Genomic DNA, 57,671 nt, shown 5'->3' with positions numbered 1-57,671 from the left:
GGTTCCATTTCATTACCTCTCACTTCGTACTTCATTTTTTCCTCCAGGGTTAACTTTGCTTCACTTGTTGTACATGACATAAGTTAAACCAGAGGTTCCTTTTTATTAATCCGGTTTTCTAAAATCAAAATTATGAGAATATGACAATAATAATCGTGCGAAATTAGCGTGGGGTCTGTGTTGCCATAATAGTCCAACACTAAATTTCCCATATGCTGATACCTGGCGGCCAAATCCGGTATACAATCGGTTTTGATTGAGGCCCCCATCTCCTGCTTCACGATCAAACCAGTAGTCAAACCTGTCCAGGTCAACAAATACTTCGTTAAATATTGTAATAAAATTTGTGCCCTTTTGAATATTCTCCCCATTTAATGGAATGGTAAATCCGAGCATATATCTAATACGATTGCTGTATTCGGTACCGTATTCTACCGTAGTAATCCAGCGCTGTTCAATTCGGAATCTATTTTTAACATTCATCTTACCCCATTTCGACTTGATTAACAATTCCTGGAAAAATCTATTCTCATGGAACTTACGATAAAGTTCATCATCGAAGGGCCAGGTATCTACACGGACATAACCAATAGCCCCATTGGTTTTTTTACTAAAATCATAATGAACAGCAGCACGCCAGAGTAATTCATTAAGGTTTGAAGCCATTTCCCATGTTCGTAATTCACCTTGAAGAAAAAAGCTCCATTTATCCGCAAAGCGCATACTGCTTGTCGCCCCAATCCAATTCCCAAGCTTATCTTCCGGGTTCTGTCCGGTTAAGGAGTAAATTGAAGACATTAAAAAAAGAAGAAATATTATTTTAACCCTTACAAACATTAAAATAGAAAGAAGTTTTTTCTTTACCATTCATCTGATTTCATTACTTTGATTTATACGATCCTTATTTATTCAAGAGCCTGCCCGGACAATGTATGTTACAAAACCTGATGTGGCAAAAAATTAATATTTGAAAGTCTATAAGCCCCAACTGCTAATGTATAACGGCGTTTATGTACTATCATAAGTTAAAACCTAGTCTCACCACGGGCCCAAATGTATTTACATCGTATCTAAAACGATCGGCTCCGCTACCTTTGTCATAATCCATTGAAATAGCCCGAAAACCAACTGTGGTATGAAATAATTTTGAAAAACGATAACCAAAATTGGCCTGGACCTGCCAGGTTAAGCTTGAACCAATGTTAAACCCACCAATGTCGCCACGAAATTGAAGTAGCCACTTACCATTTACCGTATGTGTTGCTCTTGTAATAATTACAGGATCTATCCAAAATTCGGAATTATCCGCACTTACTAAAGTAGTGCTGCCACCCCCAATTATATTACGGTTTATATCTGCTCCCATTTCCAGGTTGTTCATTCGCAGACCTATTCCACCTTCCAGAAATGGGAGAATACGATAGAGGCCTGATAGTTCCCAAATCAATTGCTTAGCTGTGAGCCTGCCCGAGCTAACGAGTGTCGTAGGAGTTACATCCTGAGCTAGCTTCATGTATACGAAGTCTGAGCCTATTGCCCACTTATCAGTTTGGGCTTCCAGATATACCATAGCACCAAATTCCAAATTACTGAAGATATCAGACGTATTGGCGTCTACTTCTATAGGGGGAAGTTCACGTATGCCCGAAGTGCCCGACATGGAAGGGAACATGAGATAGGGTTCAATTAGAAATTTCCACGATTTATCGGAAGTTGATTCCTGCGCATTAGAACTGAATAGTATTAATACGAATAGAATTGAAAGATTTGTTTTGATTTTCATGAGTAGTGAATTTTAAATTATTAAACTGAATAATAAATGATGAATGTTGAAAACTAACTTATAAATGAATATTTATATTCATGATCATAAATAGTTAAAATCCATGCCTCTAAAGACATAATGGGCCTAATTAAAATCGTCAACTCTATCTTCCTCGTTTTCTAGATTAGGGGGCTTGGACTTTTTTAAATTAATAGTATGAAATAGTCTTAACCTAAATATTTGTTGACTTGCTTTTAATCCGGAGGTTTCGTAAAGTCTCGAACTTTGTTGAATAAAGTGCAATTCATATTTCCAGTTTTTGGCAATACGATGACCAAAAGCAATGTGAAACCTACCTTGATTAATTAAGAATTCGGTATTATCAGAACCAATGGTTTGAAATCCTTCATATAGTATTTGAAAATAGATAGGTCTCTTAGGGCCAAACCATTTTAAATCCTGACTTTGGACACCTAATAAAAGCCGACCTCTTAGCCGAAATTCGTTTGGGAGGCTATCTTGCTGATATGAGAAGAATCGTTGTTCAATCCTTAGACGACTAAACATCGAAAACCATTTAGTTTGAAGCCATTCAACATTAAAATCCTGATGGATTCGAAATTCGGTTATATTTGGTGCGTAAATATTATCTGAGTAAAAGATTGCAGTTGCTAAAGCAACGCTGTATGTTTTATTAAACTTATAGTTAACGCTGGGTCGTATTAGTATTTGATTCCAGTCACTATTTGACCAAACGCCCCGAACACCTACATCTCCTCCATAAGTAAAGTTGGTAGGGGTTTTTACTTTTAAGGTGTAGTTAAGCCAAAATTGATTGTCTATTTCCTGACCAAACGCTTCCTCCTGATGGGCTAAAATGAATAATAGAGCAATGCAGATATAGATTTTATTCACTACTACTTTGTTTTAGGTTAACATCAAGTTGTGGGAGGGGTATGGTAATCCTTTCATTAATAAATTTACGGTTTATTATTCTTCTCAAATCACTTTTGGTTCTCTCTATTTGAAAGATATTGTCACTATAAAAAAATAGTTGGAAAATTAATGAAGATGAAGCAAAATTTAATAAGCGCGCCTCAACTATTTGATCAGCTCTTATTTCCGGGAGTTCCGATGCGCATTCTTCCAGTATATTTATTACTTTCTCCACATCACTACCATATGCCACTTTTACATCAATATTGAATCGGGTATTTTCGGATTGATTATTCCAATTAATAACCTTGTTGGATGTAATTATAGAATTAGGAAGGATTACCATTATTTTATTTCGGTTCAAGCCGGTGGATGTTCGAAATCCAATTTTTTGAATTTTCACAATATCTCCATCGATTTCCAAAATGTCATTTTCTCTTACAGAGCGCTCAAAGAGTAAAATCAAGCCAGACAAAACATCGTTAAAAGTTTGCTGAAGCCCTAAACCAACTCCAACAAGTAATGCCGCAGAACCTGCAAGAATAAGCGAAAACTCAATTCCTATAGCTTCCAGCATATATGCAATGGCAGTGATCCAAACAAAATACATGACAATTTGATAGATTGGCTTCCCATGGGTTTCTTTGGATCTGGTAATTTTTCTATATACCATAACCAGGAATTTCAACGTAATTGAAATTAATTTGGTAATGATAAAGATGATAATTACCGTAAATAATTGCATTAAAGTTAAGGAGTGCTCTTTATAACTAAACACTTCAATTTCCAGAAAGGCGTTAAGATCCATGTGTTTAATATTTTAGTTCATCTATTTATTTACTTCTTTGGGTCTACCGGGTATTTTTTCATAATGGCAGTCACTTTTTTTGGAATATCCCTGGCCCTTTTTTGAGGGTCCTCATTCACAGTTTTTGTTCCTATAGCCTGCCAGATGAGTAACTTATCATCCTTGTCATAAGCTTCTATAATGAGGCTACCCTGTAAATACTGTGTCTCGTTTATCACCGTAGTTGAATGGGCTGTACCCCAACCCCATCCCGGACCTCTCATTCCTGCTCTGCCCATGCCACGACCCATGCCAGGTCCCATGCCCATTGCCGTGGTTGTGGTATTGGCTGTTTGCTGGGTCTTAATTTTACCAATAACATTTAGGGTTATTATAAGGTCACCATTGGTTTCCGCCTTGCTAAGGCCTCTTTTACTGGCTTCTTCTCTAAAAGCCTGTTCTATCCTTTCCCTGTCAAACCTGGTCATTTTCTGATCGCTGTTATCTGCCCAACCAAAAAATTCATAGGTCTTGAATTCATTGAATTCTACAGAAGGATCCTTGTCAGATATTACCTTGGTACTTGAGCAACCCGTTAAATAAAAGAGGGCAAGCAGATAGTTGCCAATTATTAAAATTTTGTATCTCATTCCAAATGTTTAAGTATTTATAATTATTAATTATTTAGCATTATTTCGATACCTTAAGTCCCCCATCATTCTCCGTATAATCAAATTCTAATAAATTTTACGATTTATAAGATTTTGTCTTTCCATAGTGAATTGCAAAAGAGAGGGCTATGATAACAACAGCTATACCAATTCCTACGTACATAAGATCAGAAGAAACTTCTTCCTGTGCTACCTTACCCAGGAACGTAACTCCCAGGGCAGCAATGACAACGCCGATAATTTTGTCCTTTAAAGCCTTTAGATCAGGGATTTTAACTTTAATAGGCGCTTCAAAATCCTCCTTAGCTATGAATAACTTATATAAACCTATCGCAGTTATATAAGCTACAGTAGCTATCAAATAAAGATCAATGGTCTCTATGGTGGTCATGGCTACATTCTTGGCTATTTTTGGGGAATATTCTCCATAGCTCAGGATTTTATATGTACGTGATCCGATCATTAAAATCCCTATGATTCCACAACCCAAGGCTAAAAGAAGGCTTCCAATAATGGGTATCCAAAGGAGGTTTCTGCTCCATATCAGTATCTTTTTCATGATTAGTGTATTTTAGTTATAATCTAATTAAATGTTCATTAATCTTTGTAAAGCCAGTTGTGATGCAAAGAATTAATATTACTTATTTACGCCTCCAACAAACCAGGCAAAATATGGATTGCTTTTTAGTTCAGGAATATTCCGTTTAAGCATAACTGGCAGTTTTCTGGATCTCTTAAATACGAATTATATCCGGTCCTGAATAAAACCCAAAGCATTTGCAACTGGTTATCAATTTCTTTTTTATTTAGGTATCAGTGGTCTCTGAATTCTATGGGTTGGTTCTCAAGATTTAAAAAGCCTGGGATATACGGATTCAACACGGTTATATAAATTCGAAGAAGTTCTAACTTTGCCATATACCTTAAATTATTATTATGGTTTTAAACTATTTAGCAGTTTTTATTGGCTGCTATGTCTACATATTATGTCCAAACTGATGGCTAACTTCCACCAATTTTTTAGAAATACACCCTTGCCTTAAAACTTGGGGCAATAATGAAATCAGTACGGGTATTATAGGTTGGGTTCATAAATAATTGAATTCCAGGAGTTACCCATAATTGTTTCAATAGTAAGATACGCCAGTAAATTTCCGTGCTATACTGTGGCGTATCCCTGGCAACAGTCCAAACCTGAGTTAATAAAAACTCCGAAGGGTTCTGAGGGTTATTAATTGAATTAGCCCAATCTTTTATAGGACTTGAAAGGTTAAAGGCTAGCCCCATCTCTCCTGAAATTTTGAAAAGATCATTGTATACAAGTCCCGCCGTAGCGGAATGTTGTATGCCTGTAAATATCCCAAAACCTCCCCCCTCAGCTTTATTATACGTATAGTTTGCAAAGCCGACAAGTTGATTCCATTGCTTGGATCCATGCACCTTAAAACCCCATCCGGCCGATGTTGGGAAGGGAATGAATTGATCACCTATGTCCACTCCAGCAGTACTTTTTTTATCGGCGTAAAAAAACATTAAATGGGCGTGATCAAAATCTTTTGAAGTTCGGAACCAGTGTTTTCCAATCTCCAGGGCCGTATAAATTTCGCCATACTCAAATAATCCGCTCCAATCAAATTCCCCTGCATCCACATTTAGGTCATTGACTACTCCCTTTAAATATAGATGTGATCCTTGTTTGAGATTCCAGTTGAAACCAAATCCCAGTGAAGGGGGTCCGTAGGGAACTACGGTGGTCGGAAACGTATTGGGAATGCCTGTAAAAGACACTCTTGCATCTTTATAGCGGAAAAAATCCATCATTGCCGCAGGTGCGGTCTGACCTATTCTGAACCAAAAACGGTCTTTTTTAAGATGTTGTTCCCAGAATAAAATACTGGCATAAGGATCCCAGGGCAGGAAGGTGGCATCGACACCTATACCTGATCCTACATCAAAAAAAAGATCTCCTGGCATACCATTGTTACTGCCCAGATTATGTCTCCAATCCAGGGTAGCCGTGATGCCTCCTTCGTAATCTTTTCCCTTGTTGATAAAATGCCATTGAGCTTCAAGCAATAAAAACCCACCCAGACCGGTATTTCTACTTGTTTCTGTTACGGTTTGAGATTGTGGAACTCCCAAAAACATGGCCTGATAACTGATTCCCAGCTTTATGCCTGTACGTTTATACAAATCGACTTTCCAATCGAAATAATTCCCAGGGATTATTGTGCCCAAAACCGATCCGGGCTTCGGAAAACTTGCATTCAGATCAGCTTCTACATCTATTGGAATTGCAGGGTCCTCGTCTTTGGGATAGTGAGGAAGTGAATCCGCTTCTACATCCTGTTGAATTACTTGAGCATAATTTACCCCAGTTGACAACAAAAATAAAAACAACATAATACATCTTAAATCCTGCATAAGGTAAAATATTCAATTGTCTAAAAATATTAACGATAAATATAATGCACGTGCCTAAAGGAGACACGTGCATATGAGATCTAAATACTAATTACCAACCGGAAATCTCTCCTCCAACTCTTGCAGCATATTCATTGCCTTCATGGCTTTGAGTGTGCCGTAGTTTATATTGCCAGCACTCAAACTGGATCCTTCCTGAAACGGATAATTCGGAAGAGTAACGAAAAACTTTTTCAGTTGATCCTGTATAGGCACGAATAGCCACATATTATCTGCATACCATCGTAAGTATCCCATTGTTCCTTCCTCATGCATTACCTCATAAGGATCGGCATGAAGGTTAATTATTAAGGGCCAATTAGTAACAACCCTGTCTCCGGTTGCAATATTACCTTCAATGATGGCAAAATGAGTTTTCCATTCTTTCCAACGAACGGCGTTTAGTTCACCTCCCTGGCCGAAATAATAGATTGTTTCACGTGGTGATTCCTTAACCTCGCCTTTGAAAAAAGGCATGAAGTTGTAACCATCTAAATGGACTCTCCAATCTTTGCCATTCGCTTTGTGACCTTTTTTTAATTTTTCAACGATATCAGGATCTCCAGCAGCCGCTAAAAAAGTAGGGAGCCAATCTTCATGCGAAATGATGTTATTATATCTGGTACCAGGTTCTATGACACCTGGCCAACGGATAAGCTGAGGTACTCGGAATCCACCCTCCCAGGTAGTTCCTTTTTCACCATGCCAGGGAGCGACACCGCCATCAGGCCAAGATACTTTTTCAACACCATTGTCAGTACTATATACCACAATTGTATTATCATCAATACCTAATTCATCTAATAAATCTAATAATCCACCCACCTGATCATCATGTTCTACCATGCCATCGGGGTAGAGTCCAACACCGGTTCGTCCTTGGGCTTCTTTCTTAAGTCTTGTCCAAATGTGCATTCGGGTAGAGCTTACCCAAACAAAAAACGGTTTATCTTCCTTCACAGCATCTCTAATAAACCTTTCCCCTTCTGTTATAAATTCAGCATCAGCAGTCTCCATTCTTTTTCTGGTCATAGGCCCTGTATCTTCGATTCGACCATCACGGTAGCTGTGAATCACGCCCCGTGGGCCATATTTTTCATGGAATTCTTTATCCTTTGGATAATAGTATGTTTCAGGTTCTTCCTCCGCATTCAGGTGATAAAGATTTCCAAAAAATTCATCAAAACCATGGGCTGTAGGTAAATGTTTGTCCTGATCACCGAGGTGATTTTTTCCAAACTGACCGGTGGCATATCCATGCGGTTTTAGAAGGTCTGCCAACGTAGGTGCAAAATCAGGAATTCCGTGGTCAGAGCCTGGCATTCCTATTGTTAATAAGCCTGTTCGGAAAGGATGCTGGCCTGTAATAAAAGAGGCCCGTCCTGCCGTACAACTTTGTTGAGCATATGCATGTGTAAAGAAAGCTCCTTCTTTACCAATACGATCAATGTTGGGTGTTTCGTATCCCATAATACCGAGGTTGTAGGTGCTAATATTATGTGCACCAACATCATCCCCCCAGATGACCAATATATTCGGCTTTTTCTTCTGTGCTTCACCAAATGTAAAGCTCATTACCATAATAATGGTAACTAGTAATTGTAGTTGTCTCATAAATTCTCTCGTTTTTAAGTTAAGTATTGAATTTTGGTTCTTCCTGAACCTATTTAATTACTCTCAATATTTTTTTAATACATTATTTTCTGTAATCATCCTTCTAACCAAAGCATCAATTTGCTTCATATTTTCTTGCTGGCCAATCGTATTAAAAATTAAATCGGGGGGATTTTCTTTTTTGTTTGCTTTGTTCTTGTCCTTATTTTTCAATAGACTTCATTACTAAATTTTAACAGATCTAAACACTACATTTTTTGAGCACCTACACATCACTGCAAATCAAGAAGGTATTGAGTTGCATTTTTAATGCAACAGAAACGAATAGAATGGCAATTTGAAACACCATAGTTTTTCATTTCTTTAGAACTAGTTGGTTAATATTAATCCAGGGGAACTAATATCACAATTGAAATGTACAACAATAAATCACCCAAGAGTTAAGAAACTCTTAACACCATTGTTAAGTGACTAGCTGGGTAATCCTCGGATGGACCATAAGGGACCGGTAAATTATCAAATCTTTGTAGTATGGGATAATTACGAAAACTCTTAACACTATTGTTAAGCGACTTGCTGGGCAACCGTCCGATGGACCATAAGGGACCGGTAAATTTCTAAATCACGGTAGTAAAGATGGGGGTGCAAAATCAATTCATTCAAAACAAATCTGGCCTGTTGTTTTGCAATTTCCGGTTCTGTCTTGAAATCGCGGATGTACCACTCAGAAATTTGATGGACGGCCAGTTGGTAGTATTTTTTCCAAAAGGGGTTTAGAGAAGAAAAAATACCTGCAGTTTTCCTGATATTGTTAATGGCTACACCAAGTTTCATGTTAAAAGCAACTACTATGAAGTCGTCTGTATTGAGTTCCACACTTTTTTGGGCCATATAGCCCGGAAGGATACCAAAAAAGATTTCTATCAATTCCCGGTAAAAGTCCTCAAGGCCATCGAAATAGGTGTAGAAAGTAGGCCTCGAAATTGGCGTATCCTTTATAAGGTTTTCAACACTAAAATCTATCTCCACATCACTGTCAGACATAATTTTTTCCAGATAAGAAGATAAGAAGAGATAGTACTTCTTATTGGCGTTGGGTCTCAATTTGTGGACTAATTCTTCCATAAGGTTTTTTACATGGGGGAAAGATAGGAAACATCAACTGAGTAAAAAAGCTAAAAAGCCATAAAATTAGGTCAAATTAAGCTGTATTTCTGAGGGTTTCGGCAGGATTTTATAGATTCTATTTCATTACCCCTCACTTCGTAGTTTATTTTTTCCTCCAGGACTAACTCCCCCGATAGTTATCGGGGTCGTTTTTCCTTTGTTCCCTCGCCTGAAAATGCCAAACCCTCCTGCCTTCGGCAGGAGATTTTTTATTTCCCCGATCCTTAGGAAAGTGAACTTTCCACGTCTGAGGAAACAATAATCCCGCTCCATATAGGAGCGGGTTTTGTGCTTGATGCGGCGCACCGAGGAACCAAAGTGTACGTCTATAAATATATGTTACGGTTGGTGTCATTGAACTTGGTCTCATATTTTGAGGTCTTTTCAACTTTAAAACCGGCCACATGTTCTACAGCTGGTTTTATTTTGAAGCGTAGCTTTTTAGATTGAGAAGAATACTAGAATGAACGTTCACCGAGCAAGGAATGGCTGAATTTGTAAAGGCTACAGAAACATTATGAAAAATATGGATTTGGAGACCTGCAGGATCTTGAAATGTCTTGGTGGAAATATTTTTTGTTGTCAAAGACAATATAATTTGTGGTATTTTTAAATGCTTTTTAAAATGTTCCGTAGGCTTATGAAAGAAATTTATTAATACTTTAATCATGGTAAGGGAGACACATGCCAGGGTTCATTTATTGAATAAATCTTGTAGTTTAAGCCTTGTTCTTTTTGCAAAGACAACCAACCAAAAATAATTATGACCAAACTTTCTATTCATGAAGAAGAACCTTCAATTTCTTTTATTGATTTATTTTTTATTTCTGGTAATTGAAGGAAAAACCCAGGAAGGAAATTACAAATTCGAAAATTACGGAAACCAAACTGTACTGCTAAACGGCAATGTTACAGGCAGCGCAAATGATCTTGGTCTAACGTTTTATAATCCGGCTAGATTGGCCCTGCTAGATAAGCCTTCTTTTGTAATTGCCGGAAAAGCCTATGAGTGGTCTAAATACAGTTTTAAAGATGTCCTTGGGACAAGTATTTATCTGAATACTTCCAATTTTAACGGGATTCCAAGTATTGTGGCCGGAACCTTCAATCTAAAATTTCTGCCAAAACACAAATTTGCTTTCGCCATTATTTCCCGTTATCGCTCTGATATCAGTATAAATTATACGTCTGGGATACAAGAAACCCCTGAATTTGATCCTATCGAGAATGAGGCAAGGCGCTTTACAGATCTTGGATTTCGTAAAGTTTTGCGAGATGAATGGTATGGGATAACCTGGTCTTATCCCATAAAAGAAAATTTTAGTATTGGACTTTCACTATTTGGAAGTATGTATAGAAAAAATGGAATGAGTAAAGTATTTGTTAGCGCTGAGCGTATGGATAATAGTGTTGTCAGCTATTCTAATAATTTTAGTTATTCTCAAAAAACATATGGCCTTTTTCTTAAAATGGGGCTCGCATGGCGTCTTTCTAACATTGATATAGGAGCGAGTTTTAGCCTGCCATTTATCTCTGTTAAAGACAAAGCTTCACTTAGATCAGAGGAGTTCTTGAGTGGCATAAGTCCTGAACAGGATTACTTTGCATTTGCAGACCCGGGAGATCTGGAAAATAAGCGCAGAACTGCCGCCAGCTTCTCAATAGGTGCCGGAATACCTATAGGAAAAAGCACTATTCACCTGGACGGAAGTTGGCATTCAAAGCTTGACAGATACCAAAGAATAGTTTTGCCCGAAGGTGTTGCCGAAGCTACCAACCTTGATCCCAAACCTTTTGAAGAAGAGTTTGAATCGGTGATAAATTTTGGAGCTGGCCTGGATTTATATGTGTCTCCCTCTTTAAAAATAATTTCGAGCTTTAGCTCAGATTTTTCGGCCAGGAATTCCAGTGTAAACCTCATTGATGTTATAGATCAGAACCAGAGCGATTTTAAACTCGAGGACGATTATTGGCATTTTGGCTTGGGTACGGATTTGAAACTGAAGTGGGGGCATATCGTTTTAGGTACTACCTATTCCAGTACTTCGAACACTGTGGTGGATGATATAGATATACCCGATGGAACACCTGACGACGGAACTTCAGATGTTTTGACGAAGATAAAATTTGAACGATGGCGTTTTATTATAGGGCTGGAAATCCCCATTTTAGAGAAGAAAATTAAAGGTCTTCCTGCTAAATAACACAACTGCCGCCAACTTTTAGACATACTTTGAAGATTATTTTGGTACTTGATCACCCGTTAAATGAGCTAAAATCTGGTTGTATTGTTCCTTTGGAACCTCTCCTGAAAATGGCAAACCTCTCTGTCATCGGCAGGGGATTTTTCGTTTTTCGGACTCTGAAAAAAGCAGACTTTTATAGGTTCCATTTTATCACCTCCCACTTCGTAGTTTAGTATGTCCTCCTTCGCACCTCATTTTTCCTCCAGGACTAACTCCCCCGATAGTTATCGGGGTCGTTTTTCCTTTGTTCCCTCGCCTGAAAATGCCAAACCCTCCTGCCTTCGGCAGGAGATTTTTCGTTTTTCAGACTCTAAAAAAAGCAAGCTTTTATAGGTTCCATTTCATTACCTCTCACTTCGTACTTCATTTTTTCCTCCAGGACTAACTCCCCCGATAGTTATCGGGGTCGTTTTTCCTTTGTTCCCTCGCCTGAAAATCCCAAACCTCTCTGCCTTCGGCAGGAGATTTTTCGTTTTTCGGACTCTGAAAAAAGCAGACTTTTATAGGTTCCATTTTATCACCTCCCACTTCGTACTTCATTTTTTCCTTCAGGACTAACTCCCCCGATAGTTATCGGGGTCGTTTTTCCTTTGTTCCCTCTCCTGAAAATGCCAAACCCTCCTGCCTTCGGCAGGAGATTTTTTATTTCCCCAATCCTTATGAAAGTGAACTTTCCACGTCTGGGGAAATAAAAAACCCACTCCTTTTTAAAGGAGTGGGTTTGGCGCTTTAAGTGGTACCTCCAGGAATCGAACCAGGGACACACGGATTTTCAGTCCGTTGCTCTACCAACTGAGCTAAGGTACCTTCATTATTTGAGGGTCAGCACCCTCCGAAGCGTAAGCAAAAGCGTCACGCGAAGGAGGGGGCAAATATACTTTCAAATTTAGGAACTACAAACAAAAAAGAAAAAAAAGCCTGCTGTTTTTTTACATTTTATAATCTTTGCATTATGAACCTTATTGTTGATGTCGGGAATACTTATGTAAAGCTGGCCGTTTTTCAGGAACATAAGCTGTTATGGCAGCAAAAGCTGGTGCCAGAAGACTTTCCTGAGCTGGTAAAAAAAGTATTTAAAGATTACCCAGATATACAAACAGCAATTATTTCATCGGTAGGTGTTTTGGATCAAAAATATATTTCACTATTAACAGTTTTTGTTGAGGTACACCTATTGAGTCATAGCACTAATATTCCCTTTAAGAATTCCTATGCTACGCCCCAGACATTAGGTATGGACAGAGTGGCGCTTACCACCGCGGCCTTCTACCATAATCCTGATGCCAATACCCTGGTCATTGACGCGGGTACATGTATAACTTACGATATGATAAATGATTATGGTGAGTACCTGGGAGGTGCAATTTCTCCCGGCTTACGTATGCGCTATAAGGCACTACATGAGCACACTTCAAAGTTACCTTTGCTAGAACCGAAGAATTTCAATGATATAATAGGAAATTCTACAGATGCAAGTATCCATAGTGGCGTTTTAAATGGCATTTGTGCCGAGATAGATGGGGTCATAGGTCAATACCAATCGCGTTTTGAAGATTTAACAGTTATTTTAACAGGCGGTGACGCTCAAATTTTGTCTAAACGATTAAAAAATACCATATTTGCGCATTCTAATTTTCTCCTAAAGGGCTTGAATTATTTGCTGGAATACAACAAACGCTAGATGGTAAAGAAAATCGTATTGCTAATACTCTGCTTAACGGCAATAGCATCATACTCCCAGAGTGGTAACGGAACTGTATCACCTTATTCATTTGGTGGAATAGGAGATTTCAGACCTCAGGCTACTATAGAAAATCAGGCTATGGGAGGATTAAGCATGTATACAGATAGTATTCATGTCAACTTAAATAATCCTGCCGCTTACGGGAAACTCAGGTTAGTGACTTTTACGGCAGCGGGGGGACATAAAGAGGTAAAATTGAAAGATTTTACTGATGAAGAAAGTTCTTCTGTCACTACTCTTGAATATATTTCCCTGGCATTTCCCATAACACCAAAGTTTGGTGTTGGAATAGGAATTCTTCCTTATACGGCTGTTGGCTATAATGTTTTTTCTGAAACTACAAATGCCACCCAGGATACGGTAATAAATCAGTTTTCAGGGGATGGGGGCTTAAATAAAGCATTTTTGTCAGCGGGATATGAAATTACCAAAAATCTGCATGTTGGGGCAACAGTAAATTTTAGTTTTGGTAACCTGCAATACCAGAGTCTTCAAAGTATTGAAGGAGTTCAGTATGGAACAATAGACATCCGTGAATCTGAGATTAGCGGTTATGATTTTAATTATGGAGTAACTTATACTCCCAGCATTAAAAATAAATACACTCTATTTAGCTCAGTTACTGTAAATACACAGGCTAATTTAGTGTCTTCAAATACTGAAAGATTAGGTTCATTTTCATTAAGTACCGGTGAGGAAATTGAAGTAAGAGATGTAAATTTAGAACCTGACAATCTTAGAAATACAGAACTGAAAATCCCAACAATTACTACTTTTGGGCTTGGATTTGGGCGGGATAAAAAATGGTTTTTAGGGGCAGAATATAGTTTTCAGGCTGCAAGTTCATTTAGAAATGACTTTATTGACCCTGAAAATGTAGCATATGAAGATGCCAATACTTTTAGGGTAGGCGGATACTTTATACCTGATTATGCTTCATTTACCAGTTATTTGAAAAGAATCACTTATAGGGCTGGTGCGCGTACTTCCAAAACGGGCTTGTTAGTAAATGATACCTCGATACATGATTTTGGCATAACTTTTGGTCTTGGGTTACCAGTTGGAGGAGGTTTTTCCAATATGAATGTTGGTTTTGAATACGGTAAACGAGGTACCACAGTAGCGAGTTTAATTGAAGAAAGTTATTTCAAAGTCAGTGTAGGACTGTCATTCAACGATAAATGGTTCCAAAAAAGGAAAATAAATTGATAAAAATTTAGTACATTAACCACTTTAAAATTAATACACGATGAAAAAGAAGATATACTGTATGATGATTGGGTTACTGGCAATAGCGGGCACAACAAATGCACAAGCCCAAAACCCCGAATGTATGACCAATCTTTCTATCTATGCCGAGCACGCAAAAGTAAAAAACTACGATGCGGCATATACCCCTTGGAAAATGGTATATGAAACATGTCCGTCGATAAATAAAGCAAATTTTTCGCTGGGAGAAAAAATTCTGTCTTATAAGATTAAGAATAGTTCCGGCGCCGAAAAAGATGGTTTTATAAGCGACTTGCTTGCATTATACGATAATAGTTTAAAAGTTTTCCCGGATAAATTTCCCAAGGCGGTTGTTGCCATAGACAAGGCATTATTATTATATGATAATAAGATGGCTTCTGATGAAGAACTATATAATATGCTTCTGGTTGCCTTTGAAGAAGACGCATCAAATTTTAAAAACCCAAAAGCACTTTATCTTTATTTTTCAAGTCTTGTAGACCTTTATAATGAGGGGAAAAAAGATCTTCAAACAGTGTTTGACACTTATGATGACGTTACTGAAAAAATAGATGAAGAGAATGCTAAACTAACAGACATAATTAGCACATTGTTACCCAAGGAAGAGGCAGGTACCCTTACTTCAAAAGAAAAGAGAAGATTAAAAGTAGCCACTACAAACTCTGAATCTTATGGTAAGATTGCCGGAAGTGTGGATTCTAAATTAGGTGCTCTTGCAGATTGTGAAAATCTAATTCCTCTTTATCAAAAGAGTTTTGAAGCTAAGAAAAACGACGTCACCTGGGTAAAAAGGGCGGTAGGAAGAATGTTTAGCAAAGAATGTACAGATGATCCCATGTTCCAAAAATTGTTTGAGGCGCAGTTAGCATTGGATCCTTCAGCTACTGCCTATGTATATGGAGGAACTCTAAAAAGAAAATCTGGTGATACTAAAGGGGCTATAGCAGATTTTAATAAAGCTCTTGAATTGGAGACAGATTCCAAAAAGAAATCAAATATTGCGTATAAGATAGCAACCAGTTATAGAAGATCCAGTAAATCTACATCAAGAAGATATGCTTTACAAGCTATAGATGCAAATTCTTCCAACGGGAAAGCATATTTATTAATTGCAAATTTATATGCTACAAGTGCGAATGATTGTGGTAGTACACCATTTGAAAAAAGAGCAATTTATTGGAAAGCAGCGGATATGGCTAGAAAAGCAGGGAGAGTTGATCCCTCATTAAGTGGAAGAGCAAATCAATCTGCTGCCAGCTATAGCGCCAAAGCACCTTCAAAGACGGATATCTTTAATTCTGGAATGGCTGGTAAAACCATTAGCTTTAGTTGTTGGGTGGGAGGCAGCGTAACAGTGCCTAATCTATAATAATGGATAATCCTTACGGAAATAAATTTATTAACATTGCCATAGTTTTTTCTGTGGCATTGTTGTTTTATGGATGTAAGGATAATTATAAAAGGGTGGGTGAGGAAGCACAGCAAACAATATATCCTCAGGGAGTTGCTCAAAATTTTGTCCTTACCTATACAGAAACTCCTGAAAAATTGGGAAGCGAAGACATCAAAGATTCCAGGGTCATTGCCATTTTAAAAAGCCCGTTGAGTGAAGATTACGACAATATGAGATTTAAGTTTAGGACTTTTCCAAATGGCTTAGAGGTGGATTTGTTTGATGCTGAAAACAATAAAAGTACCATTAAGGCAGACTACGGGATTATTTATTCTAACACTAATTTAATAGACCTTCAGGGTAATGTGGTAATCGAATCTCATGATGGAAAAAAGCTTGAAGCCCCTCAGCTTTTTTATGATCAGACAAATGAGTGGATTTTTACGCAACGTAAATTTAAATTTACCAATCCGGAAGATGGGACAATTATGGATGGAGAGGGAATGGATTTTAATAAAGACTTTAGTTTCTTCAATGCCCATAAGACTTATGGATTAATCACAATTAAGGAAGATCAAACATGATTAAAATACTTAGATATACAGAATACCTGTACCTGTTCGTTGCCATAATATCAGTATATAAGATAATAGAACTTTGGAATATAGACAGAGAGGGTACTTACATCTTTATTTTCTTTGCGCTTGTCTCTATAGGAATGTTTATTTTTAGGCGTAACTATAGAAAACGTTTCGAAAAGCGAAAACGTGATAATCAGCAATAGCCTTGGACTCTAGCCTACTTATTATTTGCATTTGTTTGTTGTTATCCGCATTCTTTTCCGGAATGGAGATCGCCTTTATATCGGCTAATAAAATTCACATTGAAATTGAAAAGAAGCAGGAAGGTCTCCTGGCACAGATACTTACCCGGCTGACTAAAAAGCCTTCAAAGTTTATTGCTACCATGCTCATTGGTAATAATTTTGCCTTAGTGGTTTATGGTTTGTACATGGGAGAGTTATTGATGAATTGGTTCCAAACAAAATTACCTTCAGAAAATAACTTTGTTCAACTTATGCTTACAGATTTTAGCCTCTTGACACAGACGTTAATATCCACAATTATTATTTTGCTTACGGCAGAATTTTTACCCAAGGTGCTTTTTCAGATCTATGCAAACAAACTTCTTAAATTTTTGGCGGTTCCCGCTTATTTTTTTTATTTGTTGTTTTCCGTTATTTCTGATTTTGTCATTAAAGTTTCCGATGTACTTCTAAAGGCCTTTTTTAAAACAGACGGTGATGAAGTACAATTGGCTTTTAGCAAGATTGAATTAGGGGACTATATTACAGAACAAATGGAAACTGTGATGGAAGAGGATGAGGTAGATTCTGAGATTCAGATCTTTCAGAATGCACTTGAATTTTCTGCAGTAAAGGCAAGGGAAGTTATGGTTCCAAGGACTGAAATTATAGCAGTGGAATTACATGAAACTCCAAAAAACCTGGCTAAACTTTTTACCGAAACCGGCTTATCAAAAATATTAGTCTTTAAAGACACTATAGATAACATTATTGGGTATATCCATTCTTATGAGCTATTTAAGAAGCCTAAAATAATTAAAAGTATACTGTTGCCGGTAGAGTTTGTGCCGGAGACCATGTTAATTCAGGATATTCTTAATGTGTTGACGAAAAAACGAAAAAGCATTGCGGTAGTACTCGATGAGTATGGCGGTACTTCCGGAATAATGACTGTTGAAGACATTGTGGAGGAACTTTTTGGCGAAATAGAGGATGAACATGATTCAACAGATTTACTGGAAGAGCAACTAAATAGTAATACATATAAATTTTCTGCCAGGTTGGAAGTAGATTACCTTAATGAACAATACAAGCTGGAACTTCCTGAAAGCGAGGAATACGAAACACTTGGCGGACTGATCGTGAACGAAACAGGTGAGATCCCCGACCAGAATTCTGAAATTTGTATAGAGCATTTTCTGTTTACAATCCTGGAAGTTTCCAACACAAAAATAGATTTAGTATCACTTCAGGTCCTGGAAAAGGATTAGTCCCATAATTATGAGCCAGATAGCAGGCTTTAAGTTTTTATTTCTTAATGGAAAATACTAATTTCGCCAACTGATTTTAAATAAACAAAAAATGGCAATTCTAGAGAATATTAGAAAACGAACAACTATCTTAATCCTGATCATTGGGATGGCCTTATTTGCGTTTGTAATTTCTGGAATTTTTACCGGTAGTGATTTTTCTGGTGGAAAAGTTGGGTCTTCTGTAGGTGAAATTAATGGAGATGAAATTTCTATAGACGACTTTAGACGAAAAATTGAGAGGGCATCAAGAAGGTCCGGACCAACAACTTCATCCATGCAATTAGTGAATTCTGTCTGGACCCAGGTAGAACGAAACACTATTTTAGGACAACAGATTGAAGATCTGGGGATTTCTATTGAACAGGATCAGATAATAAATGTAATTAAATCGAGCCCCGGAATAGCACAGAATCCTCAGTTTTCTGATGAGAATGGAATATTTGATGAAACAAAATTTCGGGATTTTATTGCTGAATTGAAAATTAATGCCCCTGCGCAATATAACGATTGGTTGCAGGACGAAGAGGCTATAATTCAAAGCTCAAAGGAACAAACGTATTTTAATTTAATAAGAGCAGGAGTTGGTGCCACTTTGAAAGAAGGGGAATTGGATTATAAATTAACTACAGATAAAGTAGATATCAGATATGTAAGAATTCCTTACACATCCATTCCGGATAGTACTTTTATTATTACTAAAAAAGAAATTTCGGACTATATTGCTGCACATGAGGAAGAATACAAACAGCAAAGTTCCAGAGATATTCAATTCGTCTATTTTGAAGATAAAGCTTCTATTGAAGATGAGACTGCCATAAAGGATCAAATAACAAAACTTCTTGGTGATACCGTGGAATATTTTGAAGAACGCGATGAAACAGATACCATTCCTGGATTTAGAAATACAACAGACAACGCTGCTTTTCTTGATAGAAATTCTGATAGCAAATTCGATACTATTTATAAGTCAAAAAATGAACTTCCGATAAAATTTGCGGATACCTTAATGGCCTTAAATATTGGAGAGCTATTTGGACCATATCAAGATGGCGAAAGCTTTAAAATAACCAAAATGGTTGACAAAAAACCCAATGGATCTGCAAAGGCTAGTCATATACTAATTACCTGGGAAGGAGCCGAAAGAGCAAACCCTGAAATCAAGAGAACTAAAGAAGAAGCTGAGGCCAAAGCAAACGATTTACTAAAAGAAGCAAAAGCCGAAGGAGCAGTTTTTGCCCAACTTGCAAGAGATAATTCGGACGGGCCATCTGCCCCAAGAGGCGGTGACTTGGGTTATTTTCAGGAAGGGGTAATGACACCTAAGTTCAATGATTTTGCTTTTGGAAATGCCGAGGGACATATTGGTCTGGTTGAAACAGAATTTGGTTATCATATTGTGCGTGTTGATGATAAGGAAGATCTTGTTCAGTTGGCAACTTTAAGCAGGGAAATTGAGGCCTCAGAAGAAACATTAAATACATTGTTTACAGATGCGACTAAATTTGAAATGGCAGCAACCTCATCAGAAAAGCCATTTTCCGATTTGGCAAAAGAAAATGAATACTTAGTAAGACCTGTTAATAAAATAAATGAATTGGACGAAAACCTTCCAGGACTTTCTAACCAACGATCTATTGTTCAGTGGGCATTTAATACAGAAACAGAAATAGGTGATATTAAGAGGTTTGGAATTAGTAACGGTTATGCTGTTGTGCAGCTAACAGCGAAGTATGAAGAAGGTTTAATGTCTGTTGAAGATGCTTCAGCTAATGTCCTTCCGAAGATTCGCAAAGTAAAAAAAGCTGCAAAAATTATTTCTCAAAACCAGGGGAAATCCTTGGAGGATTTAGCTTCAGGCAATAATACTAATATATCTACAGCCTCTTCATTAACAGTAAAAACTCCTACAATACCGGGCGCCGGCAGAGAACCTTTGGTTGTGGGCACGGCATTCGCTTTGCCTCAGGGGAATGTTTCTGATCTTATTGAAGGTGAAACCGGAGTTTTTAAAATTGAAGTAACCAAAAAAGAGGATGGCCCTAAGCTGGAAAATTATACCACATTTGCAAATTCTTTGCAGGCTTCAAATGCGACTCGGGTAAATGCAAGTGTCTTCAATGCCTTAAAGGAAAATTCAGAGATTATAGATAACAGAGCAACTTTCTATTAAGAATAATATCGCTTACAAGTAAAAACTTTTTAGAAAAGGATCTTAAATAATCATTAGCATAAAAAAGCTTCTCATATGAGAGGCTTTTTTTTATAATATCATTTCCGCAAATGGAATTACAGTTTTATATCCCTTATTACTGAAGTATTCAGGGGTGTTTTTTTTACCTATGGCAAGCACAAAATCTCCGCCCCATGCCCCTAAACTTTTGATAGACCCTTCAAAGTCAGGAAATAGATTTTCTTTTACAGGTGTCAGATTAAGGATGTCTGCCAAAAGCAATTCATGAATGTTCATCAGTTCCTTAAATCTGGTTAATTCAGTACAACAAATACATTCTTCTGTCAGTTCTGAAATTTTATTAATTAATACTTCTTTTTCAAATTCCTGTTCTTGATATCTGGTAATCCCTTCTCTGCTGTTCTGTTTTCTGTTGAGATGTACAAAGAACAAAGCGTCTATGAATGGCGGGCTAAATTCAATTTCTTTTATAAATCGGTCCCTGCGTTTAATTTGATAAATTATTGGGCGATTATGCTGTGCACAGGCAATATCGTATCCACTTCCATTAAATGTTTTGGATAAAAGAGCATAAGGATCAACGTTTGCCCATTGCGCAATATTATTAATTAGGGTAGAGGAAGATCCGAGTCCCCAATTCCTTGGAAAACTTAGGTTTGTATGTACTTCATATCCCATTTTTCCATTTAAAAAATCAGGATTCAACCTTTTTGCCTCCATCAGAATTTTCAATAGCATTTTGGATACCTTATCTTCAGATGTCAACAGGTTTTCCACTTCATTTAGAATTTCTACGTCCGATTCCCCAAAAAGTTCTAATTGCAGAGAGGTATGAAACCATATTTCTCCTTTTTCATCCAGGCTTGTCCATAAGATCACTGGAGAATCCAATTCTTTTATCGTTAAGGTTTGTCCGTATTTTGTAGGCAGGGCAAAGGATAATGCACCGTCAAGAACTGCGTACTCGCCTGTAAGCAACAATTTTCCATTGCTGTAGAACTGTTGCGTCATAGACTGTTCCGTAAATTTTGAAGTGCTTCAACAACTGCACTATGAGTGGCAGCATTCTTCTTAAAATAGGCGACCAAAGTTTTCTTTTCATCATCTGAGGCACTCATTTGATTAAGAATATTTAGCAAATGCATTTTCATATGGCCCTCCTGAATCCCTGTTGTGACTAATGATCTGACCGCGGCAAAATTCTGAGCCAATCCGGCCACTGCAACAATTTGCATTAATTCTCGGGCTGAGGGTTTTTGTAAAATCTCCAGAGCGAGATTTACTAATGGATGTAATCTGGTAAGCCCTCCAACGGTTCCTAAGGCCAGAGGCACTTCTATCCAAAATTTAAAAATACCATCCTCCAAAGAGGCGTGCGTAAGGCTTCGATAAGATCCATCTTTTGCTGCATAAGCATGTATTCCGGCTTCTACCGCCCTGAAATCGTTACCTGTAGCCAGAACGACAGCATCTATCCCATTCATTATACCTTTATTATGGGTAACCGCTCTATAGGGCTCAACGTTAGCAATATTAACTGCCCTAACCATTTTTTCTGCGAATTCTTGTGGGGAAACAGACTGTTCCACCTCTAAATCATTAACAGGGCAACTTACCTCCGCTCGAACAAGGCATTCCGGTACATAGTTAGAAAGAATGCTCATTACAACTTCTATTTGCTGTTCATCTTTGTTAAACAAGGTATAGGTTTGGGCTTCTCTTTTCATGGTGGTAGCCAATTGCTCCAAACAGGAGTTTATAAAATTTGCACCCATAGCATCTAGGGTTTCAAATTTACAATGCAACTGATAATAATTTTCTAGTTTATTCGTCCGGTCCCTTAGTTCTATGGATGTTATTCCACCCCCGCGTTTTTCCATATTTCGGGTGATGGACTTCGTATCATTAATGAATATTGGCTTTATTTCATCAATAAATACCTGTAATTTCTCTGAAGAACCTTTGAAGATAAAATGTACCTGGCCTATCTTTTGGGTACCTAGTACCCTCGTCTTAAATCCGCCCTTATCCAGCCAGAATTTGGCAGCTTTGCTGGCGGCCGCAACAACAGAACTTTCTTCAATAGCCATTGGAATGGCATATAATTTATCATTAATAAGAAAATTAGGAGCAATTCCAAAGGGAAGGTAGTAGTTACTGATCGTATTCTCTATGAATTCGTCATGGAGTTTTTGTAACACAATATCTGCATTCCAGTATTTTTTAAGTATTTGTATTGTGGTATCCGAATTATCAGTATAATTATCGGCAATCCAATTGATTTTTTCTTCTTTGGAAAGTTTGGAAAAACCCTGGATCGGTGTTGTCATAAGCTATTGTTCTATGAAGGCAAAGATAGTGATTACACAATTATGCTAAGGGGTTTCTTCATTAGAGGGATTAAGGTATAAAGTTGTAATATTTTAAGATTAAAGTTATTTTTTTCGCAAAAATATTAGTAAACTTGGAAGTTTATAATAATTTTTTTTAGATTTTATGAATAAATCTTTCGTTCTTATTTTTCTTGCCGTTTGCTTTTTAAATTACGCATCTGCCCAACAAAAAAAGATTTCTCTGGAAGAACTTTGGTCAGGGGCCTATGCAACCCAAGGCATGGAAGTGATTTACCCCTTAAAAAATGGTAAACATTACACAGTTCTAAATACAGATATAGCCAAAGGAATTGTCAGCATTGATAAATACGATTATAATACATTGGAGAAGTTAGAAACTGTGGTCTCTTCGCAGGATTTAAGTTCAAAAGCGGCATTTAGTTCATATACCTTTAGTAAAGACGAATCAAAAATATTACTTGCAACAGAAGAGGTTCCAATCTACAGGCGTTCTAAAGCAGGGATCTATTACATTTATGATGTAGTCACCAAAAGGATAACTCAAATAGCAGACACATGGATTCAGGAACCCACTTTTTCACCGGATGGGAAAAGGATAGCTTTTGCTAACAATAATAATATGTATCTCTTTAATATAGCGGATGGCAAAATATTAAAAATTACCTCAGACGGGGAGAGGAATAAGATTATTAATGGCATTGCAGATTGGGTATACGAAGAGGAATTTAAAATTGTCAGGGCCTTTGAATGGAACTCAGACGGGACAAAAATTGCTTTCTTAAGATTTGATGAAACTGCTGTTCCTGAATATGCAATGGATGTTTATGGAACAGACTTATATCCTTTTCAATATATTTTTAAGTATCCCAAAGCCGGGGAAAATAATTCTGTAGTTACCTTGCATACCTATGATATTGAATCAGAGAAAATTACAGAAATCTCACTCCCGGATGCCTATTACATACCCAGGGTAACTCAGATGAACGATCCGAATTATATAAGTGTTCAAACATTAAACAGACACCAAAATAAATTAAATTTATATGCTGTAAACCTCCAAAATAACACGGTATCTCTTTTACTTGAAGAAAAAGATGAAGCTTATGTAGATATTACAGATAACCTTACTTTTCTGGCTGATGATAGCTTTATCTGGACCGGTGAAAAGGATGGATATAATCATATATACTTGCATTCTGAAAGCGGGGATTTAATAAACCAGATTACCAGGGGAGACTGGGAAGTAACCAATTACTATGGATATGATCCAAAGAAGGATAGAATCTACTACCAGTCTACTGAGAATGGATCAATAAACAGAGATGTCTATAGTATTGAAATTAGCGGTAAGAATAAGAAGAGACTCTCTTCAAAAGAAGGAACCAATTCTGCTGAGTTTAGTGCAGATTTTACTTATTTCATAAATGAGTTTTCCAATTCCAGTACACCTCCTGAATTCTCCCTTCATAAGGCTGTATCAGGAGCTAAGTTAAAAGATATTTTAGATAATAGTAGCCTTGTTAGCATACTGGGGCAATATGAACTAAACCCTAAGGAATTTTCCACTACATCTATCAACGGCAACGAGTTGAATATGTGGATGGTGAAACCAAAAGATTTTGATCCTTCCAAAAAATATCCCTTGCTAATGTTTCAGTACAGCGGACCGGGCTCTCAACAAGTGGCCAATACATGGATGGGTGCAAATGACTATTGGCATCAGATTCTGGCTTCGCAGGGTTATATTGTTGCTTGTGTGGATGGCAGGGGTACCGGTTTTAAGGGACGTGATTTTAAGAAGGTGACTTATTTGAATTTAGTGAAATATGAAACTGAGGATCAAATTGCTGCAGCTAAAAAACTAAGTGAGTACCCTTTTATAGACCCGGATAGAACGGGGATATGGGGTTGGAGTTTTGGCGGGCATATGTCTACAAACTGCATCCTGAAAGGCAGCGATACTTTTGAATTGGCCATTGCAGTTGCACCGGTCACTAGTTGGCGTTTTTATGACACTATTTATACAGAACGATTCATGAGAACCCCGGCTGAAAATCCCGGAGGTTACGATGAGAATTCACCATTTAATTATCCCCAGCTATTAAAGGGAGATTATTTGTTGGTGCACGGATCCGGGGATGACAATGTACATGTGCAAAATAGCATGCGAATGATAGAAGCCTTGGTACAGGCCAATAAACAATTTGAATGGGCAATTTATCCGGACAAAGACCATGGTATTCACGGAGGTAATACCAGGTTACATTTATACACCAAAATGACCAATTTCATAAAAAACAATCTATAACAAACCAAAACAAGCCATGGCTACGACAACAAAACCAGCACACCAGAAAGAACTCTTTGGACACCCTACAGGGCTCTATATTCTGTTTATGACTGAAATGTGGGAGCGCTTCTCCTACTATGGAATGAGAGGTATTCTGGTATTGTATCTGACAGCGCAAACCAGGGGAGATAACCCCGGATTAGGCTGGTTAGACGGAGAGGCTTTGTCCTTGTACGGCTGGTATACAATGCTGGTCTATGTGGCTTCTATTCCCGGGGGCATTATAGCGGATAAGATAATCGGGCAAAAAAGAGCCGTTATGATTGGAGGCTTTTTACTGGTGGCCGGTCATGGTATTTTATCTATAGAGCTTATGTGGGCCTTTTATTCCGGCTTAGGACTGATCATCGCCGGGGTAGGGATGCTTAAACCCAATATATCTACCCTGGTTGGGGGCTTGTACCGACAAGGAGACGAACGCAGGGATAAAGGATTTTCAATTTTTTACATTGGGATAAATACCGGTGCAGCTTTGGCTGCCTTGATTGTGGCATGGGTAGCCGATATGTGGGGATGGCATGCCGGTTTTGGTTTAGCGGCTATTGGGATGGTCTTGGGCCAGGTTATCTACCTTTCGGGACAAAAATACCTGGTGACTGTAGGAAACAAGCCAAAGGCAATAGAGGCCGATAACGACAACGTGTCAATAAAAGATATTTTTACCAAGCAATTCAGTACCAGGACCCCTTTGCTGGTCACTTTTCTCCTCGCCCTTTCTTCCAGTATCGTGGCGTGGTACTACATAGAGAATCAGAAGCTTGCCTATATTGTTTTCTTTTTATTCCTATCTATGGTTGTAGGCATGATGGTAACCATTTACGGGGACTTGCGTTCAAAAATAGAGAAGGATCGTTACCTGGTCTTGTTACTTTCTTTTATCATAGTAATCGTCTTCTGGGGGGCCTTTGAACAGGCAGGCGGCCTGATGAACTTGTATGCAGAGAACAGGACGGACCGGTTCTTATTTGGCTATCAAATTCCTGCTGCCGCTTTTCAGTTTTTCAATCCTTTCTATATAATACTATTTGCTGTTCCGGTTGCCAATTTCTGGATGTGGTGGAAACATAGAGGGAATGAAGCATCCTCACTTTTTAAAATGGCAAATGGAGTTATCATCATGGGCTTAGGATTTGTTTTTATGGTCTTTGCCTCTATGCAGTATGAAAGTATGGGCAAATCGGCGCTATATTGGTTAGCACTGGCTTATCTTTTCCACACTATTGGTGAATTATGTGCCTCTCCGGTTGCGCTCTCTTTTATAACCAAACTGGCTCCTGTACGTTATGGTGCCCTCATGATGGGGGTTTATTTTGCAGCTACCGGATTGGGAAATAAGGTCGCCGGATTAATAGGAGAATCGGCCTCCGAGGCTGGTGAGCTCAATATCTTTGCCGGGATTACCATCTTTTGTGTCATCTTCGGCTTGTTGGTGATCGCTGTCCTTAAACCCTTAAAAAGACTAACACACGGAGCTGAAGAGGAAGAGGGTGACCTGGCCCATTAAGGCCATGGCTTAGAGCAGGGCATTTTACCTTATATTAACAACCAAACTATAACAAATGAATACTGATATCGAGAATCTTTTTAAGGATAAAGTCTTAGGACATCCTGCAGGCCTGTTTGTCTTGTTTTTTACCGAAATGTGGGAACGTTTTTCCTTTTATGGAATGCGTATTCTTTTGATCCTCTTCCTTACTGCCCCATTTGCCAGTGATAATCCGGGATGGGATTGGCCAAGAGAACATGCCCTGGCACTTATAGGTACCTATGCTTCATTACTTTATTTAACTCCTATTGTTGGAGGCTATATTGCAGATAAATTTACGGGATATCGTATTGCTGTTGTAATAGGTTGCGCTATTATGACTTTGGGTCATGCCTTTATGGCCTTAGAAACTACCACTACTTTCTATCTGGGTCTTGCCTTTTTGGTGATAGGAACCGGGTTTTTTAAACCTAATATTACTTCGATTATTTCGGAAATGTATAAAGGCAAAGAATCCAAAAAGGATGGAGCATACACTATATTTTATATGGGAGTAAATGCTGGCGCATTTTTCGGAATGATGCTATGTGGATATCTAGCTGAGAATTTTGGTTGGTCCTGGGGATTTGGACTGGCAGGTATTTTTATGTTTTTCGGAATGATGCAATTTTTGCTAGCTAAAAATTTATTTGGCAGTATAGGTGGTAAACCGAGCAAAGTTTATGAGGTAGAATTGCCTCAAAACATAAATGAAGAGTCTCCTGAGATTATTGAAGAAGATAAGGCGGTGGAAAAATTAAATCCGTTTACCACATTTGATTATGTCCTTATAGTCCTGTCATCGATTGGAGGATTGCTCTATCTCTTTAATGATCCTATTGAGAAGATAAGTGGGGATAGTTTATTGCCTTTCGAGATTGGGGGATTATCAGGTTCTAATTTTGTAGTACTCTTTGCATTAGTTTTGTTCCTTATTCTTCTTGTTTCAAGGATTTCAAGATATATTCCTTTGGTAAGAGACAGGATTATTGCAGTCGTTTTCTTTGGGGTTTTTACTGTAATTTTCTTTGCCGCCTTTGAACAGGCGTTAGGATCTATGACCCTCTTTGCAAGAGATTACACCAATAGAAATTTGGTGGGCTCTTCTGCAATGGTCTTTAAAGTAGTGGATGCTCTGCTCACAACCGTACCTCTCATAATTATTACATGGGTTTTATATCTGTTATTTAAAAAAACATATTCCAGAATTGGCTTATCAAATATTGTTTTGGGATTGGCATTTGTTGGGATTTGGGGATTGGTTATTTATAGGTTAACTGACAAATTTTCGCAAGAGGGAAATCAGATAGATGCATCCTGGTTTGGAATTTTAAACTCCTTTTTTATAATTACCCTGGCTCCTATGTTTTCGCGATGGTGGGAAAGCAAGTACAATCCGAGTGCTGCGATGAAATACGGTCTGGGATTAATACTTTTGGGTCTTGGATTTGCCATTTTGTCTTATGGCTCCACAGGAATTACACCTGGGTCAAAAACGGCTTCAGTAAGTATGATTTTTCTTATTTTGGCTTATTTGCTTCATACGATGGGAGAATTATGTCTTTCACCTGTGGGTTTATCTTATTTGAGTAAGCTGGTGCCTGCCAGGATGATCGGGTTTATGTTTGGTATTTGGTACCTCGCCATAGCTATAGGACAAAAAGCGGCAGGAACTATGGGGGGAATGATAGATAAAATTTCGGAGCAGTATTCTTTAAGTACTTTCTTTTTAATGTTCACCCTGGTGCCTATTGCTTTTGGTTTTATTGCGATATTACTAAATCCGGTTTTAAAAAGACTAATGCATGGGGTGCGCTGATTTATTCTATTTCTAAGATAAATGCTCCTTTTTCACCGGTATAATAAAATGGAAGCTTTCTGTTTGAACACGATTTTTTCCACCGCTCAATATCACTTCTATAATTACTTCCATCTGCTATAATACTAGTAGGTTGGATTGAATCCAGGAAGCGGTTAAGGTTTATTTTGGGAGAATTTCCTAGTAATACATAATCGATTTTCTGGAATTTTTGAATGATAATTTCGGGCCTATTCAAGATTAACAGACTTTGATCCTTAATGCGATAGCTGTTTTTTAAGGTTTTGTAGTTAACTTTTTGAATGTTTTCTTCTACCACAATATTTTTAACCAGGTTTAGTACCGCAACAGAATCTATGCAATTTACATCTAAGTAGTTGCCTTTCTTATATAGAAGCGCTGAGGTGCCGGTTTTATGCAAGACCATAATTTTTTGTTCCCTACCTTTTTTTGCTGCGGAAAAAATAAGCCATAACTGGAAGGCTATAATGCATAGAGCTGCTGAGAGTATGTTTTTAAATTTCTTCTGGGTAAGACTATAAACCAAAGCAAAAATTAGCAGATAGGTCAATACAAGCTTAAAAGAATCAAACGGAATATCCTTGAAAATAAAGGATTCCTGTTGGGCTACCCATTCAATAACTTTATTCATCAGGTATATAAGCTTATTGTATATAATCGATAAGTTCTTTGGAAGGATATCTACAAGCATAAGTGCTATAATCAGAAAACCTATTCCTAGAATTAAACCTAAAAAGGGTACAATCAAGAGATTTGAGATAAAAAATAATCCAGGGAACTGGTGAAAATAGAAAAGACTAATGGGTAGTACCCCAATTTGAGCGGCTAAGGAAATTGATAATAATTGCCAGCATTTTTTAAGAATCATATTTTCCGGATTCCAGAGGTGTTGAAATTTAGGAAACAACCAAAAAATTGAAAATACTGCTGCATAGCTCAATTGAAACCCCACTTGAAAAAGTAACATAGGGTCATAGGTCAACAGAATAAAAAACATGGATAATGCCAGGATATTAAATGTACTGGTTGGCCGGTTCAGGTATATGGCATAAGCGACAAAAGAAAACATACTCACTGCTCTTATTACAGAAGGTGATAAACCAGCCAGGAAAGCATATCCCCAGAGAAGAATCACTGTAAGTATCAAGACGATAATCTTTCCCCTGGGTAATCTTTCCAGGGGTTTTAGTAGAAATTGACATAGTAATAATACTATTCCAATATGCAATCCCGAAACGGCCAGGATATGTACAGCGCCTGCATTCTTATAATTCTTATAAGTTTCCTCGCTAATTTCATTGCGTTGTCCCAGAAGTAAGGCCTGGATAATTCCAAGCTCATCTCTTCCAAAATTAGACTTGCCCAAACCTGATATAATTTTGCGTCTTATGGCCGCAGTGAGACCCAATATGGTTAAAGAAGCATTCTTTTTAATTAAATAATCCTGATTGTTTAATTTAAGCTGATGGAGAACTCCTATTTTTTTAAGATAATCGCCATAATTAAATCCGTATGGATTAAGGGGTGGACTAATTTCTTCCACTGAATTAAGGGTATAAATTTCTTCATCTACTCTGAATTTGTGATTAAGCCTGTCTTTTTTACTAATAATGAGAATCCTTCCATTTGCTGGTACACCATCAATTTCAATTACATCAGCCATATAGCGTTCATTATAGCTATTGGGTTTTAGGATCTCATGGATTTTAAGATGTAAGTATTTTTGATTTGGAAGCTTAAAATTCGTGTAATGTTTTGAATTGTTATAGGGTAAGGTAAGTGCCACAGACATCATGCCTATACCAATTGTGCAAAATGGAAAAATGAAACCGAATGGAAGATTATCCAGTGTGGTTTTCCGCATCCACGATATGCCCAGTAAAACTATTAACCCACCGGTAAGTCCTGCCGATAACAAAAGGGAAATATTGTTATAATACCCTATAAGTATCCCGACAATTAAAAATAGAGTTAGCTTTACCGGGATAAAATCCAATAGCTTCATGGAGTTTATCAGGTTAATTCAACTGGCTATTAAAGTAGTATAGGATACTGAATGTTAAGTTCAGTTAACAAATTAAATTGAAATGAATAATTCGGAAAAACCAATCCGATAAAACAAGTGGTTTGCAATCAAAGAATTCTGGTTGCCTTAACGAAAGCATAATTCCAGTACCCTTCTTGTAAAGAAGAAACAATGACCCCCCTTGAAGAAGTAGCGTGAATAAATTTAATATCTCGTCCGTCTACATCAACAACGAGCCCAACATGATTGATTTTTTTTCCTCTTTTAGTGGTTTTGAAGAACAAGAGGTCGCCTTTGGTGACTTTATTTAATTTAATTTTCTTACCCTCATCGGCCATTTGAGATGATACCCTGGGCAACGGAATATCGTTTTCTCCAAAAGAAACGTAAAGAAGGCCGGAACAATCCATACCCTTCTTTGTGGTTCCGCCATACTTATATCGTACACCGGAGTAAGCCATAGCGGTATTAATAATCAGATCAGCTTTTTCGAGGACAACGACAGTTACTTTAGAATCAGGAATTTTTTCCACTGCGGCAACACTGTCTTTTTCCGATGCCGCAACAGTAACAGTCCGCTCCTTGCCATATGTGGTTTTCTTTTTGACAATACCACATCCGGTCAGGAGTATAATGATAAAAAAAACAAAAATCTTTCTATTCATCCCAGGACATAAATGATCTACCAGGAACTAAAATTAAGCATTTTCTACAATAAGTGCAGCAGCATTGTCACTTGCTCCTTTCCCGCCAAGCTTTTTTTCTAACTCTTTATAAGCATTTAATTGTGCTTCGCGCTTGGGACCATCAAGGATTTTGGTTAACTCTTGCTTCAGGTTTTTTATGGTCAAATCTGCCTGAATCAATTCTTTTACTACTTCTTTGCCCATAATCAAATTAACCAGTGAAATATAATCCAAAGTAATTATTCGTTTGGCAATCTGGTAGGAAACCCAGTTGCCTTTATAGCATACAACCTGAGGGACTTTTAATAATGCCGTTTCAAGGGTAGCAGTGCCACTGGTTACCAGAGCGGCATGTGAAAGACTCAGCAACTCGTAGGATCTATTAAAAACAAGACTTACAGTATAATTTTTTAAGAATTCTGAATAGAAGTCAAGATCCAGGCTCGGAGCCCCTGCTATTACAAATTGATAATCTGAAAACGAAGGTGTTATCTTTAACATCAGGCCAAGCATTTTTTGAACTTCCTGCTTTCTGCTTCCAGGGAGAAGGGCAATAATTGGCTTATTGGGATCAAGATTATGTTCATTTCTAAAATCTTGCTCATTACCAATATCAATTTGCCCAATGGCATCAATTAATGGATGCCCTACAAAACTTACCGGGTAATTGTGTTTTTTTTCATAGAACTCCTTTTCAAATGGCAGAATGACATACATTGCATCAATATCTCTTTTGATATTTTTTATTCGACCTTCCCTTGAAGCCCATATTTGAGGTGAAATGTAATAATTAGTACGGTATTTATGCTCCTTCGCCCAGCTGGCAATTCTCAAATTAAAACCTGAATAATCAATAAAAATAATGACATCCGGATTATAGGATTTAATATCTTCCTTGCAGAATTTTATATTTTTAAATATGGTATTTAAATTGGCAATTACCTCCAAAAACCCCATAAAAGCCATCTCCTTATAGTGCTTTACAAGAGTGCCGCCGGCTTTTTGCATTTGATCCCCACCCCAACAACGGATTTGGGCATTGGCGTCTTTAGCAAGAATTGCTTTAATAAGATTTGATCCATGCAGATCCCCGGAAGCTTCCCCGGCGATGATATAATACTTCATTCTAGAAAATCTTATAATAGAGAATAATCAAAGCAGTAAGCAAAGTGGCAATTAATACTCCCTTTGCCCTTTGATCTCTTCTTAATTTTAGAAAGCCAAAAAAGGCGATCAGATTTAAAATTGCACCTAAGGCCAGCAAACTGCCAATATGCCCTTGTTTAACTGCTGCATTGAATGTTTCCATAATCCCAAAATCGGAAAACATAAGTATATACAAAAGTGTTCCTATGATATTGGCAATAATTCCTACTGCGAAACCAATTAATATTTCCTTTTTATTATTCATTTAAAGACCAGCTGTTTATATCCTGTATGACGTGATGTGCCGTTAAATCAAACTGTGTGGGGACTACCGAGATATAGCCGTTACTTAAGGCCCATTCATCGGTGTCTTCTCCTTTATCTAATAATTCAAATTCACCGGTAAGCCAATAGTAATCTTTGCCCATTGGATTGGTTCGTTTATCAAATTTTTCCTTCCAGTTGGCTCTTGCCTGTCTGCATACTTTTATTCCTTTTATTCCTTCATCATTGGTTTTGGGGATATTTACATTGAGAACCACTCCTTTAGGAATTCCATTGCTCAACGCTTCTACTACAATTTTTTTTACAGCTGTTTCAGCGGTTTTAAAATTTGCTTCCCATGAATAATCACATAAGGAAAACCCAATAGCAGGTATGCCTTCAATTCCTGCTTCGATTGCAGCACTCATCGTTCCTGAGTAGATAACATTTATAGAAGAATTCGAACCGTGATTTATCCCACTAACGCACAAGTCTGGTTTTCTCCCGAGTATCTCCTGAAGCGCCAATTTTACACAATCGGCAGGAGTTCCACTACAACTATACTCTGCATGACCTCCATTCTCAAAATCTATGGTAACTTTTTTGGAATAAAGCGTATTATCCAGTGTTATTGCATGTCCCATTCCCGATTGTGGACTATCTGGCGCAACAACTACAACTTCTCCAATTGCCTTCATATATCGAACCAATGCTCTTAAGCCCGGGGCCGTTATTCCATCGTCATTGGTAACCAGAATAAGGGGTTTTTGCATACTGTATACTTTCTACGACAAAAATACGTTTTTAATATGTTATTATGGCGCGCGAATGGAGGGCCTGTTCAAAAACAATAGTTATGGTATGTTCTTGAATATAGATTCTCTATACTGAAAAATCGGTTCAACTGTTTGATTATTAAAGCTTGTTGGTAATAAGTTCTAACGGTGTTTAACAAAAAATTAATGCTGCTGGCTTGCAATGTGGCATGGTTTTTTCAGTATCTTAGGGAATTCATTGGCATTGCCATGTTTTTTTTATATTATTTAAGTTTGTTATTAAGTGGGTTAATAATGGCCACGCCTAAAAAAAAAATACATGAAAAAAAATCTCATACTTGGATTTTTGGTGATACTTATTGCGGTTGCATCATGCAGTTTTACCAATAAGTCATTTGAAAATGATGATAAGGATAAATTACTCTTAGATCTTATTACATATATTTTGGAACGCGGACACTATGAGCCTAAAGAAATTAATGATGATTTCTCAGTCAGTGTTTTTGAAGATTTTATAGATGTTATTGACCCTACTAAAAGATACTTTTTAGAAGAAGATATTTTAGAATTTGAGAAATACAAATTTCAAATAGATGATCAGATAAGAAATACTGATATATCTTTCTTTAATATGGTTTATTCCAGATTTATGAAACGGATGGAAAATGCCAAATCTGTTTATGCGGAGGTTTTAAGTGATCCTTTCGATTATACAATCGAAGAATCAATTAATATAGATTATAAAGACCAGACATTTGCAGCAAGTAGAAATGAACTTAAAGAAAGATGGAGGAAACAATTAAAATATGCCACTATTGGGACTTATGATTCCAAATTCAAGGAGCAGGAACAAAAAAAGAAAGATGACGCAGATTACGAAAGTATAGCGGTTTCACAAATGGAATCAGACGCCAGAGAATCTACTAAAAAGACTTTGGATGAATATTTCGACTTTGTAGACGATCTTAAGCGGGAAGACTGGTTTGTATACTATATCAATACAATTGTTGATGAGTTTGACCCTCATACGTATTATTTCGCTCCTGAGGATAAAGATAAATTTGACATTAGCATGTCTGGTAAATTTGAAGGGATAGGCGCAAGATTGCAGAAAAAACCAGAGGGGGCAAAAATAGTTGAAATCATTTCCGGCGGACCTGTGTGGAGAAATCAAGAACTGGAAGTTGGTGACGAAATATTAAAAGTAGGCCAGAACGGTGAATTACCTGTAAATATTGTCGGGATGCGTCTTGATGATGCCATTAAACTAATTAAAGGTCCCAAGGGTACTGTAGTTGATTTAACAGTTAGGAAAGTGGATGGCTCTATAGAAGTAATTTCCATTACAAGAGATGTAGTTGAACTTGAAGAGAGTTATGCTAAATCTGCAACTGTTACTAAAGAAAATCAAAAATACGGGATTATAAACCTTCCTAAGTTCTATGTGGATTTTAATGATTATGCCGAAAGAAATGCAGCCACAGATGTGGCAAAAGAAGTTGAACTTTTAAAGAAGGAAGGTGCAGAAGGCCTAGTAATTGACCTTAGGGACAATGGAGGCGGATCTCTTAAAACAGTCGTGGAAATGGCTGGTCTTTTCATAAAAGATGGCCCTATCGTACAGGTTAGGTCTTCCGGAAAAGATAAGGATGTATATGAGGATAAAGATGAACGAATTCAATGGGATGGTCCTCTTGTAATATTAGTGAATGAACTTTCTGCCTCAGCTTCTGAAATATTGGCAGCTGCCATGCAAGATTATAAAAGAGCTATAGTGATTGGCAGTAAACAGACTTTTGGTAAGGGAACAGTACAAAATGTAATCCCTTTAGAAAATATTGTTAGAAGTAATGAACACGGTGACCTTGGAGCTATAAAACTTACGACTCAGAAATTTTATAGGATAAATGGAGGATCAACACAGTTGGAAGGAGTTAAAAGTGATGTTGTCGTTCCAGATAGATACAGTTATATTGACCTGGGTGAAAGAGATCAGCGTAATCCGTTAAGCTGGGATAAAATATCACCGGCAGATTATGAGGCCTGGGAAGGGTATATTGATTATGAAGCTACTATTGAGAATAGTACCAAGCGCATGTCTGCAAATCCACAGATAGCTTTAATTGAAGAAAACGCCAAATGGCTTAAGGAACAGCAGGATGAAAATGTGGTTTCTCTGAATTTTGATATCTATAAAAAGGAAGAGAAAAAAGATAAAGCTAAATCTGCATATTTTAAAACTATTTCAGATTACGACTCGCATTTGACGTTTGAATCTCTGAAATACGAAGAAGAACTATTCACGAAAGATCCCGTATTAAGAGAAAAGCGCGACCGTTGGCATAATAATCTTGCAAAGGATGTTTATGTGGAAGAGGCAATAAATGTGCTTCAGGATTTGAAAATAAACAATATTAAAAACGGTAAATTAGCAAGTGTAAAAGGCTAGTGAATACTTGTTTACAGTTAAGATAACAAAAGAGCTCCGATAAAATTATTGGAGCTCTTTTTTTACTTTAGTTTTATCTTCACTATTGTCAGTCGAGCTATACTTAATTATTTATTAAAAAGACGAAACAAGTTAATTCAAGTTTTTATTCTGTATTATAGCTTACAGGCCTAAAGAAGTACATTTTATGTATATCCGTTTATGCGGCTATTTTAATACCGGTTTTCCTAAACAGCGCTTTTAAGTTTGTCTGCATGCATTTTTCTAAGCTTAGCTAATTTTGGAGTAATTACAAAATTGCAGTAACCCTGAGTTTGGTTATTCCGATAATAATCCTGATGATAGTCCTCGGCCTCATAAAATATTTTTAACGGGCTTAATTCTGTAACCACCGGATCCTTATAATAGGAAGACATCTCATTCAGAACCTTTTCAGCCACCTCTTTTTGATTTTCATCATGGTAAAAAATGACGGAACGGTATTGTGTCCCAACATCTGCACCCTGCCTGTTGAGTGTTGTAGGATCATGAGTAGTCATAAAAATCATTAATAAATCGTGAAAAGAAATAACGCCAGGATCAAAGCTTAGCTGTATTACCTCTGCATGACCGGTGAGTCCAGAGCATATTTCTCTGTAAGTAGGCTTGCCTGGTGCATTCCCCCCTGAATATCCTGAGACTATCTTTTCTACCCCTTTCACCTCTAATAAAACAGCTTCAGTACACCAAAAACATCCTCCGCCCAGAGTTGCCAATTCCAATTTATTACTTTCCATCAACAACCTCCTTTTCAATTATCATAGACTCAGAGTTAATACAATAGCGAAGACCACTAGGTTCAGGGCCATCTGGAAATACATGCCCTAAATGAGCGTCGCAGGTATTGCAAATCACCTCTACCCTTATCATTCCGAATGTGACATCCTTTTCATATTTGATGGCATTTTCCGCTATAGGTTGTGTAAAACTGGGCCATCCGGTACCTGATTCAAATTTAATGGTTGAATCAAATAAAGGAGTACTGCAACAAACACAGGAATATTTACCGGCATCGTGTATACTGCATAATGCTCCTGAATGAGGGGCTTCAGTTCCTTTTTTTCGGGTAATCCGAAATTGGTCCGGAGTAAGTATTTCACGCCATTCATTTTCTGTTTTTTCAACACGCCTGTCTGGTGCTGGATTTCCGTTTACAGTAATGCTCATTATGTTTTTCCAAGTCAACATCGTATTACAATTATAGTGATTATTTCAAATTTAATTTTTGCTAAAATTCTATAAATTCCCTGAAAGGGAAAATAGGTAATTTTTGTCGGATTAATAGCTTCTAACTTACAATCTATTCAATCTAAAATTTAGTGAAATTAAACTAAATTTGATCTATGATGCAAAGCAGATCAAGAAGAACCAACAGAAATATTTATATGTTTTTGCTGATCGTTTGTATAGTAGGTTTTTGGGTGTTTGAAAATTTTTATACCCCCGATTCGTATTCCGCCCCGGCTAATGAAATTTTAACTTCTGAAGTACCAGAGAAACTATTACCAGCTTCAACTTCTGGAGAAATAGTGGTCCACGGTAATTATATACTTTCATATAAGGAACGTTATGAGCAGGCCGAATGGGTAGCATATGTTCTAAATCGAAGTCATCTTACTTATGAAGACAGGAAGCGTCCTGATTATATTGAAGACCCGAAAGTAAGCACTAAATCTGCCGATTGGAGAAATTATAAAGGCTCCGGATATGACAGGGGGCATCTTTGTCCTGCAGGAGACAGAAGGTTTTCGGTTTATGCCTATAATGAAACTTTTTATACCAGCAATATTAGCCCGCAAAAGAATGATTTCAATTCGGGGATATGGAACGAATTGGAAAAGAAGATAAGAAGTTGGAGTAAACAATATGACAACCTGTATATTATTACTGGGGGAGTTTTAGAAAAAGGTCTTCCGACAATTGGAGAAGAGGATGTGGCAGTCCCCAAAAGGTATTATAAGATTGTAGTCAAAGAAGAGGAAAAAGATATAAAAGTTCTTGCTTTTCTTATTCCTCACCAGGATACAAAGGAACCACTTATTAATTTTTTGGTGAGCGTAGATGATTTGGAGGAGGTAAGTGGAATAGATTTTTTTAGTAAAATGGATGAAGATATCGAATCGCGCCTCGAACAAAGTATAAATACAAAACAATGGAACTTCTAGCCCCACTCATTTAAACGGTTTGCATCTAATTTCAGAAATATAAATAAGAGAAGTGTAAACCCTAGAAGGCCGGATCCTCCGTAACTGAAGAAGGGTAAAGGAATACCAATGGTTGGAAGTACGCCAATGACCATTCCAATATTTATAAAGTAATGGATCAGCAGTATAGATATTACTCCGTATCCATACATTCGGCTAAAATCGTGTTTTTGCCTTTCGGCCAGATAAACCAGTCGTAAAAGTAACATGGTAAAGAGAATGACCACAATTGTCGTACCCAGAAATCCCCACTCTTCACCCACTGTACTAAAAATATAATCTGTATGTTGTTCAGGTACAAAATCTCCCTTTGTTCTGGTGCCTTCTAAAAAGCCTTTACCGAAGAATCCACCAGATTCAATAGCTTTTTCAGATTGGTACGTATTATAACCTATGGTTTTGCGAATTTCTTCGAGTTTATTGGGGTCTTTTTCCAACCGAAGCCAAAGGCTGAATCTATCTCTATGACGTTGCTCAAATACATTATTAAAAACAAAATTAACAGATAATGAAAAGGCGATTGAAACAACAAAAACCGTTATTAATGGCAAGACAGGAACTTTAAAAGAAGCTCTTTTCAGTAAGAGAAAAAGGGCAATTAATAAAGCTAGGCCAATTCCAACCCAAATTGTTCCGAACATTAAGGTGGTTATGAAAACCACGACAGCTAGAATGGCAATACCCAGGTAAAACAGTGGTAACCCCTCTCTGAATAGGACAAAGATCAGGGAGAAAAATACCAATGCACTGCCCGGGTCTGGTTGTGGAATGATTAAAAAGGCCGGAATTAAAATAATTAAAAAAGAATAAAATTGATCTTTCCGGTTTTTAATATCTGTTTGTATATCACTTAAATACTTGGCTAGGGCTAAAGCGGTGGCAACTTTGGCGAGCTCAGAAGGCTGAAAATTAAAAAAACCAAGATTGTACCATGAAGTTGCTCCGGCAATGGTTTTGCCAAAAACAAAAAGGCCCAAAAGAAGAATCATAGAAATAATGTACAAAACACTGGAAAAACGTTCATAGAAACTAGCCTCCAGCGCCAGTATTACCAATATACTTATCAGGCTTAACCCAATAAAAATCAATTGTTTTCCGTACAACTGACTAAAATTAAAAACAGAGGAGTTGGTACCTGAAAATGTACTGGAATAGATGTTTACCCAACCTATCCCTACTAATAAAAGATAAAATAAAACGGTAAGCCAATCAATTCGCTTAAATACTTTCCTACCAGACATACTCATTTATCTTGAATTCTTCTCCGCTGTATGGCTTGGCATATTCATGTTCAAGAGTTTTTTCGAGCATTCTTTTTTCGAGATCCTTTCTGGTAATTTGCCCTTTCAGGTACTTTTCTATCAATAGAGACGCTATATGCCCTGCATATCTTGAGCCATAATAGCCATTTTCAATATAAACTGCTAATGCAATTTTTGGACTGTCTACAGGAGCAAAAGCGATAAATACTGAATGATCTGTAAGTTGTGTACGTACGGTATCTATTTTTGTATAATTCTCTACGGTACCTGTTTTACCTGCAATCTCTATTCCCGGTATTTGTACCCACCTGGCCGTGCCTTTTTTATACACTTCGGCCATGCCTTCAACGACAGGGTCAAAATGCTTTTTGTCAATTGTGGTATACTTGGGTTGCACGTATTCCGGAATGCTTATATCCTTACCTTCAACTTTCTTCAGGATATGAGGTGTAAAATAATAGCCACGGTTTGCAATTGCAGCCGTCATATTGGCTAATTGAACAGGGGTTGCTGCAACTTCGCCCTGTCCTATGGAATTGGAAATGATAAAAGATGAAGCCCAACGATTATCTCCATACCATTTGTCATAATACTCTTTACTTGGAATTCTTCCTGGTCTTCCGGTAGGAAGATCATATCCTAAAAAATTTCCAAGACCAAAACTATTCATATGTTTTTCCCAAACATCCTGACCTTCATCGGTAGTCGGAAATTTTTCATAGAATTTTCGAAAAGTACCTGCGAAGTATGCATTACAAGATTTATATATACCACTGTTTAAATTTCTTATTCCACCCCCACAATGACATCCCCTCTTCGTGTTACCGACATAAAAGCCATTATAACAGCGAAAAGTTGTACCAGGTCGGATCACGTCTTCTTGCAATGCCACCAGGGCATTTAGTGTTTTAAATGGTGATCCCGGAGATCCTTCAGCCGAAATAGATCTATCAAACAGGGGTTTGGATATAGTATCGTAATGTAGTTTGCTATAGTTTTTTGAGCGTTCCCTGCCCACCAGTAAAGCCGGATCATAGGTTGGCCCCGAGATCATGGCTAATATTTCTCCTGAAGAAGGTTCTATAGCAACAATTCCTCCCCATTTACCATGCATTAGTAACTCCCCGTATTCCTGAAGTTCCTTATCAAGAGTGAGACTTATTTCCTTACCTTGTTCCGGAAGGGTGTCAAGTACACCAGCTTTATAGGGTCCTATATCTCTGTTGAATCTATCTTTCTGAATATATTGTACTCCTTTTCTACCTCTTAAAATTTCTTCATATTGCTGCTCTACACCTTTACCTCCGGTTAATTCTCCCTGAACATAATAAGGATTTCTTTCCAGGTCGCGTTCATTTACCTCTCTAATATATCCCAGGACATTAGCAGCGGCCTTGGTGTCGTAATATCTTAATGACCTTTTTTGAATATAAAACCCTTCGTACTTCCTCATTTTCTCCTGAAGCATTGCATAATCTTCTTTAGAAAGCTGAGGTACTAATACCGAAGGTAATCTCGGAGAATAAATTCTGGCTTTCCGAAGTTTTTGTACAAATTTTTCCTTATCAATTCCTAAAAGACTACAAAACTCAAGGGTGTCCAGGGGTTTCACTTCCCTTGGAATAACCATCACATCATAGGCAGGGTCATTACCTACCAAAAGTTTCCCGTTTCTGTCATATATATACCCCCGTTCAGGATAATCGTATATTGCCTTAATAGCAGGGTCTTCTAAAACCTGATCTGGTGAAAAGCTAAATATTTGCAAATAGGAAAGCCTACCTATAAAGGTAATTCCGATAAGGATAATTATGGACGATAATAATATTTTTTTCATTGAAATTTAGCTTTCAATATTTAGCAAGAATTCTCTTATTCTTTCTCAACGCTGAAAAGTGAACCAAAAAGTAAACACAGTATTAGTGTGGCAATTCCGGTAAAAATAACTTTCTTCAAAATTAGCAGCAAATTTGATAAACTGAAAATTTCCAGAGTAAAGAATATAATATGATGCGCTACAATTAATAACGTTAAAAAAGTAATTTGTTGTACCCTGGTACTGTTAGATAATTTGAAACTCTGAAATTCGTAATTAACCCCAAAGACAAAACGCATAATAGTAGGTCGCAGATAGGCTATGGTAACCGTAGATGCTGCGTGTAAAGCCATAGTGTCTGAAAAAAAATCGATGCATAAACCCAGTAAAAACCCTGTAAATATAAAAACTGATCTATTTTCCTTTATCGGATACCAATAGAGGAAAAGTAAATAGACCATTGGATTGATAAAGCCAAAAAAATTCAACCTGTTAAATACTAATACCTGAACCAGAACAAGCAAGGTGAATCTAATGAAATTGATATAATAAAAACTACTGGTCATTGGCAATTTTGGCTTCGAGCTCTAAGATTTCAGGTCTGTTTTTGTTAGAAATGATATAGATATTTTTTAAATTGGACATATCGTTAAAAAGTTCTACATCGATACTATAAAAACTTTTTGATACATTCAGGTCAAATTTTTTAATAGTTCCAATTGGAATATCCTCTGGAAAAATACTCGACATGGCCCCTGTAACTATGGTGTCACCAACCAGGAGAGGCACCAATCTGGGGATATCTTCCAGTTTAACCTGGTTATAGCCACTTCCGTCCCAAACTAAAGATCCAAAATAATTAGTATTCTTAATTTTGGCATTTATATTGGATTTAGTGTTTAATATACTTTGAACGGAGGCATAATTTTTGGTGGTATGTTCAACAATCCCAAGAATTCCCTTGGCCGTAATTACACCCATATCCTGTTTAATACCATGATTTGTTCCTCTGTTTATGGTTATATAATTATTTGGACTTGAATAACTGTTCTTAATAATTCTTCCGGCAGTTATGCCAAAATCAATTTTGTTAGTATCTAACTGGACAGTGTCTTCAATATTTAGATTGAAAAGCAGATTTTGTAGTTTTTTGTTTTCTTCGACCAGTTTTTTGTTTTCCTCATTCAGTTTAAAATACTGTGTGATGCCATCTGCAGTATTGTAGATAGAACCAGATATTCGGTTTGAAGAATTAAAGAATTTCGATCGATGATAAGAATGAGAATCAATTGTAAAGCCCAGGGAAATTAGAAGCAATAATAAGTAGAGCAGCGAGGTTTTATACCTAATGATAAAATTGATTATCTGCTGCATTCACTTGTTATGTTAAGCGTTTAAAATGAGATGCCAAGTCTTAACTTAAATCCTCACCGAATTCAGGTTATTTAATAAGAATACTCTTGTAGCGTTCCAGGTTTTTAAGTGCTATACCGGTTCCTCTAACTACAGCTCTCAAAGGGTCTTCTGCGATATAAACAGGCAGGTCTGTCTTTTGAGATAACCTTCTATCCAACCCACGAAGCATTGAACCACCACCGGCCAGGTAAATACCCGTATTATATATATCTGCTGCTAATTCCGGAGGAGTTTGTGATAAAGTTTCCATTACCGCATCTTCTACACGCAAAATGGACTTGTCCAAAGCTTTGGCAATTTCTCGGAATGAAATACTAACCTGTTTTGGTTTACCCGTTAGCAAATCCCGACCTTGTACAGACATCTCATCTGGTGGAGATTGAAGATCCTCGGTAGCTGAGCCTATTGTTATTTTAATATTCTCTGCTGTACTTTCCCCTACATACAGATTATGTTGGGTACGCATATAATAGATGATGTCATTTGTAAATACATCGCCTGCTATTTTAACCGATTTGTCACAAACAATTCCTCCTAAAGCTATTACAGCTATTTCCGTGGTTCCACCACCTATATCCACAATCATATTACCCTTGGGTTGCATAATATCCAGGCCAATACCTATTGCTGCCGCCATGGGTTCATGTATTAGGTAAACTTCCTTGCCATTTACACGCTCTGCGGATTCCTTTACTGCACGCATTTCTACCTCCGTAATCCCCGAAGGAATACATATTACCATCCTTAATGCGGGTGGAAACCATTTTTTCTTCAGGGCAGGAATGTTCTTAATGAACATATTGATCATTTTTTCAGAAGCATCAAAATCTGCGATCACCCCATCCTTGAGAGGTCTAATGGTTTTAATGTTTTCGTGGGTTTTTCCCTGCATCATATTTGCTTCCTTTCCCACAGCAATTATTTTACCAGTTATCCTGTCTCTTGCAACAATAGACGGACTGTCCACAACTACCTTGTCTGCATGGATAATAAGGGTATTTGCAGTGCCCAGGTCGATAGCTATTTCTTCAGTTAAGAAATCAAAAAATCCCATTCGCGTTAGTTTGGTTTCGGTTTAAAAGGTGTATTTCATCGACAAAAGTAGTAAATTTAATGCTTAAAATGACGAGTACCTGTCATTACCATAGACATTCCATTTTCGTTACAATAATCAATGCTCAGTTGATCTTTAATTGAGCCTCCCGGTTGAATAACGCCTTGAATACCATTATTATTTGAAATTTCAACACAATCGGGAAATGGAAAAAATGCATCACTGGCCATTACCGCTCCTTCCAAATTAAACTTAAAGGATTTTGCCTTGTGAATAGCCTGGTTTAAGGCATCTACCCTTGATGTTTGCCCGGTTCCACTTGCGCATAACTGTTTGTTCTTTGCCAAGACAATGGTGTTAGATTTTGTGTGCTTACATAATTTAGAGGCGAAGATCAGGTCTTCCAATTCTTCCTGGCTCGGTTTCTTGGTGGTCACATATTCCAAATCCTCCAATGTATCCGTTTTAGAATCCTTATCCTGAACAAGAATACCATTTAAACAAGTCCTGACAAGGGTATCTGGGAGTGGTGTTTCTTTTTGAATCAGGACAATTCTGTTCTTCTTTCCCTTTAAAATGGTTAATGCCTCATCATCATAACTAGGTGCAATAACAACCTCACAGAATAATTTATGAATTTCATGAGCCGTGGGGACGTCAATTTTTACATTACTAATCAATATGCCTCCAAAAGCTGATACTGGATCTCCTGCCAATGCATCGACATATGCCAGGTGTATCGTATTTCTTGTGGCCAATCCGCAGGCATTATTATGTTTGAGAATTGCAAAAGTTGGATCATCGTTTTTAAATTCATTCATTAAATTTAAAGCGGCATCAACATCCAATAAATTATTATAAGATAATTCCTTACCGTGTAATTTGGTAAAAATGGCATCAAAATCGCCAAAAAAGAACCCTTTTTGATGTGGGTTTTCCCCATATCGTAAAATTTTAGCATTGGTTTCGCTAATCTTTAAAGCAGCCTCCTTATGATCTTTATTAAAGTAATTAAAAATAGCGGTATCATAATGTGAGGAAACATTAAATGCTTTTGCTGCAAAATGTCTTCTGTTTTCCTGTGTGCTCACCCCTCCGGTGGTATTAATTAATTCTAAGAATTCTTTGTAATCTTCCATGGAAGAAACACATAAAACGTCTTTATAATTTTTGGCAGCCGCGCGTATAAGGGAGATTCCGCCTATATCAATCTTTTCAATGATTTCCTGTTCAGATGCGCCAACCGCTACCGTTTTTTCAAATGGGTAGAGATCCACAATAATAACATCTAGTTGGGGGATATCAAATTCTTCTAATTGGGCAACATCACTTTCGTTATCCTGTCGGTTCAAGATGCCTCCAAACACTTTTGGATGCAAAGTTTTGACTCTGCCACCCAGTATGGACGGATAACTGGTTACCTCCTCGACAGGGATTACTTCGATTCCTAATTCCCGTATAAATTTTTCAGTGCCTCCCGTGGAGTAGATTGAAATCCCAAGGTCGTCTAATTTCCTTACAATTGGTTCAAGGCCGTCTTTGTGAAATACAGAAATTAATGCCGATTTTATTTTTTTTGTTGTGCTCATTATTTGGTGCTTAAATAGAACTCGTATAAGACACAAATGTAATTTTTTTGAAGCTATAAAAGGAATTGTGTTATTAACAAAAGGAGTAAAGTTTTAAAGAATTTTGGCAACCTCTTTATTTACAAATTCTAAAAAGTCCTCATCTTCACTGTTAAATGGATCAGGGGTATTTGAATCTATATCAATCTGGCCAATATTCTCTCCATTTACAAATAGTGGAACAACAATTTCTGCTTTTACATTTATGCTGCAGGCTATATAATTATCCTGAGCTTGAACATCGGGCACAACAAAGTTTTCATTGCTCAAGGCTACCTGCCCACAAATTCCTTTTCCAAAAGGAATTATCGTATGGTCTGTAGGTTCCCCCGCATAAGGCCCAAGTTTTAATTCTTCTTTATTGCCGTTCTTAAAATAAAAACCAACCCAGTCATAGTATGAAATATTTTCCTGTAACAAATTACAGATTTCCTGTAACCGTACACTTACTTCAGCATTAGTGTTTAAAATAGATAGTACCTGGGGGCGTAATTCGCTCAGCATGTTATTTTTTTGCAAAAGTATTCAAAATGTAGATTTTAATAATGGCGTTTTAAACAAATCTTACTCAAATCATCTCCAAAATTAGAGCGAAAGAATATTTAAACTTTTGTTAACCAATACAATAAAAGACAAATTTTCGTAGTTTTGTATTACTAATGAAGGAATCTTTGCGTCAAATAGCATCTGTTACCATGGCACTTTTGGTGTTGTTCTCTACCATGTCTTTTACGGTAGATATGCATTATTGTGGTGACCATTTGGTGGATTTCAGTTTTTTTGAAAATGCAAAAAATTGTACAATGCAAGCCAGTCCTTCTAAAGCAACAGGAGAGACTTCCGTTATGGAAATGGAGATGGATTGCTGCACCGATTTGGAAATAGTCCTGGAAGGTCAGGATGACTTGAAAATTTCTTTTGATCAATTAAAAGTCGAACAACAAATCTTTGTTTCGACTTTCCTTTACGCCTATGTGAATTTATTTGAAGGCAGTGATAAAAACCTCAATTCTTTCAAAGAGTATTCCCCGCCCCCTTTGATCAGGGACATACAAATTCTCGATCAGACTTTTCTTATTTGATTTTTAAACATTGGAATTAAGGCCCTACAGTTTTTACTGTATCATGGGCTTAAGTTGTTGATTATATTTTTGGTCAATTTCAGTTTCTAACTGTTTAATAATCAATTCACATGCTAAATAAGAGCATTAAATTTCTAATAAATAATAAACTGGTGGCGGTCCTAATGCTAGTCCTTTTTATAGGATGGGGATTAGTTAACGCCCCTTTTAACTGGGACATTGGATTTTTGCCCAGGAACCCCGTAGCTGTTGATGCTATCCCAGATATAGGTGAGAACCAGCAACTTGTTTTTACCAAATGGCCGGGTCGTTCACCGCAGGATATTGAAGACCAGATTTCCTATCCATTAACGACATCTTTATTGGGTATTCCAGGGGTAAGGACTATCAGAAGTTCTTCCATGTTTGGGCTTTCCAGCATATATATCATTTTTGAGGAGGATGTAGAATTCTATTGGAGTCGTAGCAGAATCCTCGAAAAATTAAATTCACTCCCTAATAATCTTCTCCCAGAAGGGGTAAATCCATCTTTGGGTCCGGATGCCACAGGTCTTGGACAAATTTTCTGGTACACTTTGGAAGGTAGGGATGAAAACGGTGAAGTTACGGGCGGATGGGATTTACAGGAACTGAGGAGTGTCCAGGATTACTATGTAAAATACGCATTATCTGCTGCAAGTGGCGTATCGGAAGTAGCTTCTATTGGGGGCTATGTGCAGGAATATCAGATAGACGTGAAACCTGAATTGATGAAGCAATACAATATTGGACTTCATCAAGTGGTAAGTGCTGTTAAACAAAGTAATCGTGATATTGGCGCTCAAACCTTGGAAATCAACCAGGCCGAATATTTCGTCAGGGGGCTGGGCTATATAGAATCCTTGGAAGACATTAAAAATGCGGTCGTTACCTCAGAGGATTATACTGCCATCAGAATTAGGGATATTGCAAATGTTTCTCTTGGCCCCGCTATGCGCAGAGGGATCTTGGATAAAGAGGGCGCCGAAGTTGTAGGTGGGGTGGTGGTAGCAAGATACGGAGCAAACCCGCTTGAAGTAATTAATAATGTAAAAGATAAAATTAGTGAACTCAGTGCGGGACTTCCATCCAAACAATTATCCGATGGACGAAGCTCACAACTTACAATCGTACCATTTTATGACAGGACCGAATTAATTCAGGAAACCCTTGGGACCCTTAATGATGCCCTGAGTATGGAAATTCTGATTACCATTTTGGTTATCATAATCATGGTGTTTAATCTGCGGGCCTCAATATTAATTTCCGGCTTGTTGCCGGTAGCCGTATTAATGGTTTTTATAGCAATGAAGCTTTTTAATGTAGATGCAAACATAGTAGCACTATCGGGGATTGCTATTGCCATTGGTACTATGGTGGATGTTGGGGTTATCCTGTCTGAAAACATTATTCGGCACCTCGATGAGAATAAGGAAAACCTTGCTGTAAACACTGTGGTCTATAAAGCAACTTCAGAAGTATCAGGTGCAATTTTAACCGCAGTATTAACTACCATTATTAGTTTTATTCCCGTTTTTACCATGATTGGGGCTGAAGGAAAATTGTTCTGGCCACTGGCCTTTACAAAAACAATGGCATTAACGGCCTCCATAATTGTGGCCCTGTTTCTCATTCCACCTTTCGCTGCATTTTTATTTCAAAAGAGGAACTATAAAACATCAGTTCGCATTCTTCTTAATGGCATTTTGATTGCATTGGGGATCGTTGCTTTATTCTCTGGCTATTTTTTGGGATTAGTGTTGATAGGATTCGGAATATCAAATATTCTGAGATACAGGGGAATATTGAATTCAAAAAAACAAACTCAGGTAAATATCATCCTATCTGTAACTACAATTGTTTTCTTGCTGGGAATATATTGGCGACCACTGGGGTTGGAGAAAAATATTTTCTGGAATTTGATTTTCATCGCACTTATCTGTTTTGTGCTTTTGGGGGTCTTTGCCCTATTTAGAAAATACTATAGCCGCATCTTAAATTGGGCTTTACAAAATAAATTGTTATTCCTTTCCATACCAACGGTAATTGTGGTATTTGGAGTTTTGATAATGCAAAACACCGGCAAAGAATTTATGCCTTCACTTAACGAAGGTTCCTTCCTGTTAATGCCAACGTCTTTGCCACATGCAGGTGTGGAGGAGAACAAAAGGGTTTTACAACTTTTGGATATGGCTGTAGCCAGTATTCCTGAAATTGAAACCGTAGTAGGCAAAGCTGGCAGAACAGAATCTGCACTTGATCCCGCACCTCTTTCGATGTACGAAAATATGATTCAGTATAAACCTGAATATATGTTGAATAAAAATGGAAAAAGGCAACGTTTTAAAGTGAATGAAGAGGGTCTGTTCGAACTAAAGAATGGCACATTCATTTTAAACCCGAATACATTGGTAAGGGATGATGTTAAGCATGAATATCCTTTAGTGGAAAATGTATTAGACCTCACTTTTAAAGATTTTATTCCTGATTCGAACGGGGAGTACTTTCGAAATTGGAGACCGAAAATAAAAACTCCTGATGATATTTGGAACGAGATTGTCCGAGTAACCAAATTACCTGGCATTACCTCCGCTCCAAAATTACAACCAATAGAAACACGTCTGGTTATGCTGCAAACTGGTATGAGGGCACCGATGGGGATTAAGGTAAAAGGCCAGGATTTAAAACAGATTGAAGCCTTCGGAATTCAGTTAGAAAATATTTTGAAGGAATCAGAGGGAGTTAAGGATGAAGCCGTTTTCGCTGACAGGATTGTGGGAAAACCCTATTTATTGATTGACATAGACCGTGAGCAGTTAGCCCGTTATGGTATTTTTATAGAAGATGTACAACGGGTTCTGGAAGTAGCAGTTGGGGGAATGACATTAACTCAAACAGTTGAAGGAAGGGAGCGATACGGTGTTAGAGTAAGATACCCAAGAGAATTGAGGGAGAACCCATCGGATATTAAAAATATCTATGTGCCTGTGGCAAATGGAAGCCCTATTCCTTTAAGTGAACTAGTGAGTATTCGGTATGAAAAAGGTCCACAGGTGATTAAAAGTGAGGATACTTTTCTCGTGGGCTATGTGCTTTTTGATAAACTGGATGGCTTTGCCGAAGTAAATGTCGTAGAAAGTGCCCAAGCTTTGATTCAGAATAAAATTGATAAAGGAGAACTGATTGTTCCAAAAGGGGTTAATTATCAGTTCACAGGCACCTATGAGCATCAGCTTAGAGCTGAAAAAACTTTATCTGTTGTAGTTCCTTTAGCCTTAATTATCATCTTTTTGATATTGTACTTCCAATTCCGTTCAATAGCTACGTCCTTAATGGTATTTGGAGGAATTGCGGTTGCTTTTGCAGGAGGCTTTATTTTGATATGGTTTTACGGGCAGGACTGGTTCTTGAATTTCAACTTCTTTGGAGAGAATTTACGTGAACTGTTTCAAATGCATACCATTAATTTAAGCGTAGCAGTTTGGGTAGGGTTTATTGCCCTATTTGGAATCGCTACAGATGATGGTGTGGTTATGGCTACCTATCTTAAACAGACCTTCATTAGAAACAACCCTAGAACTTTGGAATCAATAAGAGCTTCCGTGGTGGAAGCAGGGGAAAAACGGATACGCCCATGCCTGATGACCACAGCAACTACACTGCTGGCTTTGCTGCCTGTATTAACATCAACAGGCAGGGGGAGCGATATAATGATTCCGATGGCTATTCCAAGTTTTGGTGGAATGCTCATAGCACTGATCACTTTGCTCGTTGTTCCGGTTTTGTTTAGTTGGTATAGCGAGCTGCAACTCAAAAAGGAAAACCAATGAAAAAAATAGTTTTTGTATTAATAGGATTTTTAGTAACGCCTTTCCTCAAGGCGCAAACTTTAGAATCCTACATTCAACAGGCTGAGGCCAGTAATCCTGAAGTACAGGCTTTTGAGTTACGTTATGATATTTCAATGGAAAAAGTAGGGGAGGCCAATTCTTTGCCCAATACAGAATTGAGTGCAGGCTATTTTGTTAGTGAACCAGAAACAAGGACAGGAGCACAAAAAGCCCGTTTTACAGTAAAGCAAATGCTACCCTGGTTTGGTACAATTACGGCCAGAGAAAATTATGCCGCGGCCCTGGCAGAGGTAGATTATCTGGATATTACTATTATAAAGCGAAAATTGAGACTGTCTTTATCGCAATCATATTATAAATTGTATGCTATAAAGTCTAAACAGGCAGTACTTGAAAAAAATATTCAATTATTAAAAACATACGAAAAATTGGCATTAACGTCTTTGGAAGTTGGCAACGCTTCTGCTGTGGATGTTCTTCGACTCCAAATGCGTCAAAATGATTTGCAGGAACAAAAAGAGATTTTATTGAGGGATTTTTTGACAGAAAAAACACTATTCAACAACCTTTTAAATTCCGAAGAAAATGCTGATGTTACCCTTGTTGATTCTATATATTTACCTAGTGGGCCGGATTTTAATCAGGCGGAATTGGCGCTACATCCTGAACTTGAAAAATATGATATCCTTTTCCAATCTGTAGAACAATCGGAAATTCTTAATCAAAAAGAATCTAATCCCAACCTTGGTTTTGGTTTGGACTACATACCCGTTGCAGCCAGGCCCGACATGAATTTCAGTGATAATGGCAAGGATATACTAATGCCTATGGTTTCTTTATCTATTCCCATTTTTAACAATAAATATAAATCCAATACTATTCAGAATGACCTGAAGCAGCAGGAAATTTCTGCTCAAAAGGCGGATCGGAAAAACAAACTGGAGACCATTTTAGGTGCTGCCTTAAACAATAGGGAGGCAGCCAGAATAAAATACAATACTCAAATTAAGAATCTAAAACAAGCTGCAGATGCCGAGGAAATTCTAATAAAGAATTATGAAACAGGCACCATAGATTTTGATGATGTATTGGATATTCAGGAACTGCAGTTAAAATTTCAGATGAACTATGTAGATGCCGTTAAAACGTATTATATGCAATCGGCAATAATAAATTATTTATCAATTCAATAAAAGCAAATTTAAATATGAACCTTAATAAAATAGAAAAAATGACACGAAAAGGATTTACAATATTAACGGCAATAGCCATATGTTCCTTATCATCTTGTGGAGAGCAAAAGAAGAATGCAGAAACAAATACATCCACAAAAGTTGTATCAAAAAATGAGAATTTAGACAATCTTACTTTTAAGGACAGCACGACGGAAAAAGTGTTTAAAAATTACCTTCTTTTACGGACAGCTTTGGTAAATTCTGATGCATCTGCTGCTCAATCCTCGGCTGTGAAGCTTTCAGGTAACATCGAAGAAAAATCAGAGGTTTTAAAAACTATTGCCCAACAAATTGCGGAAACAGAGGATTTAGAAAAGCAGCGAAAACTATTTTTAGATTTTACTATTGAAGTAGAGCCTCTCATTAAAGAAAATATTGCCCAGGGCGTAATTTACAAACAATTTTGCCCTATGGCTTTTAATGGAGAAGGCGGCTCCTGGTTTTCAGACATTGACCAGATAAGAAATCCGTATTACGGGGATAAAATGTTAAAATGTGGGAGTATAACTGAAACTATCCAATAATTTATACACAATGAAACAAATTAATGCCATTCAGGTATTTACATGTAATGCACGATTTACATGGGATCGCCAAAGCAAGAAACCTGTGCGCCAAGGTAATAAAGAATATAAAAACAGGACCGGTTCTTCGTCTTGGTATATAATGTCTTTAGTAGACTTATTATTGCGAAAGTTCTCGTTCCTTTTTTCGGGATATTATTTTCCCCGATGATAGCTGCTGACGATATGAGTTTTAGCTCTGTTTTTGTCATTGCCAATTCACTCGGATTAAGAAATACAATTATAGATTAAACCCAAGGGTCAAAAGAAAAATTAAAGAATGATGAAAAAAAATATTCTATATATCGGTTTAGCCATTTTAGGAGGATTGTTGGTAGGTTATTTGATTTTTGGCGGTAGTTCGCATGCCGATGTAACTGAAGATCATAACCATAACGAAATGTGGACATGTTCAATGGATCCCCAAATCATGCAACCTGAACCGGGCGACTGCCCCATTTGTGGTATGGACTTGATACCCGCTGAATCCGGGGATGATGGTTTAGCCCCGGATCAGTTCAAAATGACCAAGAATGCCATGGCGTTGGCCGATATTAGAACCACAACTGTCGGTTCAGGGACCTCCGGCGACAATACGCTGATACTTTCGGGTACTATAGAGGAAAATGAAAAGGCTGTTGCTACCCAAGCTTCCTATTTTGATGGACGGATAGAAAAGCTGTTTGTTAATTTTGAGGGCGAGCAAGTCAGAAGTGAACAAAAACTGGCGACCATCTATTCCCCCGAACTTGTTTCGGCACAACAGGAATTGGTTACCGCTGCAAGTCTAAAAGAATCGCAGCCCGCTTTGTACAACGCCGTACGTAATAAGCTTAAACTTTGGAAATTATCCGAAAATCAAATCGAACAGATTGAGAAATCAGGTCAGGTTCGGGAATATTTTCCTGTTTATGCCAATGTTTCAGGAACAGTTTCTGAAATCATGATCAAAGCAGGCGACTATGTAAATCAAGGTTCACCTTTGTTTAAAATTGCTAATCTCAATTATGTATGGGCGGTTTTTGATGTCTACGAAAACCAGGTCTCACTTCTAAAAGAAGGGCAAAAAATCGATATTGTTACCAATGCCTATCCCGATACGAAGTTCGATGCTAAAATTTCATTTATAGATCCCGTACTGAATTCGGCAACAAGAACTATAAAGGTCAGAGCGGTTCTGCAAAACCCAAATGGCCAATTAAAGCCGGGAATGTTCGTGGCTGGTTCTTTGGGCCTTACATCGAAAATGAAGCATAATATGATTGTAATTCCAGAAAGTGCCGTTCTTTGGACAGGAGAACGTTCAGTGGTCTACATCAAGACTAAACCAAACGACCCAACTTTTGCAATGCGAGAAGTCACCCTGGGAGATATGCTCAATGAAGGTTACATTGTTTTGAATGGGTTGCAAAATGGAGATGAGATTGTGACTAATGGAACTTTTACAGTAGATGCCGCTGCACAACTCAAAGGAAAAAAATCCATGATGAACGAAGAATTTGGAAAAGCAAAAACAGGGCATGAGAATCATAACTAATGATCACATAAGGGTCTATAGTATAAAGGAAATAATGGGAGGGAAATTTACATATTGTAAGGATTGCTTTGATATACATACTAAACTAAAGGAGTTGAAGAAGTATGTATTTGAGAACTATAATTTATATCTGTATTTTTCTGTTTGGACAACAAGCCATTTCCCAAACCTGTTGTTCAGGTGGAGTGCCTCTGTCTAACAATTTAGGATTACCAATAGATGAAAGGGGGATATGGCAGTTTGGACTGAACTACGATTACAATAATTTAAACACCCTTTACGCCGGTAATACTAAATTGGATGATGATTCCCGACAAAGGATAACAAATTCTGTTTTGTTAAGTTTAGGGTATTCCATTACTGACAGGTTTGCTTTGGAAGCTCTTTTTAGCTGGGTGAACCAAACAAGGACAATTACGCAATTTGGGAACGAGAATTTTACGGAAACTTCAGGTATTGGAGATGCAGTGCTTTTGGCAAAGTATGCCTTCCCTGAAGTGCTAGGTCCAAAAAGTGTAATAAATTTAGGGCTTGGAGCGAAAGCGCCATTGGGGAAGTCTGACCTGACTAATGAGGATGGAATTCTTTTAACAGCAGACCTTCAACCGGGAAGCGGCGCCTGGGATGGCCTGGGTTGGTTGTCTCTCTCAAAGGCATTTGACTTTAGACCATCTGCTACATTTTCAGGGAATTTCATTTATAGGCTTACAGGTGTTAATAATTCATATTTAAATGATACTTCTACCTATGAGTTTGGAAACGTCTTTCAAACTAATTTGGGATATACGGATCAGTTTCTCCTTTTCAATACTGTTTTTAATCCCGGACTTATTTTCAAATACAGGAATGCTTCTAATGATAAAATAAACAATGTTAATCTACCTAATACTGGCGGCGAATGGGTTTTTATCAGACCCGAATTAAGTGTTCATATCATAACCAATTTTTTAGTTACCCTACGCCTGGAATTACCCATTTATAGTTATGTTGATGGAACACAATTAACACCCACTACAAGATTTACTGCCGGAGTGTATTTTAAGCTCAATAACAAAAACAAAACAATAAATTTATAGCTATGAAAAAGATCGTAACGTTTATTATTTGTGCCATGATGTTCCAATATTCATGTAGTTCATCCAGCACACAGGACCAGCACACAGACCCCGATAATGAAAATTCACCTGAATCTTCTGTCTGGAGTATCCCTTTGGCAGATGTTTTTGACGGAGGTCCCGGAAGAGATGGAATACCTGCACTTGAGAATCCCGGATTCGTTTCTGTCGAGGATGAGTTTGCTCTTTTAGACGGGGATTTGATTTTAGGATACAAGAATGGAGATGATATAAGGGCATATCAGCATATTGTATTGGATTGGCATGAGATAATTAATGACAATGTTGGTGATGTTTCCCTTGCTGTTACATATTGCCCTTTGACAGGAACAGGGATTGGCTGGAATAGGATAATAAAAGGGAAAGAAACCACTTTTGGCGTGTCGGGACTACTTTATAATACTAACCTGATTCCGTTTGACAGGGAAACAAGAAGTAATTGGGCGCAAATTTTGAATGAATCTGTAAACGGCGATTTACTAGGTGAAAAAGTAGAATTGATTTCACTGGTAGAAACAGACTGGAAGACCTGGAGGACCATCTATCCAAATACGAAAGTATTAAGTTTAAACACAGGTTTTTCAAGAACTTATGGGGTATACCCTTATGTAGATTATAAGACCAATACCAATTTCTTTTTATTCCCGGTTCCAAAAGATGACCGGTTACCATTAAAGGAACGCGTATTAGCTATTATAGATCGAACGGATGCCCGGGCATACCGTTTTGTGGATCTGGCAGCTGAAAATTTAGTAAGAGATACTTTTAAGGGAAATGAATACCTGGTTGTTGGAAATGAAGATTTTATGGTTTCGTTTCAACTGGATGCCAATTCTGATAGCTTGCAGTTTGAATATGTATTTAGTGGCTCAGAGATTATTTTACGAGATAATGAAAATAACGAATGGAACATATTTGGTGCGGCAGTGTCAGGTCCGCGTAGTGGAGAGCGATTAAAATCTTCGTCGGCTTTTATGGGTTACTGGTTTTCCATTCCTGCTTTTTATAGTACTGATATCTATAATAATTAGGGCATAAGCAATAAAAAAACCGCTCTTAAACAAGAGCGGTTTTTTAACTGAAATTTCAAATTCTTACATCATTCCGGGCATTCCTCCGCCACCCATTGGTGGTCCGGCAGGTGGTGTATCTTCCTTAATGTCGGTCAATGCACATTCTGTAGTCAGAATCATTCCTGCAACAGAAGCCGCATTCTCTAATGCAATCCTGGTAACCTTTTTAGGATCTATGATTCCCGCTTCAAGCATATTAACATATTTCTCGGATTTTGCGTCAAAACCGTAATCACCTTTACCATCATAAACCTTAGCAACCACTACTGAACCTTCACCACCGGCATTTTCAACAATAGTTCTTAAAGGAGATTCGATAGCTCTTGCGACAATTTGTAACCCTGTTTCTTCATCTGCATTATCTACTGATACTTTAGAAAGAACAGATTTGGATCTAATAAATGCAACACCTCCACCGGCAACAATACCTTCTTCTACTGCTGCTCTAGTTGCATGAAGTGCATCGTCTACTCTGTCTTTCTTTTCCTTCATCTCTACTTCAGAGGCTGCACCAACATATAGTACGGCAACTCCTCCAGCCAATTTAGCCAAACGTTCCTGAAGCTTTTCTTTGTCATAATCTGAGGTAGTAGTCTCTATCTGAGATTTAATTTGATTAACCCTTGTTTTTATGGTCTTTGCTGCTCCGGCTCCGTTGACAATAGTTGTATTATCCTTGTCTATGGTAACTTTTTCACAGCTTCCCAACATATCCAATGTGGTATTTTCAAGAGAGAATCCTCTTTCTTCTGAAATTACGGTGCCACCAGTCAATATAGCGATATCCTCCAACATGGCTTTTCTTCGATCGCCAAATCCAGGAGCTTTAACTGCTGCTATCTTTAAGGAACCTCTTAATTTGTTAACCACAAGAGTAGCTAACGCTTCTCCATCTACATCTTCAGAAATTATTAATAACGGTTTTCCAGATTGCGCTACCGGCTCAAGAACAGGCAACAGATCTTTCATTGTTGAGATTTTTTTATCAAACAACAAAATATATGGGTTTTCCAGGTTTGCAATCATCTTGTCAGAGTCGGTGACAAAGTAAGGAGAAAGATATCCCCTGTCGAATTGCATCCCTTCAACAACATCTACATAAGTATCTGTTCCTTTCGCTTCTTCAACTGTAATAACCCCTTCTTTACCAACTTTTCCGAAAGCTTGTGCAATAAGTTCCCCAATGTTTTCATCATTATTGGATGAAATAGTTGCAACTTGTTTAATTTTCTCAGAGGAATCACCCACTTTTTTAGTTTGCTTGGATAGGTTTTCAACTATTGCGTCAACAGCCTTATCAATTCCTCTTTTAAGATCCATTGGATTAGCACCTGCGGCAACATTTTTAAGGCCTTCCTTAACAATAGCCTGAGCTAATACGGTAGCCGTTGTAGTTCCGTCACCTGCAAGATCATTGGTTTTAGAAGCAACTTCTTTTACCATTTGTGCTCCCATATCTTCTAAAGCATCTGCCAATTCTATTTCCTTAGCAACGGTAACTCCATCTTTCGTTACAATAGGAGCTCCAAACGATTTACTGACAATTACGTTTCTTCCTTTAGGTCCTAAGGTTACTTTTACGGCGTTAGCCAGAGCGTCAACACCTCTTCTTAGACCATCGCGTGCTTCAATATCAAATTTTATATCTTTTGCCATTTTCTATTTGTAATTTTGGTTATTAAATAATTGCTAAAATGTCGCTTTCACGCATCATAAGATAATCGGAACCTTCAAGTTTAAGCTCCGTACCCGCATATTTTCCATAGAGTACAGTATCTCCCACTTTCACTGTTATTTTCTCATCTTTGGTGCCCGGACCAACTGCCACGACTTTCCCTTTTTGTGGTTTTTCCTTCGCAGTATCCGGGATATAAATCCCTGATGCCGTCTTGGTTTCCGCTGCCATCGGCTCAATAAGGACCCTGTCTGCAAGTGGTTTAATGTTTACTTTAGCCATATTACTTAGTTTTTAGTTTAAAATGTCTCCTTCTATCGGGCAGAAATTATGCCATTACT

48 protein-coding genes, 1 tRNA gene and 2 pseudogenes are annotated in these 57,671 nt (G+C 37.6%); 20 read left to right on the top strand and 31 right to left on the bottom strand.

The genetic code is table 11. The features are described from left to right. Window positions 1–105: 105 nt before the first annotated feature. The 11 genes from ABJH90_RS12060 to ABJH90_RS12010 form a co-directional block, all read right to left on the bottom strand. On the bottom strand, window positions 106–798 hold the full coding sequence (locus ABJH90_RS12060) for a DUF2490 domain-containing protein (RefSeq protein ID WP_348143587.1): 693 nt from the start codon (window positions 796–798) through the stop codon (window positions 106–108). 220 nt (window positions 799–1,018) lie between these two features. Next, on the bottom strand, window positions 1,019–1,783 hold the full coding sequence (locus tag ABJH90_RS12055; RefSeq protein WP_348143585.1) for a hypothetical protein: 765 nt from the start codon (window positions 1,781–1,783) through the stop codon (window positions 1,019–1,021). A gap of 126 nt (window positions 1,784–1,909) precedes the next feature. Continuing rightward, window positions 1,910–2,680, bottom strand: a complete 771-nt coding sequence (locus tag ABJH90_RS12050; RefSeq protein WP_348143582.1) for a DUF2490 domain-containing protein — start codon at window positions 2,678–2,680, stop codon at window positions 1,910–1,912. Continuing rightward, the gene (locus ABJH90_RS12045; RefSeq protein WP_348143579.1) at window positions 2,673–3,509 is read right to left on the bottom strand and encodes a mechanosensitive ion channel domain-containing protein; all 837 of its coding nucleotides are present in this window, start codon (window positions 3,507–3,509) and stop codon (window positions 2,673–2,675) included. Before ABJH90_RS12045 ends, ABJH90_RS12050 begins: the two co-directional genes overlap by 8 nt. Before the next feature lie 29 nt (window positions 3,510–3,538). Further along, window positions 3,539–4,138, bottom strand: a complete 600-nt coding sequence (locus ABJH90_RS12040; protein WP_348143576.1) for a DUF4136 domain-containing protein — start codon at window positions 4,136–4,138, stop codon at window positions 3,539–3,541. Window positions 4,139–4,235: 97 nt separating this feature from the next. After that, window positions 4,236–4,718, bottom strand: coding sequence for a YqhA family protein (locus ABJH90_RS12035; RefSeq protein ID WP_348143573.1), 483 nt, complete (start codon window positions 4,716–4,718; stop codon window positions 4,236–4,238). Window positions 4,719–5,179: 461 nt separating this feature from the next. Continuing rightward, complete coding sequence (locus ABJH90_RS12030) at window positions 5,180–6,583, bottom strand: hypothetical protein (protein WP_348319498.1); 1,404 nt, start codon at window positions 6,581–6,583, stop codon at window positions 5,180–5,182. A gap of 87 nt (window positions 6,584–6,670) precedes the next feature. Beyond that, window positions 6,671–8,236 (bottom strand): arylsulfatase, encoded by a 1,566-nt coding sequence (locus tag ABJH90_RS12025; protein ID WP_348143567.1) that lies wholly within the window; start codon window positions 8,234–8,236, stop codon window positions 6,671–6,673. A 63-nt stretch (window positions 8,237–8,299) separates the two neighbouring features. Continuing rightward, window positions 8,300–8,449 (bottom strand): hypothetical protein, encoded by a 150-nt coding sequence (locus tag ABJH90_RS12020; protein WP_348143564.1) that lies wholly within the window; start codon window positions 8,447–8,449, stop codon window positions 8,300–8,302. A gap of 351 nt (window positions 8,450–8,800) precedes the next feature. After that, entirely contained in the window at window positions 8,801–9,361 is a 561-nt protein-coding gene (locus ABJH90_RS12015; protein ID WP_348143561.1) for a hypothetical protein, read from the bottom strand. A gap of 163 nt (window positions 9,362–9,524) precedes the next feature. Then, the gene (locus ABJH90_RS12010) at window positions 9,525–9,773 is read right to left on the bottom strand and encodes a hypothetical protein (RefSeq protein ID WP_348143558.1); all 249 of its coding nucleotides are present in this window, start codon (window positions 9,771–9,773) and stop codon (window positions 9,525–9,527) included. 412 nt (window positions 9,774–10,185) lie between these two features. Between ABJH90_RS12010 and ABJH90_RS12005 the strand changes: the two genes are divergently transcribed. Next, window positions 10,186–11,607: a hypothetical protein gene (locus ABJH90_RS12005; protein WP_348143556.1), complete on the top strand. Its 1,422-nt coding sequence runs from the start codon at window positions 10,186–10,188 to the stop codon at window positions 11,605–11,607. Window positions 11,608–12,030: 423 nt separating this feature from the next. Here ABJH90_RS12005 and ABJH90_RS12000 read toward each other — a convergent pair whose 3' ends face one another. Next, window positions 12,031–12,189 carry a hypothetical protein gene (locus ABJH90_RS12000; RefSeq protein ID WP_348143554.1) on the bottom strand — a complete coding sequence of 53 codons (159 nt, stop codon included), beginning with the start codon at window positions 12,187–12,189 and terminating at the stop codon, window positions 12,031–12,033. A 194-nt stretch (window positions 12,190–12,383) separates the two neighbouring features. After that, a tRNA-Phe gene (locus ABJH90_RS11995) sits at window positions 12,384–12,456 on the bottom strand. A 145-nt stretch (window positions 12,457–12,601) separates the two neighbouring features. On the opposite strand from ABJH90_RS11995, the gene ABJH90_RS11990 reads away from it, so the two are divergent. The 6 genes from ABJH90_RS11990 to ABJH90_RS11965 all read left to right on the top strand — a co-directional run bounded on the left by ABJH90_RS11990 (window position 12,602) and on the right by ABJH90_RS11965 (window position 20,325). Beyond that, complete coding sequence (locus ABJH90_RS11990; RefSeq protein WP_348143553.1) at window positions 12,602–13,330, top strand: type III pantothenate kinase; 729 nt, start codon at window positions 12,602–12,604, stop codon at window positions 13,328–13,330. Beyond that, complete coding sequence (locus tag ABJH90_RS11985) at window positions 13,331–14,602, top strand: hypothetical protein (protein ID WP_348143551.1); 1,272 nt, start codon at window positions 13,331–13,333, stop codon at window positions 14,600–14,602. Window positions 14,603–14,642: 40 nt separating this feature from the next. After that, complete coding sequence (locus ABJH90_RS11980; RefSeq protein ID WP_348143548.1) at window positions 14,643–16,013, top strand: hypothetical protein; 1,371 nt, start codon at window positions 14,643–14,645, stop codon at window positions 16,011–16,013. 2 nt (window positions 16,014–16,015) lie between these two features. Further along, entirely contained in the window at window positions 16,016–16,621 is a 606-nt protein-coding gene (lptC, locus tag ABJH90_RS11975; protein ID WP_348143546.1) for an LPS export ABC transporter periplasmic protein LptC, read from the top strand. Between the two features lie 202 nt (window positions 16,622–16,823). After that, on the top strand, window positions 16,824–18,113 hold the full coding sequence (locus tag ABJH90_RS11970; RefSeq protein ID WP_348143543.1) for a hemolysin family protein: 1,290 nt from the start codon (window positions 16,824–16,826) through the stop codon (window positions 18,111–18,113). A 91-nt stretch (window positions 18,114–18,204) separates the two neighbouring features. Next, window positions 18,205–20,325, top strand: a complete 2,121-nt coding sequence (locus ABJH90_RS11965) for a peptidylprolyl isomerase (RefSeq protein WP_348143540.1) — start codon at window positions 18,205–18,207, stop codon at window positions 20,323–20,325. A 90-nt stretch (window positions 20,326–20,415) separates the two neighbouring features. Here ABJH90_RS11965 and ABJH90_RS11960 read toward each other — a convergent pair whose 3' ends face one another. Both ABJH90_RS11960 and ABJH90_RS11955 read right to left on the bottom strand, forming a co-directional pair. Further along, window positions 20,416–21,357, bottom strand: a complete 942-nt coding sequence (locus tag ABJH90_RS11960; protein ID WP_348143537.1) for a GYDIA family GHMP kinase — start codon at window positions 21,355–21,357, stop codon at window positions 20,416–20,418. Further along, entirely contained in the window at window positions 21,354–22,676 is a 1,323-nt protein-coding gene (locus tag ABJH90_RS11955) for a hydroxymethylglutaryl-CoA reductase, degradative (protein WP_348143534.1), read from the bottom strand. The genes ABJH90_RS11960 and ABJH90_RS11955 overlap by 4 nt, the downstream gene beginning before the upstream one ends. A gap of 166 nt (window positions 22,677–22,842) precedes the next feature. Here ABJH90_RS11955 and ABJH90_RS11950 point away from each other — a divergent pair, with 166 nt between their 5' ends. From ABJH90_RS11950 to ABJH90_RS11940, 3 genes are read left to right on the top strand one after another with little or no spacing between them, the layout of a single operon-like run. Then, window positions 22,843–25,008 (top strand): S9 family peptidase, encoded by a 2,166-nt coding sequence (locus tag ABJH90_RS11950; RefSeq protein WP_348143531.1) that lies wholly within the window; start codon window positions 22,843–22,845, stop codon window positions 25,006–25,008. A 16-nt stretch (window positions 25,009–25,024) separates the two neighbouring features. After that, on the top strand, window positions 25,025–26,554 hold the full coding sequence (locus ABJH90_RS11945; protein ID WP_348143528.1) for a peptide MFS transporter: 1,530 nt from the start codon (window positions 25,025–25,027) through the stop codon (window positions 26,552–26,554). 55 nt (window positions 26,555–26,609) lie between these two features. Then, entirely contained in the window at window positions 26,610–28,394 is a 1,785-nt protein-coding gene (locus ABJH90_RS11940) for a peptide MFS transporter (protein WP_348143525.1), read from the top strand. Window position 28,395: 1 nt separating this feature from the next. Here the strand turns inward: ABJH90_RS11940 and ABJH90_RS11935 are convergent, their stop codons facing one another. The 5 genes from ABJH90_RS11935 to surE form a co-directional block, all read right to left on the bottom strand. Further along, window positions 28,396–30,420, bottom strand: coding sequence for a ComEC/Rec2 family competence protein (locus tag ABJH90_RS11935; RefSeq protein ID WP_348143522.1), 2,025 nt, complete (start codon window positions 30,418–30,420; stop codon window positions 28,396–28,398). Window positions 30,421–30,548: 128 nt separating this feature from the next. Further along, entirely contained in the window at window positions 30,549–31,106 is a 558-nt protein-coding gene (locus ABJH90_RS11930) for a C40 family peptidase (RefSeq protein WP_348143519.1), read from the bottom strand. Window positions 31,107–31,139: 33 nt separating this feature from the next. Next, window positions 31,140–32,252, bottom strand: a complete 1,113-nt coding sequence (lpxB, locus tag ABJH90_RS11925) for a lipid-A-disaccharide synthase (RefSeq protein ID WP_348143516.1) — start codon at window positions 32,250–32,252, stop codon at window positions 31,140–31,142. A 1-nt stretch (window position 32,253) separates the two neighbouring features. Then, a complete protein-coding gene (locus ABJH90_RS11920; protein ID WP_348143513.1) occupies window positions 32,254–32,538 on the bottom strand; it encodes a hypothetical protein in 285 nt (94 codons plus the stop codon). Further along, window positions 32,531–33,310: a 5'/3'-nucleotidase SurE gene (gene surE, locus ABJH90_RS11915; protein WP_348143511.1), complete on the bottom strand. Its 780-nt coding sequence runs from the start codon at window positions 33,308–33,310 to the stop codon at window positions 32,531–32,533. Before surE ends, ABJH90_RS11920 begins: the two co-directional genes overlap by 8 nt. 322 nt (window positions 33,311–33,632) lie before the next feature. Between surE and ABJH90_RS11910 the strand changes: the two genes are divergently transcribed. After that, complete coding sequence (locus ABJH90_RS11910) at window positions 33,633–35,762, top strand: carboxy terminal-processing peptidase (protein WP_348143508.1); 2,130 nt, start codon at window positions 33,633–33,635, stop codon at window positions 35,760–35,762. Between the two features lie 227 nt (window positions 35,763–35,989). Here the strand turns inward: ABJH90_RS11910 and msrA are convergent, their stop codons facing one another. Continuing rightward, a complete protein-coding gene (msrA, locus tag ABJH90_RS11905) occupies window positions 35,990–36,538 on the bottom strand; it encodes a peptide-methionine (S)-S-oxide reductase MsrA (RefSeq protein WP_348143505.1) in 549 nt (182 codons plus the stop codon). Beyond that, window positions 36,528–36,989: a peptide-methionine (R)-S-oxide reductase MsrB gene (msrB, locus tag ABJH90_RS11900; RefSeq protein ID WP_348143502.1), complete on the bottom strand. Its 462-nt coding sequence runs from the start codon at window positions 36,987–36,989 to the stop codon at window positions 36,528–36,530. Before msrB ends, msrA begins: the two co-directional genes overlap by 11 nt. Window positions 36,990–37,144: 155 nt before the next feature. Here msrB and ABJH90_RS11895 point away from each other — a divergent pair, with 155 nt between their 5' ends. After that, complete coding sequence (locus ABJH90_RS11895; protein ID WP_348143499.1) at window positions 37,145–37,966, top strand: DNA/RNA non-specific endonuclease; 822 nt, start codon at window positions 37,145–37,147, stop codon at window positions 37,964–37,966. On the opposite strand, the gene rodA is transcribed toward ABJH90_RS11895, so the two are convergent. From rodA to ABJH90_RS11860, 7 genes are all read right to left on the bottom strand, one after another. After that, window positions 37,963–39,246, bottom strand: a complete 1,284-nt coding sequence (rodA, locus tag ABJH90_RS11890) for a rod shape-determining protein RodA (protein WP_348143496.1) — start codon at window positions 39,244–39,246, stop codon at window positions 37,963–37,965. The genes ABJH90_RS11895 and rodA overlap by 4 nt on opposite strands. Then, the gene (locus tag ABJH90_RS11885) at window positions 39,236–41,104 is read right to left on the bottom strand and encodes a penicillin-binding transpeptidase domain-containing protein (RefSeq protein WP_348143493.1); all 1,869 of its coding nucleotides are present in this window, start codon (window positions 41,102–41,104) and stop codon (window positions 39,236–39,238) included. Before ABJH90_RS11885 ends, rodA begins: the two co-directional genes overlap by 11 nt. A 35-nt stretch (window positions 41,105–41,139) precedes the next feature. Continuing rightward, a complete protein-coding gene (gene mreD / locus ABJH90_RS11880) occupies window positions 41,140–41,649 on the bottom strand; it encodes a rod shape-determining protein MreD (RefSeq protein ID WP_348143490.1) in 510 nt (169 codons plus the stop codon). Then, the gene (gene mreC, locus ABJH90_RS11875) at window positions 41,639–42,457 is read right to left on the bottom strand and encodes a rod shape-determining protein MreC (protein ID WP_348143487.1); all 819 of its coding nucleotides are present in this window, start codon (window positions 42,455–42,457) and stop codon (window positions 41,639–41,641) included. Before mreC ends, mreD begins: the two co-directional genes overlap by 11 nt. A gap of 67 nt (window positions 42,458–42,524) precedes the next feature. Continuing rightward, entirely contained in the window at window positions 42,525–43,553 is a 1,029-nt protein-coding gene (locus ABJH90_RS11870) for a rod shape-determining protein (RefSeq protein ID WP_297694378.1), read from the bottom strand. Window positions 43,554–43,609: 56 nt separating this feature from the next. Beyond that, window positions 43,610–45,142, bottom strand: coding sequence for a bifunctional phosphoribosylaminoimidazolecarboxamide formyltransferase/IMP cyclohydrolase (purH, locus tag ABJH90_RS11865; RefSeq protein ID WP_348143484.1), 1,533 nt, complete (start codon window positions 45,140–45,142; stop codon window positions 43,610–43,612). A 93-nt stretch (window positions 45,143–45,235) separates the two neighbouring features. Next, complete coding sequence (locus tag ABJH90_RS11860) at window positions 45,236–45,685, bottom strand: GAF domain-containing protein (protein WP_348143481.1); 450 nt, start codon at window positions 45,683–45,685, stop codon at window positions 45,236–45,238. Between the two features lie 155 nt (window positions 45,686–45,840). On the opposite strand from ABJH90_RS11860, the gene ABJH90_RS11855 reads away from it, so the two are divergent. From ABJH90_RS11855 to ABJH90_RS11820, 8 genes and pseudogenes are all read left to right on the top strand, one after another. Continuing rightward, on the top strand, window positions 45,841–46,263 hold the full coding sequence (locus ABJH90_RS11855) for a hypothetical protein (protein ID WP_348143478.1): 423 nt from the start codon (window positions 45,841–45,843) through the stop codon (window positions 46,261–46,263). A 110-nt stretch (window positions 46,264–46,373) separates the two neighbouring features. Beyond that, window positions 46,374–50,111, top strand: a complete 3,738-nt coding sequence (locus tag ABJH90_RS11850; RefSeq protein WP_348143475.1) for an efflux RND transporter permease subunit — start codon at window positions 46,374–46,376, stop codon at window positions 50,109–50,111. Further along, window positions 50,108–51,325, top strand: coding sequence for a TolC family protein (locus ABJH90_RS11845; RefSeq protein WP_348143472.1), 1,218 nt, complete (start codon window positions 50,108–50,110; stop codon window positions 51,323–51,325). Before ABJH90_RS11850 ends, ABJH90_RS11845 begins: the two co-directional genes overlap by 4 nt. A 38-nt stretch (window positions 51,326–51,363) precedes the next feature. After that, complete coding sequence (locus ABJH90_RS11840; protein WP_348143469.1) at window positions 51,364–51,891, top strand: DUF3347 domain-containing protein; 528 nt, start codon at window positions 51,364–51,366, stop codon at window positions 51,889–51,891. 53 nt (window positions 51,892–51,944) lie between these two features. Continuing rightward, window positions 51,945–52,182 (top strand): annotated as a pseudogene (locus ABJH90_RS11835) (hypothetical protein); the annotation flags it as partial. Between the two features lie 31 nt (window positions 52,183–52,213). After that, window positions 52,214–53,461, top strand: a pseudogene (locus tag ABJH90_RS11830) (efflux RND transporter periplasmic adaptor subunit); the annotation flags it as partial. A 116-nt stretch (window positions 53,462–53,577) separates the two neighbouring features. Then, entirely contained in the window at window positions 53,578–54,543 is a 966-nt protein-coding gene (locus ABJH90_RS11825) for a hypothetical protein (protein WP_348143466.1), read from the top strand. Window positions 54,544–54,545: 2 nt separating this feature from the next. Continuing rightward, window positions 54,546–55,613, top strand: coding sequence for a DUF3179 domain-containing protein (locus ABJH90_RS11820; RefSeq protein WP_348143463.1), 1,068 nt, complete (start codon window positions 54,546–54,548; stop codon window positions 55,611–55,613). Between the two features lie 63 nt (window positions 55,614–55,676). Here the strand turns inward: ABJH90_RS11820 and groL are convergent, their stop codons facing one another. After that, window positions 55,677–57,311 (bottom strand): chaperonin GroEL, encoded by a 1,635-nt coding sequence (gene groL / locus ABJH90_RS11815; RefSeq protein ID WP_348143460.1) that lies wholly within the window; start codon window positions 57,309–57,311, stop codon window positions 55,677–55,679. A 22-nt stretch (window positions 57,312–57,333) separates the two neighbouring features. Continuing rightward, entirely contained in the window at window positions 57,334–57,612 is a 279-nt protein-coding gene (locus ABJH90_RS11810) for a co-chaperone GroES (RefSeq protein ID WP_297705008.1), read from the bottom strand. Between the last annotated feature and the right edge of the window lie 59 nt (window positions 57,613–57,671).

The sequence above is a fragment of the Eudoraea sp. genome, assembly GCF_039969275.1.
In the GTDB taxonomy this organism is placed as follows: Bacteria; Bacteroidota; Bacteroidia; order Flavobacteriales; family Flavobacteriaceae; genus Eudoraea.
Note: the sequence above shows the minus strand (reverse complement) of the source record. Positions and strands in the feature narration are given on the sequence as shown.

Bases quoted from the DNA above. Each gene is read 5' to 3' on its own strand.
- ABJH90_RS12060 (WP_348143587.1), bottom strand. From the start codon at position 798: ATGTCTTCAATTTACTCCTTAACCGGACAGAACCCGGAAGATAAGCTT.
- ABJH90_RS12055 (WP_348143585.1), bottom strand. From the start codon at position 1,783: ATGAAAATCAAAACAAATCTTTCAATTCTATTCGTATTAATACTATTC.
- ABJH90_RS12045 (WP_348143579.1), bottom strand. From the start codon at position 3,509: ATGGATCTTAACGCCTTTCTGGAAATTGAAGTGTTTAGTTATAAAGAG.
- ABJH90_RS12040 (WP_348143576.1), bottom strand. From the start codon at position 4,138: ATGAGATACAAAATTTTAATAATTGGCAACTATCTGCTTGCCCTCTTT.
- ABJH90_RS12035 (WP_348143573.1), bottom strand. From the start codon at position 4,718: ATGAAAAAGATACTGATATGGAGCAGAAACCTCCTTTGGATACCCATT.
- ABJH90_RS12030 (WP_348319498.1), bottom strand. From the start codon at position 6,583: ATGCAGGATTTAAGATGTATTATGTTGTTTTTATTTTTGTTGTCAACT.
- ABJH90_RS12025 (WP_348143567.1), bottom strand. From the start codon at position 8,236: ATGAGACAACTACAATTACTAGTTACCATTATTATGGTAATGAGCTTT.
- ABJH90_RS12015 (WP_348143561.1), bottom strand. From the start codon at position 9,361: ATGGAAGAATTAGTCCACAAATTGAGACCCAACGCCAATAAGAAGTAC.
- ABJH90_RS12010 (WP_348143558.1), bottom strand. From the start codon at position 9,773: ATGAGACCAAGTTCAATGACACCAACCGTAACATATATTTATAGACGT.
- ABJH90_RS12005 (WP_348143556.1), top strand. From the start codon at position 10,186: ATGAAGAAGAACCTTCAATTTCTTTTATTGATTTATTTTTTATTTCTG.
- ABJH90_RS12000 (WP_348143554.1), bottom strand. From the start codon at position 12,189: ATGAAGTACGAAGTGGGAGGTGATAAAATGGAACCTATAAAAGTCTGC.
- ABJH90_RS11990 (WP_348143553.1), top strand. From the start codon at position 12,602: ATGAACCTTATTGTTGATGTCGGGAATACTTATGTAAAGCTGGCCGTT.
- ABJH90_RS11985 (WP_348143551.1), top strand. From the start codon at position 13,331: ATGGTAAAGAAAATCGTATTGCTAATACTCTGCTTAACGGCAATAGCA.
- ABJH90_RS11980 (WP_348143548.1), top strand. From the start codon at position 14,643: ATGAAAAAGAAGATATACTGTATGATGATTGGGTTACTGGCAATAGCG.
- lptC (WP_348143546.1), top strand. From the start codon at position 16,016: ATGGATAATCCTTACGGAAATAAATTTATTAACATTGCCATAGTTTTT.
- ABJH90_RS11965 (WP_348143540.1), top strand. From the start codon at position 18,205: ATGGCAATTCTAGAGAATATTAGAAAACGAACAACTATCTTAATCCTG.
- ABJH90_RS11960 (WP_348143537.1), bottom strand. From the start codon at position 21,357: ATGACGCAACAGTTCTACAGCAATGGAAAATTGTTGCTTACAGGCGAG.
- ABJH90_RS11955 (WP_348143534.1), bottom strand. From the start codon at position 22,676: ATGACAACACCGATCCAGGGTTTTTCCAAACTTTCCAAAGAAGAAAAA.
- ABJH90_RS11950 (WP_348143531.1), top strand. From the start codon at position 22,843: ATGAATAAATCTTTCGTTCTTATTTTTCTTGCCGTTTGCTTTTTAAAT.
- ABJH90_RS11945 (WP_348143528.1), top strand. From the start codon at position 25,025: ATGGCTACGACAACAAAACCAGCACACCAGAAAGAACTCTTTGGACAC.
- ABJH90_RS11940 (WP_348143525.1), top strand. From the start codon at position 26,610: ATGAATACTGATATCGAGAATCTTTTTAAGGATAAAGTCTTAGGACAT.
- ABJH90_RS11935 (WP_348143522.1), bottom strand. From the start codon at position 30,420: ATGAAGCTATTGGATTTTATCCCGGTAAAGCTAACTCTATTTTTAATT.
- ABJH90_RS11930 (WP_348143519.1), bottom strand. From the start codon at position 31,106: ATGAATAGAAAGATTTTTGTTTTTTTTATCATTATACTCCTGACCGGA.
- lpxB (WP_348143516.1), bottom strand. From the start codon at position 32,252: ATGAAGTATTATATCATCGCCGGGGAAGCTTCCGGGGATCTGCATGGA.
- ABJH90_RS11920 (WP_348143513.1), bottom strand. From the start codon at position 32,538: ATGAATAATAAAAAGGAAATATTAATTGGTTTCGCAGTAGGAATTATT.
- surE (WP_348143511.1), bottom strand. From the start codon at position 33,310: ATGCAAAAACCCCTTATTCTGGTTACCAATGACGATGGAATAACGGCC.
- ABJH90_RS11910 (WP_348143508.1), top strand. From the start codon at position 33,633: ATGAAAAAAAATCTCATACTTGGATTTTTGGTGATACTTATTGCGGTT.
- msrA (WP_348143505.1), bottom strand. From the start codon at position 36,538: ATGGAAAGTAATAAATTGGAATTGGCAACTCTGGGCGGAGGATGTTTT.
- msrB (WP_348143502.1), bottom strand. From the start codon at position 36,989: ATGTTGACTTGGAAAAACATAATGAGCATTACTGTAAACGGAAATCCA.
- ABJH90_RS11895 (WP_348143499.1), top strand. From the start codon at position 37,145: ATGATGCAAAGCAGATCAAGAAGAACCAACAGAAATATTTATATGTTT.
- rodA (WP_348143496.1), bottom strand. From the start codon at position 39,246: ATGTCTGGTAGGAAAGTATTTAAGCGAATTGATTGGCTTACCGTTTTA.
- ABJH90_RS11885 (WP_348143493.1), bottom strand. From the start codon at position 41,104: ATGAAAAAAATATTATTATCGTCCATAATTATCCTTATCGGAATTACC.
- mreD (WP_348143490.1), bottom strand. From the start codon at position 41,649: ATGACCAGTAGTTTTTATTATATCAATTTCATTAGATTCACCTTGCTT.
- mreC (WP_348143487.1), bottom strand. From the start codon at position 42,457: ATGCAGCAGATAATCAATTTTATCATTAGGTATAAAACCTCGCTGCTC.
- ABJH90_RS11870 (WP_297694378.1), bottom strand. From the start codon at position 43,553: ATGGGATTTTTTGATTTCTTAACTGAAGAAATAGCTATCGACCTGGGC.
- purH (WP_348143484.1), bottom strand. From the start codon at position 45,142: ATGAGCACAACAAAAAAAATAAAATCGGCATTAATTTCTGTATTTCAC.
- ABJH90_RS11860 (WP_348143481.1), bottom strand. From the start codon at position 45,685: ATGCTGAGCGAATTACGCCCCCAGGTACTATCTATTTTAAACACTAAT.
- ABJH90_RS11855 (WP_348143478.1), top strand. From the start codon at position 45,841: ATGAAGGAATCTTTGCGTCAAATAGCATCTGTTACCATGGCACTTTTG.
- ABJH90_RS11850 (WP_348143475.1), top strand. From the start codon at position 46,374: ATGCTAAATAAGAGCATTAAATTTCTAATAAATAATAAACTGGTGGCG.
- ABJH90_RS11845 (WP_348143472.1), top strand. From the start codon at position 50,108: ATGAAAAAAATAGTTTTTGTATTAATAGGATTTTTAGTAACGCCTTTC.
- ABJH90_RS11840 (WP_348143469.1), top strand. From the start codon at position 51,364: ATGACACGAAAAGGATTTACAATATTAACGGCAATAGCCATATGTTCC.
- ABJH90_RS11820 (WP_348143463.1), top strand. From the start codon at position 54,546: ATGAAAAAGATCGTAACGTTTATTATTTGTGCCATGATGTTCCAATAT.
- groL (WP_348143460.1), bottom strand. From the start codon at position 57,311: ATGGCAAAAGATATAAAATTTGATATTGAAGCACGCGATGGTCTAAGA.
- ABJH90_RS11810 (WP_297705008.1), bottom strand. From the start codon at position 57,612: ATGGCTAAAGTAAACATTAAACCACTTGCAGACAGGGTCCTTATTGAG.